The following is a 50,084-nucleotide window of genomic DNA, read 5'->3' as shown; positions in this document are numbered from 1 at the left end:
CCGATAGCGGACTGTCGGCGGTAAAGAAAAGCCACCCCGCAGGATGGCTTTGCTAAGGATTTTCATAACAAGGCTGTTAAATAGTTTTATTAATTACTTCTTAGCAGTATTAATGCCGAGCAGACTGTACGCAGGGCAATTGCCCATCATTCCAGTTACCAGCGGAATGATGCCAATCCAACCCCATGCACCAACAATTCCGTACCCAGCAAGACCCATCAAAGTAACGCCAACGGTCATGCGCAGTACGCGATCAGTGTGTCCAATATTGCATTTCATATAACCCCCTATTGTTATAACAAGGATGGGACTACTTTGCGGCTTTAGACAAGCGCTGTCTTAAGGCCTCATACAAGCATACGCCACTTGCAACTGAGACATTCAGACTTTCAACTACACCCTGCATAGGAATGCGTACGAGCTCATCGCAAGTCTCACGCGTTAGACGCCGCATGCCCTCACCCTCAGCACCCATCACAATCGCAATTGGACCAGTGAGATCAATGTCATAGATGGATTTAGTAGCTTCATCATCGGTACCAATTAACCAAACACCAGCTTCTTGCATTTCACGCATGCTGCGAACCAGATTGGTAACTGTCAATACGGGGATAACTTCAGATGCGCCACTAGAGACCTTGCTCACAGTGGCGTTAATGGAAGCTGAGCGATCTTTTGGTATCACTACCGCATCCACACCTGCACCATCGGCAACTCGCAAACAGGCACCAAAGTTATGGGGGTCAGTAACACCATCGAGCACCAAGAACAGTGGCTTCTCCTGTGTACCCGCAACATCTTCAATGACCTCCGTAATCGTTCGAGATACAGTCATTTTTTCAGCCAAGGCGACAACCCCTTGATGACGATCATGACCGGTGAGCTTATGGAGTCTTTCTGCATCAGCAGCATGCAAGCGTTCGCCCAATACTTCTTCGGCTTGCTTTAAAAAATCACCCATCCTGCGATCGCGACGACCAGAGTCAAAATAGACTGACTTCAAGCTTGCTGGATCTACTCGAAGCCTCGCTTGTACTGCATGAAAACCTACTAATATTTGTTTCATTCTGTTTTACTTACTTTCGCTTAGCCTTGGTACTACGTACTGGCGGTTTATTGCCGGCGGGCTTACCTAAAGATCTTCCAGGATTAGATGATTTTCCACCCGGCTTTCCACCTTTGCGGCTTGCTTTACTCTTTGACTGAGAGGCTCCTAGATTGCCTGCTGACTTAGCGGCATTCACATTGACGCCACCATGTTTAGTGGGCGTTTTACTTGAGGGTCGACTCTTCTTGGAAGCAGCAATCTTATTAGGTCTGCCAGTATCGCTCGCTAAAATCAATTGGCGTCTACTAGATCCACCGCCCTCAGCGCCAGTAGCCTTGACCAGACTAAATTCGATCTTGCGGGCATCTAAATCGACGCGGCTGACTAACACATGCACGCGATCGCCCAAGCGATAACGAATACCCGTTCTTTCACCCCGTAACTCTTGGCGCGCCTCGTCGTATTGGAAATAATCTCCACCGAGTTCGGTCACGTGCACCATACCCTCAACAAAAAGATTCTCCAGCTGAATAAACAGGCCAAAGTTAGCGACACCAGTAACAGCGCCCGCATACTCTTGACCTAAATGATCGCGCATGTAGTAACACTTTAACCACGCCTCAACATCGCGGGATGCTTCATCAGCGCGTCGTTCGTTAGATGAGCAGTGAACGCCCAATTGCCCCCAAATCGGTAAAGCCGCATTGGCGCCTTTCGGTAACCTTGTGCCTTTAGCGGCAGCATCTTTTCCATCGCTATGGGATTTCTTGGCATTGACTGCATTCTCCCTGCCTTTGCCCTTACGTGGCAATGTTAGATTCAATGGAACCAACGGAGGCAACACGGGTACATAAGGCTTCTTCGCTAGGATCGATTTAATCACCCGATGCGTGAGCAAATCTGGGTAGCGGCGAATTGGGCTGGTGAAATGAGAGTACGCTGGATACGCTAAACCGAAATGGCCTTCATTGTCTGGCTGATACATCGCTTGTTGCATAGAACGCAGCACAACCGATTGCAACATATTGGCATCAGGTCGATCTTTGATCTCACGCATGAGCTTGGCAAAATCTCTTGGCTTGGGTTTCTCGCCGCCGTCTAGAGATAAGCCGGATGTACGTAATACCTGGCGCAAAGTTACCAACTTCTCTTCCGATGGTTCGCCATGAACACGATACAGACTGAGGTGTTTGTTCTTATCAATAAAATCAGCTGCGCAAACGTTCGCCGTCAACATGCACTCTTCAATCAAGCGATGAGCATCATTGCGCAGACGCGGCTCAATTCTGAGAATCTTTCCAAGCTCATTACTAATAATCTGTGTCTCAGTCGTTTCAAACTCGATAGCGCCACGCTTATGGCGGGCTTCCAGCAAGATGTTGTACAGAGAATAGAGATTGCCCAATAACGGTCTGAAATCAGCAAAGCGTGCAGCTTCAGGCCCCTTGCTATTAGATAGAATCTCCCACACCGTGTCATAAGTAAAGCGCTGAGCTGAATGCATGACCGCCGGATAAAACTGATAAGCCAAAACAATACCGTTATTGTCCACAACCGAGTCACAGACCATACATAAGCGATCTACGCCGGGGTTCAGAGAACACAAACCGTTGGAGATCTTCTCGGGCAGCATCGGAATCACCCGTCTTGGGAAATACACCGATGTTGCTCGCAACAAACCTTCGTCATCTAATGGATGGCCTGGCTTTACATAATGAGAAACGTCAGCAATCGCCACAATCAGGCGCCATGCTTTGGTTTTGCCGTACATGACGGGTTCGCAATAGACGGCGTCATCAAAGTCACGCGCATCTGCACCGTCAATGGTAACTAAGGGTATGTCACGTAAGTCAACACGGCCTTCAAGGTCAGCTTGTTGAACGGTATCCGGCAATGCGGCAGCTTCTTTCATCGCAGCGGCTGAGAACTCATGAGGAACGCCATACTTGCGTACAGCAATCTCTATTTCCATGCCTGGGTCATCAATCTCACCCAACACCTCTACAACCCGGCCGACTGCTTGTCGATAGCTATCTGGATAGTCGATGATCTCGACACTCACCACTTGACCTAACTTCGCATTGCCGTGTGCTTTTGGTGGTATCAAAATATCGTGACCGATCCGCATATCTTCTGGCGCAACGATTAATACACCATTCTCATTTAAGAGACGGCCAATCACTACTTTGTTCGCATGCAGCACAACTTCAACAATCTGCCCTTCAGGGCGACCACGTCGATCAGTTCCCAATACCCGTACATTCACTCTGTCTCCGTGCATGACGCGTGACATTTCCTTTTCCGAAAGGAAAATATCTTCACCACCATCATCCGGAATCACAAATCCAAATCCATCTCGGTGTCCTTGAACTGTCCCTAAGCGGTCAGCCTCGCGAGGCACCAAGTCTTTTGCTTTACGCATTTAATTCCTTCGGCAATACTTGCCCTGTGTTTATATATATATATATTGATATCTACAGATATCTATTTTTGTTACGAATAAGCCCACTGTATCAAACCATCAAGTCTGAAGGGAAAAGCCATTTGGGTTAGAAAAGTCACCAATTCACCCATCCCTCTATAATAGTGGCATGCCCAGGTGGCGAAATTGGTAGACGCACCAGCTTCAGGTGCTGGCGATCGTAAGGTTGTGGGGGTTCGAGTCCCTTCCTGGGCACCAAATACTCTTGCTAGACCTTATATGGGGGCGAATAACCCCTATTTCAAGCCCAAAATCGGATAGCCGTAAAGACTGCCATTCCGACAACCAAGGTGAAGACCATTTTTCTGCTGAAATAAAAGGCAATCAGGGCTGCTATGCCACCCCAGATATTCGGGAGATGGATGTCAAACTGAGCAGCGCTGGAAGCATTGGCTGGCAAAAAGATCTCAGGAGCCAAGATCGCGATCATCGCTGCCAATGGTGCAAAGCGTATTGCCTCTAAAACCAAAGGAGAGATTTTAACTCTCTCACCCAGTATCAGAAAGAAGCCGCGAGTCAAAACTGTCACTACGGCCATCCCGATCAGCAGGAATGCAATGTTCAGATCGATCTGCATTAAGGCGTACTCCCTTTAGGTGACCTATCGGTCATCATGCCCACAATCAATGCTGCCCCAATTGCCAAAACAATATTGAGTCGAAACGGAATGCCATAGGTGGCAACAGCAACAACTGTTGCAGTTAGGGCCGCCCAACGAGCAGATGCTCGATCGAGCATAGGAACGATGATGGCCAGTAAAGCAATGGCGCCAGCAAATTCAAGCCCCCAACTATTTGGTATTTGACTGGCTAACAGAATCCCGCTAATAGAGCCCACCTGCCATATGCTCCAATTTGCAAACTGCATACCCTGCATCCATTGCAAACGTAGATGCTGATGATCAGCGTGTAATTCGTGTGCTGTTTGTGGCTTTGGATAACGCTTGATATATAAGAGGTAACCGAAATCTGCCGTGCAATACCCAACGAAGATTCTGCGCCACAGAGGCAAATAGGAAAAATGGGCTTGTAAGCCAAGACTAAAAATAACAAAACGCAAGTTCACCATGAATGAGGTGATCAAGATCATCCAAATCGGCAGGCCTACTGCAATCAGCGGAAGCGCTGCCAACTGTGATGAGCCTGCATAGACTAAGAGACTCATTGCAAGTGCTTGGTGCACTGTTAGGGTCGACTTGGCCATGGCAATGCCGGTGACAAATCCCCAAGTTAAGATCGTCACACCTGAGTGCGACATCTCTTTGAAGCCCTCTATAAAGGACTGCTTCTGTTGAGGCGTCATTCTAGGTGGCTATATGCCCATGGTTCTATGAAGAATCTTGCCCTTCATCTCATCCCATAGGCTCTGAAAGTCTTCAGTCTTTTCTTCCGAAAGACTCTGGGAGTTAAACAAGCCCGCAAAGAAGATTGACTTCTTAGGTGCCAAGGCCTTCTCAAACTCAGTAAGGCCAATTGGCTTGTCATCCATATCGCGCGTTAACTCAGCAGAGCACACGATAGCCTCTTCGTTATCCCGATCAATCACAGCAAACTCGATAAGTTGTTGCGTCTTATCTAGGATCACAAGCGTTCCTCTAGCATAACAAACGGCATCATGTGCTTGAACAATGTATGCTAAAAACTGTGACTCTTCAGCCTCTTCCATGCGCAGATCATCAATGAAAAAGAGGTATTGATCGCCATCGCTATTCACTAAGGTGAAAACCTTGGGAATCACACCATGAGCTAGTGCTAGATTGCGATAGTAACTAGAAATTTCTACTGCTAGATTTTCGGCGAAGAGATGCATGACGTTATATGTTGTGATGAATTAAGTTTGCAATTGTTTCTTGAGAAAATCCATGGTGCGAGTCCAGGCAAGCTTAGCTGCATCAGCCTGATACTTTAAGAATGGTAGATTTCTGGAGTCAGCCTCTTCGTTGGCAAAGGCATGTTTAGCATCGTAACGATAGAACTCCAACTGAGCGCCGGCCTCTTTAAGTTTTACTTCTAAATGATCGACGCCGCCAATAGCAAAAGCATCATCATGCAAAGCCCAGTGAGCCATCATCGGCTTGCTGACTGCGTTGGCATCAACATACTCAAGCGGTGGATAGCCGTACCAGACAACAGTCGCATCAAGCTCGGGAACATTGCATGCTGATAACACTGTTAAGGCGCCGCCCATACAAAAGCCCGTCACCGCGACTTTAGAGCTAGCGGTGGACTTCAAGTACTGAACCGCACCTCGGATATCTTGACCGGCAGCCTCACCAAAGTTGAGCTCACTCATTAAGTGCTCCGCCTCATTCGCCTCGAGTGCCAATTTCCCTCGATATAAGTCTGGTACCAAAGCGCGATAGCCTGCTTCAGCCAAGCGATCAGCTACCCCTTTAATCTGATCATTTAGACCCCACCACTCCTGAATCACCACAATGCCAGGGGCATTTTCTATCTTGGGTTCGGCTAAATAGGCATTTACCAATTGGCCGTCTGGACGTTTGTATTCAATCATCATGATTTCCTGTCAGTCAATTTATACGTACTACCAATATTCTCTTCGAATGAATCAAAGTCAATCATTCCTACCGCTGGAAATTCCAAATTGAGCATCATAAAGATGACGCCCGTTGTCACGACGGCAAATAAAGTAGTCAATATCCAATCTCGCTTCATCTTCATCCCAAGTGTGTAGCCAGCAACAAAGGAAGTGATAAAGCATAGTAAAAAAGTAGCGGCAAACAGAATTGCCGGCGGATGACGTTTACTGGCAATCAATTGCCTCTCATGAATGCTCACCATAGAATCCACTGCAACGGAGAGTCTACTGACCAAATCAATGACTTCTGGACTGGAGCCGCGCGTATCTCGAACAATCTTTCCCTTATCCCTCAGCATTTTTTCAGATAAGTCACTGAGTTCAGACAGATGTGCCTCCAACTGCTCAAGCTTGACAGGCTTCTTAAATAAATTTACTCGAACATCAACGTAATGCTGGTATGTGACTCCAATATCCTTGGTTTCATCCGAAGGTAAAGCTTTGATCATCTTTCCAACCTTACTAACCGCTATAGATTCTTGCTCATTCAAGTCCCGACGCGCATCGAAATGACTCACCGAGCCGGAAAAGTTAAACGCAATCAGTAGCGCCATCACCCCAAATAAGGCGCCTTGGTAAGTGTCATGGGTGGTAATTTTTTCAGCCGCTTCTTTTTGTGCAATGTGATTCCCTACACGCCAACCAATCTCAGCCAATAGCAACATAAGCCCTAAGATAAACCAAACAATAAAACCGGATTGAAGCAACTCAGCGCGAACAGTATCACCCATATGAACCTTTATTTAGCGATCTTTTGATCAGTATGAATATATCCCACCAACCAGAATGTGAGCAAGCCACAAGCTGCTGCCCCATAGCCTACCAAGTTGTAATGCTCCATCTTGCCATCAGCACCGATGGTGACTATCGCTCCAGCAGCAACAGAGGCGATACCCGAAGCAAGCATCTGCACTGATCCAATCAGGCTCATAAAGGTGCCACGGATTTTGGCTTCAACTACTTGACTCACCATGGCCATTGCCGGAATCATTCGACCCGATATCAGAATAAAGAAGGAGGTTGAGTTAATTAAGACCATCCACAAGGGTACGGGATGAAGATTGGTTGTCACCAATAGCGGCACCAAACTAATAATCGCCAATACCCTAAAGACTTTCACCTTGCCATACTTATCTGCCATATAACCAATATAGCGGGAGCTCATCAAGGTAGCGACTCCCCCACATAGATAGATCAGCGAGATATAGGAGTTATCAATACCCACATTGGAAGTCAGATACAGCGCGATATACGGAATCACAGAAAAGCCAGTAATCATAATCAGCCCCATGAACATAAAAGCTCTCAGGTGGTGATGGGCAATGGCAATGTCGTAGATTTGCTTAAAGCGACTGCCCTCGTGAATATGGTCAAGGTGCCCTGCAATTTTGGGAATGTTGCGATAAGCCAAATACAAAATGAGTACAGAAACTAGCGCGATAAAAATGAATGGCGCACGCCATCCTAAAAATGAAATGTGATTGGCTAAAAATAAACTGAGTGGAACACCTGCCACTGTCGAGACAGAAAATGCTGCCATGACAGTTCCTAAGGCCTTACCCCTGCGCTCAAATGGTATGGAATCAGCCACAATGGTTTGCACTAAAGAGCCGAGGATCCCACCAAAGGCACCTGCAAATGCTCTTGCTATAAATAAGGTGTGATAGTTAGGGGCAAATCCACAGGCCAGCGTAGCCACAATGAAACAGGCATACAGACTTAATAAGATCTGACGACGCTCAAAGCGATCTATGTAATACGTCGCAAAGATGCCCGCCACTGCTGCAGCAAAGGTATACGAAGAAAGCAATAAACCAAACTGATGTGTATTGATGTTTAGAACTCGAATGAACTCCGGCCCTAAAGGCATCATGATCATGAAATCGAGAATATGAGTGAACTGTATTCCGGCCAAGGCAAGCAAAAAGAAACGTTCTTGCTGGGGGGTGCGAACAGTACTCAAAGTGGGATCAACAGTGCAAATAGTAGTAACAGATCGTCATTATCCTCTCTAGCGCTAGGCTCTGCATTGGGGTACGATCACTACTAAATACCGAAGAAACTGAATGCACCCCATACTCCCGACCTCCCCTGGCTTTTCATTTACCTTCTTGTTCATAGACATCATCTTTGGACTGATTGGACTTACCCTCATCCTCGTCTTCCACGGGAGCGCTCTAAACCATATCGTGATGCGCTTTGAGCGCCTCACTAAGGCAAATCTTGAGAAGAAGCAACATAACTGGATCTTTCTCCATTTTTATGTCGCATTCATATTTTTTGCCCTGATTCACATCTCCGAAATCTTTATTTGGTCTGGGATCATCATCTGGCTTAACCTCATCCCAGACGCCGCCCAAGCCATTCTCTTTGCGGGAAGCTGCTACACCACGGTTGGCTTTGTTTCAGACATTTTGCCCGCAGGATGGAAAAGTATGGCGTTCTTTATAGCCTTTACTGGACTGTTTTCACTGGCCTGGACGACCTCGGTGATGATTGGGATGACTGCTCTCTATAAAGAAGCCTGGAATCTTAAATACGCTCACCGTAAGTTTTAACTTTCAAAAAATCGCTCAAAATCAGGATTTTTTGCTCGTTTTATAGCTGTTTTTGGCTTTAAACAGGCGCTTTCTAAAACTTCAGAAATTACTTTAAGTTTTGATGTAATAGCCATAAACGCAGCGATTGCCACCTCTAGAGGGGTCATGGGTATCTTGAATGACGCCATTGAGTACTGCAGTTAAGTGTTTTGAAACCTTCACAATCAAAATGGCCTTGGGAAGTTCGTCAGACCGTAAGTGGACTTGGCAACCCGCCCCAACCTTCATGGTTGGCACCCATTGAAAGCCTAAGCCCACGATGTACTCATGAAAGACCTTGCGATGATTGCCGTTGCGGGGTGATGAACCCTTGGCATTTAGCCTTCTGGCTAGTTTGTCGTTTCGCAACAAGGCATACGCCTCATTGGCTAGTCTTAAGTCCTCATAGACCTGCATATACGGCAGATTGGTGGCTATGGCTATTGACCTCACTACACAGTCACCCGCCCCACCTTTAAAACCAACAGCAGCCCTACCACCATCATTGAACTGAAAGCCCAACTGGCTGACTGGTTTAGAGAAGGGATTTAAAAAGCTAAACATGGTCAATTATTACGCCAATAAAAAATGGACTTGCCTTGCGACAAATCCATTCTTAACCCAGCTGCGCTGAAATTACTTCGCAGCAGCCTGCTTCACTACTAAACGCCATGCATGCAACAAAGGCTCTGTATAGCCGTTTGGTTGCTCGAGACCTTTGAAGATCAGATCACTAGCCGCTTTATAGGCATATGAATCTTGGTAGTTCGGCATCATTGGCTTGTATGAAGCATCGCTGGCATTTTGACCATCCACGACTTTAGCCATACGCTGCAATGTCTCATTAACCTGAGCTTCAGTAACGATGCCATGGAGTAACCAGTTGGCAATGTGTTGACTGGAGATGCGCAAGGTTGCACGATCTTCCATTAAGCCAATATTGTGAATATCTGGAACCTTGGAGCAACCAACGCCCTGATCAATCCAACGCACCACATAACCCAAAATACCTTGGCAGTTGTTATCCAACTCTTGCTGAATCTCTTCTTTAGACCAGTTTGCTTTTTCAACTACTGGAATACTTAAGAGATCGTTGATCAAAGCCTCCGCTTCAGCGGCACCATCCAATTTTTCCATTTCTTTTTGGATTTCAGCTACGTTTACTTGATGGTAGTGCAGCGCATGCAAAGTAGCAGCTGTTGGTGATGGCACCCAGGCAGTATTAGCACCCGCTTTAGGATGTACGCCTTTTTGCTCCAACATGGCTTTCATCAAATCTGGCATTGCCCACATTCCTTTACCGATTTGTGCGCGGCCACGTAAGCCACAATCCAAACCTGCAAAAACGTTACGACGCTCATAGGCTGATAACCATTTACTGGTTTTCATATCACCCTTGCGCATCATTGGGCCAGCGTGCATAGCAGTATGCATTTCATCGCCGGTACGATCTAAGAAGCCAGTATTGATAAAGGCAACGCGTGCACCAGCGGCAGCAATAGCAGCCTTAATATTCGCGCTCATGCGACGCTCTTCGTCCATGATGCCAAGCTTGACGGTGTCAGCAGGCAGGCCAAGTAGTTTCTCAACACGACCGAACAGCTCACCAGCAAAAGCAACTTCTTCTGGGCTGTGCATTTTTGGCTTAACGATATAGACAGAACCTTTACGAGTATTACCAATGGTCTGACTAGCTGGACGATTAATATCGTACAAGGCAATCAATACTGTCACTACCGCATCCAAGATACCCTCGTAGATCTCTTTACCTTCACCAGTAATGATGGCTGGGTTAGTCATTAAATGGCCAACGTTACGCAGGAACAAGAGTGAACGGCCATGTAATGTCACAACGCCGTCTTTAGCATCCACTGCGCCAATGCCAGCTTTGTACTGACGATCTGGGTTCAAGGTGCGCGTAAAGGTTTTGCCACCCTTTTGCACTTCTTCTACTAAAGTACCCTTCAGAATACCCAACCAGTTTTCATAGGCGAGCACTTTGTCATCGCCATCAACAGCAGCAATCGAATCTTCCAAATCCAAAATAGTAGACAGGGCTGCTTCAAGCACCACATCATTTACACCAGCAGGATCACTAGAACCAATGGTCTTAGTCTTATCAATCAGGATATCAATGTGAATGCCATTGTTACGCAGTAATAAAGACGATGGCGCAGCAGCGTCACCTTGATAACCAACAAACTGCTTCTCGTCAGCCAATCCAGTAGTGCTACCATCCTTCAATTTGGCAGCAAGCTTATTACCATCAACGGTATACGCCACTACATCACGATGCGAACCGCTGGCTAAAGGGGTAGCTTGATCCAAGAAATTACGCGCGTAGGCAACTACCTTGCCGCCACGAATCGGATTGTAGGCACCAGCTTTGGTAGCGCCATCTTCTTCAGAGAGAACGTCAGTACCATAAAGAGCGTCATATAAAGAGCCCCAACGTGCGTTGGCAGCATTGAGTGCATAACGTGCGTTGAGTACTGGCACTACTAATTGTGGGCCAGCTTGCAGAGCCAATTCATCATCCACATTCTTAGTGGTACCCAATACTTTTCCGGGAACCTCATCGAGGTAACCAATTTCTTTTAAATGCTTGCGATAGGCAGGCATATCTTTAATCGGGCCTGGGTTGGCTTTATGCCATTGATCCAAATCTACTTGCAGACGATCACGCTTCGCCAGCAAAGCTGCATTCTTCGGAGTTAAATCTTTGACGAGTTCGTCAAAACCCTTCCAAAAATCAGCGCTCTTGATGCCAGTTCCGGGGAGAACCTGATCTTCAATGAAGCGGTACAAAGGGGTAGCAACTTGGAGGCTATTGCAGGTAGTGCGTGCGGTCATGATCTAAGCTTTGCTTACAAATGTTGAATAAATAAAATAAGTTGAATATTTTGCATCAATCCTGAAAAGGATGCTGGAGCAGGATCGTTTCATCGCGCTCTGGGCCTGTGGAGACCATGGCGATCGGCTTGCCGGCAACTTCCTCAATGCGACGCAGGAACTTTTGCGCTTCCGCTGGAAGTTTGTCCCACTCACGGATGCCGAAGGTAGTACCCTTCCAACCAGGGAAATCCTCATAAATAGGCTCACAACGGGCAACAGATTCTGCGCCACGGGGCAATACATCCAATTTCTGGCCATCTAAGTTGTAGCCTACACAGAGACGAATGGTCTCAAAGCCATCCAGCACGTCTAGCTTGGTAATACACAGGCCAGTCAAACCATTGATCTGAATCGAGCGCTTTAACGCTGCGGCATCGAGCCAACCAGTGCGACGTGGACGACCCGTGACAGAGCCAAACTCTTTTCCGACTTCGGCTAAACGGACGCCAATCGGATCTTGTCTTGCAGGATTGTCATGGTCGTATAACTCGCTTGGGAATGGACCTGCGCCCACTCGCGTGCAATACGCCTTAGTAATACCCAAAATGTATTGCAAAGAATCTGGGCCAACACCAGAACCTGCAGCAGCATTACCTGCTACGCAGTTGCTGGAGGTGACGTACGGGTAGGTGCCATGATCGATATCCAAAAGCGTACCTTGCGCGCCTTCGAACAAGAGATTCTGACCAGCCTGTTCAGCAGCATATAGCGCGCTCGACACATCCACCACCATTGGCTTCAAACGCTCTGCATAGGACATGGCTTCAGCCAAAGTCTTTTCATAATTAACAGGCTCAGCACCGTAGTAGTTGGTGAGCATGAAATTGTGATATTCGAGGTTCTCGCGCAACTGCTCTGCGAATTTCTCTGGGTAGAACAAATCTTGCACGCGCAATGCGCGGCGCGCCACTTTATCTTCATAAGCTGGTCCGATACCGCGGCCAGTCGTACCAATCTTCGCTTCGCCACGCTTCTTCTCACGCGCATGATCAATCGCAACGTGATACGGCAGAATCAAAGTGGTTGCCTCAGAAATCTTTAAGCGGCTCTGAACATCTAGACCAGCAGCTTCTAACTCACCAATCTCTTTGAACAAAGCCTCTGGTGATAACACCACACCGTTGCCGATGTAGCAAATCACTTCTTTATGCATGATTCCGGAAGGAATCAAACGCAAGATGGTTTTCTTATCGCCAATAATTAAAGTATGGCCAGCGTTGTGTCCGCCCTGAAAGCGCACCACTGCTTGTGCATGATCGGTTAACCAATCAACCACTTTGCCTTTACCCTCATCGCCCCATTGGGTGCCGATGACTACAACGTTACGACCGCGTGCTTGCTGCTTTGAAGACATAATAAAATCCAAAAAAATAATGACGAAATAGGTTTAATTCTTTACTAGTGCATGTGCACTTTCTTACTTTTTCTTTACTTCCCAAGTATTGCCCTGCTTGCTCAACTCTCGGTCACATTCATATTCAGCCGTTTGTGCTTGATCGCCAGCCATCACCTGAATGACCACTTCACCACGAGCACGTAAATCAGCAATGGCTTGGTTTAAGTTGGCATCATCAATCCATGGCGCAACAATGGCAGGCTTGCGCACACTCATTGGCGACAGATTGGCCAGCGTCAATAAATCTAATGAAAAACCCGTTGCTGGGCGTGAACGTCCAAATGCTTGACCAACATGGTCATAACGGCCGCCACGGGCAATGGGTTGCGGCAACTTGTCGACATAAGCAGCAAACATCACACCACTGTGATATTGATAACCACGCAGGTCTGCCAAATCAATGCTGAGCTCTAAACCCTTAGACAGCGAGGCAGCAGCCGTCGATAAACGCTCAAGCTGTGCAAGCGCCTCATCGATCAGCTTGTGTTTAGGCAGGGCTTTCTTGGCCTTACTCAATACCTCAGCACAAGGTCCATTTAATTCTGTCAGGACAATTAAGGCATCTACTGTTTTAGGGCTCAATGCTTTAGCCCAAGCGCTTAGACGTGGACGATCTTTGCTCTGTAGCAACCCGTAAAGCGTTTCAATATCAGCCTTGCTAAGATCCTGACCATCCAAAATGCCCGCCAAGATACCTGCGTGCGACAGATCGAGGTAGACCTTATCCAGACCAGCCAAACCTAAGGTCTTGAGCAATAAAGAAATCGCTTCAAAGTCTGCCTCCCAAGTAGCGCAGCCATAAATCTCAGCGCCGAGTTGGAGCTCTTCGCGTGCTGAACTGCCAACTGGGGTGCGAGCATGCGCAACAGAGCCTGCATAGCAAAGACGGGTAACACCAGCGCGATTTAATAAGTGCGCATCAATACGTGCCACTTGTGGCGTCATGTCCGCACGCAAACCTAAAGTGCGACCAGATAATTGATCGACTAACTTAAAGGTTTGTAAATTGAGGTCAGAGCCAGTGCCCGTTAATAAGGAGTCCAGGAACTCTAAAATGGGAGGCGCTACAAGCTCATAGCCATAGGATTGATACAAATCCAAAATGGCACGACGCAGAGTCTCGACTTTACGAGCCTCGGCCGGCAACACATCAGCAATATCTTCAGGAAGTAACCAACGATTCATGATCTGGATTATTCACTTTCGCTTATTTTTTATGTAAGAACTTAAAGAACTCACCATTGGGCTCAACCACCATAATGTCTTTCTTGTCTTTGAAAGAACTACGATAAGCCTCAAGACTCTGATAGAACTGGGCAAACTGCGGATCGCGACCAAAGGCTTCAGCGTATAAGGCAGTTGCCCTAGCATCGCCCGCACCCTTAATCTTTTGTGCATCACGATAGGCTTCAGCCAAGATCGTATCGCGTTGACGTTCGGCATTGGCGCGAATCTTGTCAGACTCTGCAGCGCCAGTAGACCGTAACTCATTAGCAACACGCTTGCGCTCTGCTTCCATACGACGGTAAACAGAATCACTAATCTCAGCCAAGAGGTCAACCCGCTTTAAACGCACGTCGACAATTTCGACGCCGATATCTGAGGCATCATCAGCTACCTTTTTACGAATACCTTGCATGACCTGTTCACGCTGATCCGAAATCAACTCACGTACGGTGCGTTTTGTGAACTCTTCATTCAAGGCAGAACGCACTAACTGCGTCAAACGATCTTCAGCCAAGCGCTCATCGCCTTTGAAGCTGATGAAGAACTTACGTGGGTCAACAATGCGCCACTTCACATAAGAATCCACCAACAAATTCTTTTTCTCAGCGGTAATAAATCGCTCTGCTTCTGGATTATCAATCGTCAAAATGCGACGATCAAAGAAACGAACATTCTCAAAGGGTGCTGGGTATTTCACTTGCAGGCCTGGCTTCTCAATCACGCGAACAATCTGTCCGAATGAGAACACCACTGCAAACTTACGTTGGTCAACAATAAAAATACTGGATGAAAGCACATAAGCCAATGCAATCAGGGCAATCAACCCTGCAATCAAGCGATTTAGATTCATTATCTAGACTCCCGATCGCGACTACGCAAGCCGTCACGTTTATCACCTACACCGCCGCTATTGATCACTGCGGGAGGGGTGTTCACCGAGGGGTTGGGAGTATTTGTTACAGGACTAGGTGCCGGAGGATTGCCGGTGGCACCGCCAACAGTGACTGAGCCTGTTGGAGTCGTTTGATTGGTTTGTGAGTTAGCTGCTTGAGCACTTTCAGCGTTGACTTGTGAAACGATTTTATCGAGCGGCAAATACAGCAAGCTATTGCTCTTGGTGGTGTCCACCAAAATCTTCGTGACGTTGTTATACATATCGCGCATCGTGTCGATATACATACGATCACGTGTAACTTGCGGCGCCTTGGAATACTCCACCAAGATTTGCTTGAAGCGACCGGCATCGCCATCGGCAGTAGCAACGACGCGAGCCTTATAGCCCTCAGCCTCCTGAATCAAACGCGCTGCAGTTCCTTTTGCACGCGGAATGATGTCGTTGGCATACGCCTGACCTTCACTTTTTAAGCGTTCTTGATCTTGACCAGCCTTCACCGCATCATCAAAGGCTGCTTGCACTTGCTCTGGTGGCTGAACATTTTGTACGGTGACGCTAGTGACATAGATCCCTGACTTATAACTATCCAGAATCTTCTGAATCGAGCTGGCTAAATCAATCGCAATTTTTTCACGGCCCTCATACAAGACGGTATCCATCTTGCTGCGTGCAACGATCTCGCGAACCGCTGTTTCTGCAGCCTGAACGACTGATGAATCTGGATCGCGATTATTAAATAAATAATCAGTTGGATCTTTTAAGCGGTACTGAACTGCAAAACGCACGTCGATGATGTTTTCATCTTCGGTCAACATCGATGAATCTTTTTGATTCGTTGCTTTAATTAATACAGGGCGACCAACTTCCACCGAGCGCACGCCTGAAAGATTCACCACCTCTTGGGATTGAATGGGCCAAGGCATGCGCCAGTTAATGCCAGGCTTAGCGGTGTAATCATATTTACCGAAAGTCAGAATCACGCCTGCTTGACCTTCTTGAATAATGAAAAATCCACTACAAATCCATACAAAGAACACGCCGGCAGCTGCTAGCAAAATACTGGCTTTAGAGCTAAAGGGATTGGTGAAGTTAAAACTTGGGCCGCCGGTGCTACCGCCATTATTAGAACCACCACTATTACTGGTTCTGTTCACACGATCTTCAGGCTGAGGAATATCAGTGCTGCTAGGTTTATTGCTTGGCTTGCTTGACGGTTTACTTGTTGTCGACTCTGGTTTTTTCTTGCCACCAAAAATACCTGCAATGCGGTCGTTGAAGTCACGCCATAACTCGTCTAAGTCTGGCGGACCATCTGGTTTAGCTGGTTGCTGATTCGCTTGGGGGGTCTTACTTGGATCTTGGGCAACAGGATCCACTTTTGGAGCTTGTTCACTTCCCTGCTCACCTTTAGCATCTTTAGATCCATTACTAGGATCGGTGACCGAAAACAGGCCGAGTAATTTACGCATCATGAGGTGTATAGCTTCGATTCGGGATGGAGTTAAATTCAGAAGATTCTGGTCGTTCAGGTAAAGGGGCTAAAAACTCATCAGGAGCCAATTGCTTCTTGGCTCGGTTGTGCTCGACCCTTATTCTATCAGTCATTTGGGAGCATTCCGCCAGCGCTGAGCGTAACAAATCGAGGCCCAAGCCAGTCTTGGCGGACAGGAAAACCTGGCTTGGAATGCCGTCGGCATCCCGCACCAATTGCGCCCCATTGATGAAGGTTTGGGGCATCTGGTCGATCTTATTCATGATCTCAATCCGGGGGATATCATCAGCCCCGATTTCCCGTAAAACTGCCTCAACTTCAGCCTGCTGTTCACGAGCTACAGGGCTACACGCATCAATCACATGCAAAATCAGGTCCGCATGGATGGTTTCATCCAAAGTGGCCCTAAAGGCCTCAACCAACTGGTGGGGTAATTCACGGATAAATCCGACGGTATCGGAGACCACAATCGAGCCTAAACCCTCTAAATGCATCTTTCTGGAGGTGGTATCCAGGGTGGCAAATAGCTGATCTGCAGCATAAGTCCCTGCCTTGGTTAAGGAATTAAACAAAGTGGATTTGCCGGCATTGGTATAGCCAACCAAAGAGACTGAGAAAACATCTTTCCGGTTACGGGCCCGTCTTTGCGTTCTTTGCTGGCGTTGCAGCTTTTCGAGCTCGTTTTCTAGGCGCTTAGCCTTGGTGGCTAATATCCGGCGATCCAACTCCATCTGGGTTTCGCCAGGTCCGCCACGCACACCAATACCCCCGCGTTGACGCTCCAAGTGACTCCAAGCCCTGACCAAACGCGACATTTGATATCTAACCTGCGCCAACTCAACCTGGGTCTTTCCAATATGACTTTGGGCTCTTTGACTAAAGATATCCAAGATCAGACCAGTTCGATCCATCACATGAAAACCCAGTTGACGCTCTAAGTTGCGTTGTTGGGTCGGGGACAGCGGATGATTGAAGATGGCCAATTCAGCGCCTTGTTCTTCCATTACCCTTTTGACCTCATTGGCTTTGCCCGATCCAATAAATAAAGCAGGATCTGTTTTGCCTTTGCGGGCAATCACACTGGCTGCAGGAATGGAGCCGGCGCTCTCAGCCAAAAGACTGAGCTCGGCCATGCTATCTGCAAAATCTTCGCGTCCGGAGTCTACCCCAACCAGAACTGCGCGTGCCGCATCTACTCCGGTTTTATACAGGGCTAGCTTCTTCCATACGGAACTCCACTGCGCGCGCTGGCACGATGGTAGAAATCGCGTGCTTGTAAACCATTTGAGTAACGGTATTGCGCAAGAGAACGACATATTGATCAAATGATTCAATATTGCCTTGCAGCTTAATACCGTTCACTAAATAGATTGACACAGGTACATGCTCTTTACGCAAGGTATTGAGGAATGGATCTTGAAGTAATTGGATTGCTTTGTTATTCATACTGCTCCTTATTCGTTTTTTAGTTAGGGAGTCTTGCTTTTTTATGTAAATAAAACCTACTCTGCACAGCTAATACTGAAATCTTATCCCACAACATTTAGCTTGGCTACTTTTTACCCTTTTTGCCTTTATCAGCGTCTACATAAGGGTTTTTAGCGGTATTCATCTGAATGCGTAATGGGGTGCCGCGCAATTTAAAGACTTCCCTGAAGCGACCTTCCAAGTATCGCTTGTAGCTATCTGTGACTCCACTCAATGAAGTACCGTGAATCACCACAATGGGAGGATTCATGCCCCCTTGGTGTGCATAGCGCAGTTTTGGGCGGCCCATACCAACCCGTTTAGGTTGTTGATGTTCAATCGCCTCTTGCAGAATTCTGGTCAAACGTGGGGTTGGTAACTTCGCCATCGCTGCAGCATAGGCCGCATCCACATCCTTGAAGAGCTCTTTTAAGCCGGTACCTTTTTTCGCAGAAATCGGGTGTACGTTAGCAAAATCTAAGAAGCGTAATTTTTGAGCGATCTCTAAACGAGCGCGCTCTTTAACGTAGGAATCAAGACCATCCCACTTGTTCACGGCAACCACTAATGCACGCCCTGCTTCAACGATAAATCCTGCAATGTGCGCGTCTTGCTCAGAGATATCTTGCTGTGCATCAAGCATCAAGATCACGACGTTGCAATCGGCAATCGCTTGCAAGGTTTTCACGACTGAGAATTTTTCAATCGCTTCAAATACTTTGCCACGACGACGTAAACCTGCGGTGTCGACCAAGATATAGGGCTTACCGTTGCGCTCGAAAGGTACTTCAATCGCATCGCGTGTTGTACCGGGCATATCGAATGCAATCACACGCTCTTCACCGATCAACTTATTGATCAAGGTCGATTTACCAACGTTAGGACGACCCACTACCGCAATCTTCATTGGACGGTTTGGATCGTTGACTAAATCTTCTTCTTCGGGTTCTGCAATACCTAAAGCGTCTAAAGCATCATCGAGCATGCCACGGACACCATCGCCATGGGCAGATGAAATTGGAAAAGGTTCACCTAGACCAAGTTCATGAAAGTCAGCAGTCACAACACCGGCTTGCATGCCTTCGGTTTTATTGACAGCCAAAATAATGGGGCGACCGGTCTTGCGCAAGAAGTCAGCAATCACGCGATCTTGTGGGGCCATACCTAAACGACCATCCACCAAGAAGATCACGATGTCAGATTCCGCAACCGCTTGTTTGGTTTGCTTTGCCATCTCAGCAACAATGCCAGTCTTGGCTACTGGCTCAAAACCGCCGGTATCAACGCAAATAAATGCCCGCTCACCAATACGACCTTTGCCGTAGTGACGATCTCGTGTGAGGCCTGAAAAATCGGCAACTAGTGCGTCGCGTGAACGCGTTAGACGATTAAAGAGTGTGGACTTCCCAACGTTAGGGCGACCGACAATAGTGATGACTGGATTCATTTTGGACTGTACGCCGCTATTTTTCCACCCTGAGATTGAATCAGAATGAGGCCGCCAACCGCAATCGGGGCAGCGGTGATTGGACTGCTATCGTGACGTATACGAGCAACCATCTGACCGTCCGCCTGTGAGAATGCATGCACATAACCCTGCGCATCACCCATCAGTAATACCCTGCCAACAGCCATGGGCTCACCAACATCTCTGAAGGTTAATTTGTCATTTTCCCAAACCTGATTACCGTCTTTGGTGGCGAATGCTGTCACGTGTGATTTTTCATTGGCAGAGAAAACCATATCGGGGCTTTGCGCTGTGCCTGTAAAGCTTGAGAAATCTTTAAACCAAATCAAATTGCCGGTACGGGCTTGGCCACATCCAATGCGACCTTGATAGGACACGGCACAAAGAATTTCACCTTCCATGCTGGGCTTAGCAGTCACGTCATTTAAACGCTCAATCTCAGAGAAACCTTTCGGAAAGGAAATTGGAGATTCCCAAACTAAACCACCGTTAGCAATCGCGATCATGCCGAAACGACCACCAGCAAAGCCGGTAACAATCACTTCATTCCCAATCGCCAACATGCCATAACCTACTCGCAATGACAGCGCGGATTGTTGACGCTGATAGATCCACTTCCGCGTGCCGGTTTGCGCATCCAAACCAATAAAGCGATTATCTAAAGCGCGAATAATGACAACACCACCAGCAACTACTGGCTCAGTCAAGACTTCACTGCCAACGCTGACGTTCCAAATAGGTTTGCCGGTATCGTCGTATGCGTATACGGTGCCTTTGGTAGTCACAACAGCAGTAACACGGCCATCAGAACCTGGACCTACGGTAATACGCTCTGGTACAGAAGCTTCCCAAACCTTATTGCCATTGGCTAAATCAATCTTCACTAAATTGCCACGATGCGATGCTGCATAGACTGCATCGCCAGCAACCACCGGATGAAAGTTAAATGTCTCGGATGAGCCAACGCTGGTTGACCAAACGGGAGCAAGATCAAATTGATTGGTCACTGGAACGAGCTCAGCGGGCTTGCGAACACGCGCACCACCAGAGCAAGCTACGAGAGCAGCAATGGCAGAGCCAATGATGAGGGCTTTTGTAGCGAACTTCGCTATGTTTACCAAACGCATTGTGTGAATCATCACTGAGCAACTCCTCCAACAGCATCCAATTTAACCTTCAAGAGGCGACGCGCCTCTTCAGGAAATTCTTTTGCTTGATCTAATTTCTTCCAAGCATCTTGATAGCTCACCTTAGCTTGGGCAGTATTCTTCTGCGCCAAATACCAATCGCCACGACGCTCTAACCACAGCGCCTCAAATCCATTAATAGGTTTATCTTTCAGAATGGCATCAGCTTCGGCAAAATCTTTCTCAGCACCCTGCTCGATTAACTGAGAAACTAAACGCAATTTACCCAAAGCCTCATAACCAGCATTGGAAGCATTCTTCGCTGTCCAACGCAGATATTCGATTGCTTTAGGGGCATCACCAGCATCTGAGGCAATTTTTGCGGCGACTAAGCTAGCCATCGATGCATAAGGAGTGCGTCCAAATTGCTTTTGCAAATCATCTGCAGCGCGTAAGCTTTGATCTTTATCACTCTTACTGATGGCAACGATCATCGTGTCATACAACTGGGATGCTTGCGCAGCTTGGCTATTACGCCACCACTGGTAACCACTATAGGCTGCATACGCAAACAAGGCCGCTGTCAGAACGCCAGTAATGAGATTGCGATACTTTTGCCAAAATGCTTTGAGCTGGTCAAGTTGTTCTTGTTCTTCTAGGTCTAAAGGCATATCAATCCAAGCTAATAAATATCGTTATAGGGTAATTCTATTCGGAGGAGCCGACCAAAGCGTCAATTACCGCATCTAGCACTTTATCGAGGGCTACTGACTGCTGTTCACCCGTGCCGCGCAGGTCTTTGATTTGGGCTTCATCTTTAGCCAACTCGTCAGGCCCAATAATGACTGCATAGGCAGCCCCACTAGCATCCGCCTTCTTCATTTGCGACTTAAAGCTAGCCGATTGGCCATCTGGTGGGCAAAAAAGGATGGTGTCAATACCAGCACTGCGCAAACGCTCAGCAATAATCATGGCGGCAGTTAAAGTCTCGCCACCCTGGTGTAGAACGAAAATATCACAGCCAGGCGCTGCCTCAGGCAATGAACCTGATACTTTCATGAGCTCTAAAACACGTTCCATACCCATGGCCCAACCACAAGCAGGCGCTGCTTTGCCACCCATGCGTTCAATCAGTGGATCATAGCGACCACCGCCGGCAATCGTGCCTTGTGCACCGAGCTCATCCGTCACCCACTCAAATACAGTGAGGTTGTAATAATCGAGTCCACGAACTAAGCGTGGATTGATCTTGCAGGGAATGTTGTTTGCTTTGAGTAATGCTTGCACCGCATCGAAATGTTTGAGTGATGCTTCACCCAAGAAATCCAACAACTTAGGTGCGCCTTCGATCAATGCTTGCATCGCCAAATTTTTAGAATCCAAAATACGTAAAGGATTGGTCAATAGACGACGTTGTGAATCTTCATCGAGTTGCGCGGCATTCTTCTCAAAATACGTTACCAAGGCAGCGCGGTGCACAGCACGTTCATCAGCTTGACCTAGTGAATTGATTTCTAGACGTACGCCCTTCAAACCCAACTCATCCCAGAGGCGTTGACCCATCAGAATAATTTCAGCATCGATATCTGGACCGGCAAAGCCTAAGGCCTCAATTCCGAACTGGTGGAACTGGCGATAGCGGCCACGTTGTGGGCGCTCATGACGAAACATCGGGCCGGTATACCAAAGACGCTTAGGCCCTTCGTATATCAAATTATTTTCAATCACGGAGCGGACGATGGCAGCGGTACCTTCTGGGCGTAAAGTCAGTTGCTCACCATTGAGACGATCCTCAAAGGAATACATTTCTTTTTCAACAATATCGGTTACTTCACCAATACCACGTTGAAATACAGCGGTAGCCTCAACAATCGGGGTGCGTAAAAACTCATAGCCGTAAGCCCGGGTTAAGTCACGCAAGACATGCTCAAGATGAGCCCACTGCGCAGCGTCTGCCGGCAGTAAATCATTCATGCCGCGAACGCCATTAATCTTGAGCGTTTTTTCGGTCTTCTTGTTTTTATCTTCGGTCATTTTTATGAGTAATTTTTTTCGACGTATTCATCAACAATGATTTGAAACTCTTCTGCAATCTTATCGCCCCGCAAGGTCTTTACCTTCACACCGTCTACAAAGACAGGTGCCGCTGGAGTCTCGCCAGTACCGGGTAATGAAATACCAATATTGGCATGTTTACTTTCGCCAGGTCCATTCACAATACAGCCCATCACGGCAACGTTCATATTTTCAACGCCTGGATGGGTTTTTTTCCAAATGGGCATTTGTTGGCGCAAGTAGGACTGAATATTGGCGGCCAATTCTTGGAAGGTAGTGCTGGTTGTTCTTCCGCAACCAGGACAAGCAATCACCATGGGTGTGAAATTGCGCAAACCCATGGTTTGTAATATCTCTTGGGCTACGATCACTTCATTCTCACGTGGCGCACCTGGATCTGGCGTCAAGGAAACCCGTATCGTATCGCCAATACCTTCTTGCAAGAGGATGCCCATGGCAGCGGTAGAAGAAACGATTCCCTTGCTACCCATGCCAGCCTCGGTTAATCCCAAGTGCAAGGGATAGTCTGAGCGACGTGACAGATCGCGATATACGGCAACTAAGTCTTGCACATTACTCACTTTGCAAGACAACAAAATTTGATCGGGGTTCATACCGAACTCCACTGCTTTTTCTGCAGACTGCAATGCCGACTGAATTAAGGCTTCGATCATGACTTCTTGTGCAGTCTTTGGCACAGCTAAAGCAGCATTACCGTCCATGATGCTGGCGAGAAGCTCTTGGTCTAAGCTACCCCAGTTCACACCAATCCGAATCGGCTTGTCGTATTTGCAGGCCGCTTCAATCATTTGCGCAAACTGTGGATCGCGCTTAGCGCCCTTACCCACGTTACCTGGATTGATGCGGTATTTTGATAAAGCTTTGGCGCACTCTGGGTAATCATTGAGCAAAGTATGGCCGTTGTAATGGAAGTCACCAATCAATGGGACCAAAACATCCATCTTGTCTAACTGTTCACGAATATACGGAACTGCAGCAGCGGCTTCTGGGGTGTTGACTGTGATGCGCACCATCTCAGAACCAGCACGGGCCAATTCTTTTACTTGAATTGCGGTACCGACTGCATCAACCGTATCAGTATTGGTCATCGACTGGATGCGCACAGGTGCATCGCCACCAATCGTGATGATGTTCGTTTTCCAAACAACCTTTGCTTGGCGGGTTGCGCGCTTAGGTGCAGGACCTAATGGCAGAGGCGACAAGGAGTGATTGGTGCTCATGTTTAATTTAACTTATCGAGCCATTGAATGTTCTGAACTGACTCAGGCGGCTCATCATCATCTGACTGAATGATTTCCTTATCGTGTACGGCGCGTTCGCGTACGCGGGTTCTATCAATCACATCACCAGCCAACTGTCCACAAGCGGCGGCAATATCATCGCCGCGGGTCTTGCGAACTGTAGCCACCATGCCAGCATCTAACAAAATATTAGCAAAGGCTTGTATGCGTTGTGGTGGTGAACGCTTTAAGCCAGACTCTGGGAATGGATTAAAGGGAATGAGATTGACCTTACACTTAATGTTGCTCAGCAAACGAATCAATTCTTTTGCTTGCGCATCAGAATCATTCACACCATCGAGCATGCAGTACTCAAAGGTTAAGAAATCTCTTGGGGCAAATGGCAAATAACGCTCACATGCACCAAGTAATTCTCGTAAAGGGTATTTTTGATTTAGCGGCACCAACTGATCGCGCAATGCATCGTTGGGCGCATGCAGCGAGACCGCTAATGCTACTGGGCAATCTTGTGCCAAGCGATCAATCATCGGCACAACGCCAGAGGTTGATACGGTGACGCGACGTCGTGACAAGCCGTAGGCCCTGTCATCCAACATCAAGCGTAATGCGGTCACCACGTTGTCATAGTTGAGTAAAGGCTCGCCCATTCCCATCATGACCACATTCGAAATCACGCGGCCAGTATGTTCCCAACCAGGTGTTGGAAATTTTTCAACGCGCCGCACTGCACCAGGTTCATTACGCAAGAGGTGTTCGGCAAACCACAATTGGCCAATGATTTCGCCAGAGGTGAGATTGCGTGAGAAGCCTTGGCGTCCGGTGGAGCAAAAACGGCAATTGACTGCGCAGCCTGCTTGCGAAGAGATACACAAAGTACCGCGATCATCTTCTGGAATAAAGACTGACTCGACTGCATTGCCTGCGCCAACGTCCAGCAACCACTTACGGGTGCCGTCATTGGCAAGTTCATCTTTAATGACTGGGAGGGATACGACTTCTGCTACATCCAGCAAGCAAGCTCGGAAGCTTTTTGCTAAATCGCTCATGTCGTTGATGCTCGATACACCACGCTGGTGTATCCACTGCATGAGTTGCTTTGCCCTAAAGGGCTTTTCATTCAACCCCGCGACATACGCTGCCATTTGGTCAGCGTCAAAATCTAAGAGATTTACGCGCGGGGAGGTCAATGCGCCTACTTATTTAGTAAATAGGTTTCGAATTAACGATTGAAAACGTTCATGCCAGGGAAAAAGAATGCAATTTCCACAGCAGCGGTTTCAGGAGCGTCAGATCCGTGAACAGCGTTAGCATCGATGCTGTCAGCAAAGTCAGCACGAATTGTTCCAGCGTCAGCTTTCTTAGGATCAGTAGCACCCATCAGATCGCGGTTCTTGGCAATCGCGCCTTCACCTTGCAATACTTGGATCATCACTGGACCAGAAACCATGAAGCTCACCAAATCTTTGAAGAAAGGACGGGCTGCGTGAACAGCATAGAACTGCTCCGCTTCAGCTTGGGATAAATGCGCCATTCTGGAAGCAACGATCTTCAAACCAGCAGATTCAAAACGGTCATAAATTTTGCCGATAACGTTTTTAGCTACAGCATCGGGTTTGATAATAGAAAGGGTGCGTTCAATAGCCATGCAAAACTCCAATAGTGATTTCAAAGGTATTAGTCGAAAAGGCTTGCAATAAGTCTGCCCTGATTCGACGACCCCCGAATTATACATCGGCTGAGGGTATTTACCCCTATAAAAGTAGTCCTAAGCCATTGAATTTACAGGGCATAACCCCATGGTTTGTAGTCTTTTTAACTTAGCCCTTGAAATTAGGCTGTTTTGTCTATACTTACTATCAACAGCCCAGCACGGGCTTATGTATTTACTTTAAAAGAAGGAGTCCAAATGAGCGATCTCAACTCTTACGGCTTTGGCCAGTCTGGCTCAATTAGCACCCCTCAAGTACGCAACCGCGTACTGCGCAATACCTATGCCCTACTCGCACTCTCCATGGTTCCAACCATCATCGGTGCTTGGCTTGGTGTGGCGATGGGTTTCACGATGTTTGCAGGCAGTCCTTTCATCGGCTTCATCGTCTTCATGGCAGTAGCCTTTGGCTTCTTCTGGGCGATCGAGAAAAATAAAGAAACCGGCGTCGGCGTTCTCTTGCTTTTAGGCTTCACCTTCTTCATGGGCATCATGATGTCCCGTTTGGTTGGCTACACCCTTAATAGCTATAGCAACGGTGCTGCACTCATCATGCTGTCTTTTGGTGGCACTGCCGCTATCTTTGCTGTGATGGCAACCATTGCGACTGTTAGCAAGAGCGATTTTGCTGGTATGGGCAAATGGTTGATGGTAGGCGTACTGCTCTTGATCGTCGCTTCTTTAGCGAACATCTGGTTGCAATTGCCAGCTTTGATGTTGACTGTGATGGTTCTAGCGATCGCAATCTTCTCCGCCTTTATCTTGGTTGATGTACAGCGCATCATCAATGGCGGTGAAACCAATTACATCATGGCCACACTAGCGATCTACTTAGATGTGTACAACGTATTCACCAACTTACTGGCATTACTCGGTATTGTTGGGGGTAATAGAGAGTAAGAGACACTAAGCAACTTTTTATTGTTGCTCTCATAAGGCGCCTGCGGGCGCCTTATTACTTTCTGTCTTCGCTCTTTTGTAGCTAAATAAATTAGTTAGCGACAAACATGCTGACCGCATAAGACAGTGCAATCAATATTAATAAGATTGCCAAACTATCTGAGGCTCTCATGACACACTCCTAGTAGTGGATGAAACCGTTAGCAGCAATAAATTCCTGCACAACTTCAATCTACTCTTATAGAAGACTCATTTATCCGGTTTTTGCACCGCAAAATGCATATCGGCACCGAATTAGTGCTAAATATCATAAGCTTAGGGTAAATATGGCCTGAATTAGCCTCTTTGGAAGACTGCCATTGACTCTACGTGGGAGGTATGGGGAAACATATTGACGATTCCAGCCCCTTTTAGGGTGTAGCCAGCGTGGTGGCAGAGTATTTCAGCATCCCTGGCCAAGGTCTTTGGATTGCAAGAGACGTAGACGATGCGTTCAGGCATTAAGGAATTGTTGCTGGCATGGAGATCAGCCAAAGCTTTGCAGATTTCCATCGCACCTTCACGGGGCGGATCCATTAACCAGCGCTCCGCTTTACCCCACGAAGCAATGGTTTCTGTTGTGACTTCGAACAAATCACTTTGCATAAAGCTCGCCTTATCAGCAAGCTGATTATGCTGGGCATTTTCTTTTGCTCTAGTGGTCAAACTTTCCAAACCCTCGATACCCAAAACACTTTGGGATTTTCTGGCGAGAGGTAATGTGAAATTACCAATACCGCAAAAGAGATCAAGTACGCGATCGCTTGGTTTAACTTCCAGCAAACGAATCGCCCTACTGACTAAAACACGATTCATCATGTGATTAACTTGCGTAAAGTCAGCCGGTTTAAAGGGCATCTCGATTTCAAACTCGGGTAAGCGATAGCAAAGCTTGCCCGTCTCAGGATAAAAAGGCGCCACCGTTTCAATGCCTTTGGGTTGCAACCAAATCCAGACCTGGTGTTGATCAGCAAAGTTTCGCAACAACTGTTCATCATCTGCTGTTAAGGCAAGTAGATTACGAAATACCAACGCTGTGACCGGCTGAGACTTTATAGGGTCGTCAGAATTTGGCTCTTCTGGTTCACCTACTGCGATTTCAATTTGTGGCATGCGATCCACAATCGATAAGCCCATCACCAATGTACGCATTGCTGGCAACAGATCGGATACATGCTTAGGCAGTATCTCGCAAGCGGTCATGTCGGCGACATAGCCACTCTTCCCCTCATGAAATCCGATCAATACCGTCCCTTTTTTAATGGAACGGTTCACTGCGCTTAAACGCGCACGGTGACGGTATTCCCAAGCAGGGCCGCCCATGGGGCGTAGGATTTCTTCTGGTTTAACTTTAGCAATATGCTGCAAGTCATCTTCCAGTACGCGTTGCTTCATCGCAATCTGCGCCCGAATATCCAAATGCTGCATAGTGCAACCACCGCAGACCCCAAAGGCTTTGCATTTGGGCTGGGCCCTAAACACCGCAGGTTTTAGTATGTCTAAGACTTTGGCTTTACTAAAGCGAGCCTTCTCACGGGTAACAACATAGGTCACTAGCTCGGTAGGTAGCGCGCCTTGAATGAAAACCACTTTGCCGCTATGCCCTTGTGCAAGTTCTTCTTCATTGGGTGCTAGGTGAGCAATCCCTTGGGCATCTAGATCAAGAGATTCAACATGTATTGGCTCAGTCACCACGATGTTGACTGGCTTATCCCCTCTACGCATCAGGCGTAAAACCTTGGAGATATTCTTGCCACTGAGCACCATGAGGCTCTTTAGATTGTGTTTCTAAATACGCTTTTACAAATTCAATCTCTTCTTGATACTCAGCGAGCGAGAAACCGCCACGCAGCAACTGAAAGCGGCAATACATCAGGTAGGTGTTGACCACATCGGTTTCGCAATAGCGACGGATGTCATCAATCTTGCCATCTTGGTATGCAGGCCAAACTTGGCTGCCATCCATCCCCATCTTGCCTGGGAAGCCGCATAGCTTTGCCAAGCCATCTAATGGCGCATTAGCTCTACCGTTAAATTTTGCCAAGAGATCCATGAGGTCAATATGACGCATGTGATAACGACTGATGTAGTTATTCCATTTGAATTCTCGACTATCGTTTTCTTGACTCTCACCCATCTCCCAATAACGCGGTGCTTGAATCTGGTTTGCCAGTGCGCGATAGTGCAAGACTGGTAAATCAAAACCGCTGCCGTTCCATGAGACTAATTGCGGTGTGTATTTCTCAATCAAGTCAAAGAATGCCTGGATCAAAACCTTCTCATCATCTTGTGCAGTGCCGAGTGTGCCCACTTTAATTTGGGGCAAACCATCTTTGGTGGTTCTACGAATAACACAAGAGATCGCAACGATGCGCTGCAGGTATAGCGGCAAAAACTCGCTGCCGGTTTTGGCAGCGCGATCTGCCATGGCTTTTGCAGCCACCTCGACATCGGACATCGATTCTGGAAAGTCTTCGAGACGACGCAATCCCGCTACATCAGGAATGGTCTCAATATCAAAGACGAGGACGGTTGCCATCGAGGGATGCTAGTGGCTAAGGAGCTTACTTATTGCAAGTAAGGCGTTGGATTTACTGGCTTACCATTCACACGTAATTCAAAGTGAAGCTTAGGTGATGTGGTATCCGTATCACCCATCTCAGCAATCTTTTGACCTTTGCGAACCGTATCGCCCTCTTTAACTAAGAGCTTGCTGTTATGCGCGTAGGCAGTAAGGTAAGTATTGTCATGCTTGACGATCACTAAGTTGCCATAGCCACGCAAACTATTGCCAGCGTAAACCACTTTGCCATCAGCTGCTGCTTGAACTGGGTCTCCAACCTTACCAGCAATATCAATGCCTTTGTTTGCCTCACTGAACTCACTCGTAATCTTGCCTTTAGCAGGATAAGACAAACGAATGCCTGGCTCTGCAACGACTTCTGTTGCGGGAGCATCTACCTTGGCGGCTTCTTTAGTCTTCGGTGTATCTGCTTTAGTGGCGTCAGTAGACTTGGCGGCCGGTTTAGCTGCTGATTGAGAACCGGCTGGCGGCCTCACCAAAATCAGATCATCCACTTCAATTTGATTTGGGTTTGATAATTTATTCCAAGCAATCACATCACGCGGAGCTTGACCGTTATCCAATGCAATGCGAGCCAAGGTGTCACCCTTCTTCACGCGGTAGTAGCCAGGCGGCGCTGGTTCGCTAACATTGCCAGTACGGTCAACTACATTGGCCGGTTTTGCTCTAGGCGTAGTGCTGCAGCCAACCATGGTGAACATTGAGGTGGCTAAAGTGGCTAGGGTCAGGGACTTTATGAGGGTATTGGACATAATTTTCATACTACCCCTGATTGTAAGGGGACAAAAAAGACCTCGTCCAGCACAGTTCTTTGGTAGCGCTGGGAGCTCATCCGCTCCACCATCACCAATTGCTGCTCTTTCTCGTTTCTGGCGACTGGGGCAATTAAACGCCCTCCTATTGCTAACTGATCTAGTAAGGCGTCCGGAATACCCAAACCTGCTGCTGCCAAAATGATGGCATCAAAAGGGGCGGCTTGTGGGAGACCCAAAATACCGTCGCCATAGATCAGGCGTAGGTTATTAATCCGAAAGGGGCGCAGTTTTGCTCTTGCCAAGTCATGCAATGGCCGAATTCGCTCCACTGAATACACTTCATCTGCCAGCAAACTCAAGACGGCTGCCTGATAGCCACAACCCGTGCCAATCTCTAATACTTTTCCCAATTTTTGCCTAGGCTTATGCAAAAGCTCAATCATGCGCGCTACAACCGATGGCTTAGAAATGGTTTGCTGATGCCCAATCGGCAAAGCGGTATCTTCATAGGCTTGAGGATGCATCCCTGGATCCATAAAAGCATGCCTTGGGACGGTTGCGATTGCTTCTAAAGTTTTAAGGTGTTTGACACCAGTGGCATGGACTTTATCTGCCAATGCCTGACGATGGCCAGCAAATCTCTCAGCCGCCGGCTTCAACCGCGATCCCAACCATTGCTTCGCATCGCTGCTAAGCGTGCGTGGTGGGTTAAATCGAGTTGCATGGGCGTAATGGAGATGCAACCATCATCAACCGCATGAAAGTCTGTGCCTTCAGAGTTATCTTTGGCATGCCCTGCTGCGCCAATCCAAAAGATTTCTTCACCGCGGGGGTTTTTCTGAACAACTACTGGTTGTGAATGATGACGATTACCTAACCTGGTAACTCTCCAGCGATATAAATCCGCATACGGGCGATTCGGAATATTGACGTTAAGCAGTGGTGCAGTGCTGCCATTATCTTGTGCTAAATGGGAAACGAGCATTTGCGCTACAACATCGTGGGCAGCTTTAGCAGCATCATCAATGCGAGCCCAACCACGATCGATCTGAGAAAAAGCAATCCCGGGAACACCAAACATCACACCTTCTACTGCGGCGGCAACCGTTCCTGAATACAGCACATCTTCACCCATGTTCTCGCCCTGATTAATACCAGAGACCACCAGATCAGGTTTGGAGTCTAAGAAACCAGTCATAGCAACGTGCACACAATCGGTAGGTGTGCCATTGATAAAGATAAAGCCATCACGCTCACCACCAGCCACGCGATGAATCGAGAGTGGCCGTGACAGTGTTAAAGAATTCGAGGCCCCGCTATGGTTTTGCTCAGGGGCAATCACGGTGACACGTCCTAGTGGGCGAATCGCATTCACTAAGGCCAATAAGCCAGGCGCCAAATAACCATCGTCATTGGAGATCAGGATATGGGGTTTACTGGTGGAATCAGACATCATTAGATCAGGCCTTTTGCATGCTTGCCATGAGCTCTGAGAGCTGCATAAATCACAGGAAGTACCAATAAAGTCAGAATCGTAGTGGTCACCATCCCGCCAACAATTACTAAGGCCAATGGTCTTTGTGCTTCAGAGCCAATGGAATGGGATAAGGCTGCAGGCAATAGACCTAAGCCAGCTAACATGGCAGTCATTAATACTGGGCGAACTCGCATCGCTGCGCCATCGACCATCGTGTCTTTCATGGCGCCATGTTCTTCTGCCACTGTTTTATTGATATACGAAATCAAAATTACACCATCCTGAATCGCAATGCCAAATAGAGACAAGAAACCAAAGAGCGCAGAAATACTCAAAGTCTCACCGCCTAAGTGCAGGGCAATAATGCCACCAATCGCCGCAAATGGCACGTTAATTAACACGATGGTGGCATCGCGTACATTACCCAAAGCAGTCACCAGCAAGAAGAAAATCGCCAACAAGGTTAATGGGATGATGACCATCAATTTCTGTTGAGCGTCTTTCATCTGATTAAATTGGCCATCCCACGCAATCATGTAATTGGTCGGCAGGCTGACATTCTTCTCGACAAGATACTTAGCATCTTCAACAGCGCTACCTAGATCTCGGCCCCGCACGCTAAAGATCACCGCGATATAGCGCTTACCTGCTTCACGATAAATAAAGAATGGACCATCGGTAAGCCTGACATTAGCAACCATGCCCAGCGGTACCTTTTGACCATTAGGGGTATCAATCAATAAATTAGCAACGTCTGGAATGTCATTACGACTAGATTCATTTAAGCGGACTGCAATACCGAAGGTTTTTTCATCTTCCAGAAAATTAGAAACTGGTGCCCCGCCAATAGCGTTTGCCACTACTGTCTGTATATCGGCTACATTGACACCATAACGCGCTGACTTTTCACGATCAATCTGAATATTCAAAGTGGGTTGGCCCAACTCTTTGAGAATATTTTCGTCCTCGATACCTCGCACTTTTTTCAATTGATTAACGACTTCATGGGCTTTTTGATTCAGGACATCTAAATCAGAACCGAAGATCTTCACAGAGTTCTCACCCTTAACACCAGATAAAGCCTCGTTAACGTTATCTTGAATATACTGCGAGAAGCTGTAATTCACACCGGGGATCTTATTGAGCTCGCCCTGAAGCCTTTCTAATAAAGCTGCTTTACTAGAGCCCTTAGGCATCAGATCTGGGGCCACTAAGTAGAGGCCGTATTCTTGGTTAAATACTCCAGTTGAATCTGTGCCGTCGTCTGGGCGACCAATCTGTACAGCAACTTTGTCTAGCTCAGGTTGCTTAGCAAAGATTTCGCGTAGCTGATTGGCGACCTTGATTGAATAATCCAAATCCACGGTATTGGGCAAAGTCACGCGCAACCAAATATTGTTTTCCTCTAGGGTTGGCAAGAAAGCAGTGCCCAGTCGAGTTGCGCTTAATAGGGTTATCCCAAGAATGAAAACAGATACAGCGATCACGTGACGTGGGTGATCCATCCATTTACGCAACAATGGCTTGTAACGATTCAACATCCAGGTAATGAACTTAGGGGGTTCGTGATGGAAATTATCACCAAACACTAAAGAGATTGCTGCGGGTAAAAAGGTTAGGCTCAAAATAATAGAGGCGACTAAAGCAAAGCCCATCGTAAAAGCCATCGGCTTAAAAATAATCCCCTCAACGCCACCCATTAAGAAAAGCGGCGAGTACGCCACAATAATGATGCTGGTGGAATACACCATGGCACGTTGCACTTCGCTGGTTGCTAAAATAATACTTTGGTTTAAGCGTTTGCCGCCCTCTTCCAAATGGCGCATGACATTTTCCGTAATAATCACCGCCGCATCGACGATCACACCAAAGTCAATTGCTCCCAAAGAAATTAAGTTCGCAGGTACATTAAAGATGTACATCTGGATAAACGAGAAGCATAGCGCCAGAGGAATCACTGCAGCAACCACGGCAGCTGCGCGTAGATTGCCTAAGAAGACATAGAGAAGCGCTAGCACCATGGTGATACCAAAGAACATGGTGTGCTTAACAGTGCCTACGGTAATGTCTAAAAGAACTTGACGATCATAGAAAGGTTTGACTTCAATACCAGGAGGCAAGATGTGACTATTAATATTAGTAATTTTTTCGCGCACACGGGCTAATACTTCAGAAGCATTCTCACCACGACGCAGATAAACAATACCTTCTACAGAATCAGGATTGTCATCAAATTGGAATAAGCCTAAGCGTGGTGCATTACCAATTTTGACTTCAGCAACATCGCCAATACGAATCGGCATACCTTTATTGACGGCAATCACAACTTGTTTAATGTCATCCAGATTGCGCAACAAGCCAACCCCACGAACGACGAACTGCTGCTCACCGCTAGGCAAAATGCCGCCGCCAGTATTGTCGTTTGCTTTAGTTAGAGCATCAATGACTTGTGGAACAGTGACGCCCTTAGACTGAAGGCTCTCTGGGCTAACAATCACTTGATATTGGCGAACCTTACCGCCAAAAGAAGAAACATCTGCAATGCCAGGGGTTTGCTTCAGTTCTTTGTAAATCTCGTAGTTCTGTAGCGTCTTTAACCGCGTTGGTGAGGCGTAGTCTGATTTGACCTGGTAACGTAAAATCTCACCAGTTGCATCTGAATCTGGGCTAACGCTTGAACTAACACCGGGTGGGAAGGTAACGTTACCTAAATTGGTAATAAAGATCTGACGCACTTTAAATGGATCGGCATTGTCATTGAACTTGAGAGTCACAACCGATAAGCCAAATAAAGATACGGAACGGAATGCTTTTACCCCGGGAATACCGGCTAGGGCATTTTCTACGGGAATGGTGACTTGCTGTTCTACTTCAGTCGTGCTTCTTCCCGGCCACTGTGAGATCGCTTGAATCGTGAGCGGCGCAACACCGGGATAGGGCTGAATCGGCAATTCTTTAAGGCTAAATATACCCAGGATTAATAACACTCCTGCAGCAAAAAGAATAATGATGCGCTTCTCTAATACTCCCCGAACGAAGGATGTAACGAAACTCAATTATTCCTCCTGCTTGGCAAAGCGGTCGTTCAATAAGACCGCGCCATCAGTAAGGACCTGCATGCCAGGCTCTACGCCCTCAGTAACTGCAAAACGTTTACCATCTAGGTCATAACCCTTCACTGCAAAACGGCGGAAAGTATCAGGCCCAGTTTTAATAATCATGTAGCGCATCTCACGCATACGCACAATTGCCGATTGCGGAACGACAACTGCTTCAGCCTCTCCAGTTTTTAAACGAGCACTGACATACATATCAGGGCGCAATAAGCCGTCTGCATTTTCAACATCACAACGAATCAATAAAGCATGGGTTTCTGGATCAATTGCTGGAGCGATGTAATTGGCCTTAGCAATGAACTCTTTATCTGGATAAGATTCAGAGCGCAGAATCATGGTTTGGCCTTTTTGAATCTTCCGAATATCCTGTTCGTAAATATTACCGAGGAACCAGAGTTCTTTCGGGTTTGCCAGGGTTGCCATCACATCGCCGGCGTTGACAATAGCGCCTGGCTCGACGCCACGTTTCACAACCACGCCCTTGATCGGCGAACGCATGATCAAATTCGATTGCGTTTTGCCGCTTTTTTCCAATTGATTAATATCCCCATCACCAGCACCGAGGTTACGCATACGATTGGCAGCAGCTTGCTGGGTGATCTGAGCATCGCCCAATAAATCACTCATGGTTTTGCTACTTTCAAGCACTTTGGCTGTTTTTGATGAGAGCAAATATTCTTGCTGTGCTGAAATAAATTCAGGGCTATACATCTCGATTACCGGAGAGCCCATCTCCACCTCCGCTCCATCGAACGCATAAATACGCTCCACCCTTCCCGGAGCACGAGCAGATAATACTTTGGATTTTTCAGCATTAAATGCTAAGCGGCCAGGAACATTCAGTTCAACAGGTACAGCTACACTGACCGCGGTTTGAAAAATGTAAATACTAGGATTCAGCTCAACACCTTGAAGGCGCAACTCCATTGCACCCGTATTTTCAATTTTCAAACTTTTATCAGACCTCTCTAATTTAACGGGTCTATTGACGTTAAAAGCCAAGCCAATCACAATACCCAGCATCAATACAGAAGTGCAGATTAAAAATAGCCGCAAACGTGCGCGATCCTCTGGAGCCAAATTCCAGTAAGACTTCCGAATTTCAGCTTCCCGACGATTGAGGCGATGCAGCAAGTGTCCCCAAAGCTGCTTAAGCTTTGCGAATGTATCTTTTAAGAAAGTCACTATTTTGTCTTTCAAAACTGCTCCTTAAAAAGGTTCTTTGCCGGCTGTTACAAGCAACACCGCTTGTGCTTGCAATAAATTCGCCTCGGCTAGCGCCAATTGAATCTCTAAACTACGCAATTGTGTCTGGGCAGTCAATAAATCGTTGAATCCTTGACCATTATTGGAGTACTGGATCAAGCCCACCTTGTAGGCGGCATCTGCTTGTGGCACTTGGCGCTCTTTTAAGAACTGGGCCTGATTCTTGGCCTGCTCATAAGCTGCGTAAGCGGAGTTCACTGCCAGAACGATTTGTTGGCGATTAGAAATATTCCCCGCCTCTGCTGCCGCAGCATTACGCTGCGCTTGCTCTACTCCGTATTTCTCTTTGGTGAAGAAATACAAAGGAATAACAAGATCTAATTCAAACTGATAAAACAGCGCACCGTTGTTTGCAGAAAATGGTCCACGCGGCGTGTAAGAAGAACCAATCACCTGGAAATCTGGCAAGTAGGCTTTCTTAGCCAGATCTACCCCTTTGCGCGCTGCCTCTAATTGCAAAGCGGAACTCTTGAGTGCTGGGTGACTACTCTCTGCGTAATCCTCTAGCTCTACCAAAGTCGGTACACCTGTCATGGCACGCCGCGCATCGCCACGCAAGATTAATTTCTCACGAGAATGGCGACCCACCAGTGTGTTGATATTGTTGAGGCCAACTTGTAGTTGACGGTCTAAATTAAATTGATCTGCTTGAGCAGCACTCTGCGCTACTTGCGCATTGAGGTATTCAACATAAGCGGCGGCATTATTCGAGTAACGTGCTTTAGCGACATTCTTAATCATCTCGAGGCGAACTACCGATTCCCTGAGAACCTGTAACTGCTTTTGTGAGGCCAGTGTGTTGTAGTACAGGGTAGAAAGTTGAGCGCCCAACTGTAAGTAGCTTGATTCGCTTTGCGCCAACAAGGCTTCGGCATTGGTATCGGCAATATTGGCTGCCAAGCTCTTCTTGCCTGGAAACTGAAATGGTTGGGTGACTGAAACGGAGTTATTACTACTAATGCCACCGCCGCCAGGATTTGCTGCATTAGGTGCGTTCGCTCCACCCAAGGCAAATGGTGAATTGACTGGCATACCTGACCACACCAAACCAATTTGTGGATTGGCTGGTGCTGCAATTTGCGGCACAGTTGCTTTGGCAGACAAATAGGCTTCACGTAAAGATGACAACTGCGGGTTGTTCAGCTTGAGCTCGGACCAGAGCTGACGCAAATCCATCTCGCTTGGACCCGATGGCGCACTCTTGGTATAAATTTTGGGCGTATTTGCCTGCGTTACTGGGGCAAAGAGTTCTGCGGCTTTTGATGGCGTGCTTTGAGTATCAACAGTCGGTGGCGTACTCAGTGGCGTACTCAATGCGGTATCTGCATCACCAGTCTGTACTGTGACGCTGGCAGGAGCTGATTGTGCAAATACGGCAGTGACAAAAAAAGTAGTGATGCAGATGCCACAAGCGATGCGCTTGAATGGACTTGCTACGACAGTTTGTAATTGGCCGTGAATCAAATTCGGCTGCCTCTAAATATCAATACTGCTACTGTTTTTCTGGCCCCAAATAAGGCTTTCTAAGGGGTTTTACGGATTATAGGGTAGAAACCCTAAAAGTAGATTATTTGATAAACCTTATCTTATTGATTCTAAAGATAATAATGAGCTAGACAGTTCATCAATCTTTAAAACCCAGCATGTATGCGAAAGGAAAGAACATTGACTGGGCCCCTAGCCGAGTTATAGGCAGGGTTATTAATATGCTGATAGTTAAGCCCAAGCAAGACATTCTGAATCACTAAAGCGTTGTAATACAGCTCGGTAATTTGTTCGGGTTTATAGCTCAAGTATTGGCCTGAAACATAGGGGTAAGGTGTATCACCAATGAAGTTAGAGATACCACCTGCCTGCAGATATGCCCTGCGATTGGCAGATATGCCATTGAGCATCGCTGAGACACCAATGGTGTCTCTTGGTCGACCCCAGCTTTCACCATTGATGCCAGTACCAATCGACAGTGACTGATCGGCCTCAGCAAAAGCCATGGTCTCGGTATGACCGTCAGAGCTAAAGGCTCTCATGTAAACACCAAGATCTTTAGTTAAAGCTTGCTCAGCATTAATACCAATACCCATCTTAATTTGATCACTGTTGCGCACATTGACAATCGCTTGTGTACCCTGCGCACTATTAGCAATCATGTAATTAGTGGCATCGGTATAGCGGGCCATCACCATTCTGTTGCGATACCCAAGAACGCTGACCTTACCTGGTAAACCACCAATGAAGTGACCTCGCTCCACTTCTATTTGATCACCATAAGCATTGAAGATTTGCCAATTAAGGTCTCGGCCATTTGGGGATTTAGGGGCAAGCATTCTAGAGGCCCTAAATACCCAGTTATCGCGATACCACTCACCGGCTAAGCCCCAGCTGTAACCACGCGCATCGGCGGCGTAGTCATAAGCGAGATAGGTCATATTGCCCCAGTTCATGAACTGTACACGGGGATCTTTGGCGTATTTACTGTCATCAAAAATATCGAGTGTGGAGAACTGTCCAGCAGTGACGACAAAACGATTGCTGCTCACGAATTGAGTAATTTGGTTTGCATCATTCTCAAGTTCGACTTTAGAGCCTTCTTGATTAATCGTTTGGCGAACAAAGGCACGGGCAGAATAGAAATGCGCTTGTGCTCCTTGTGCGCGAGTAGCCTCACCGTTGTTTGGACCACCTAAACCCGTAAGTCCTGAAAACGGCACACCAGAAACCACTTCTGGATTGAAATAAATATCGGTATTTTCTGCAAGTCGAGCGCCAAAGAACAATGTGCCAGACCAGGTGTAACTCATGGACTTATTGCCCGATAAGCTGTTCTGACCTTGATAAGGAGAATTAAAGTTGTTATAGCGCTGATTAATATAGGTCGTTTGACCGTGGACATTTACCGGTAAACCAAAAAGGGTTCCTTCTGTTGGCAATCCTTCAATTGAATCAGCAAAACTGGCTATTTGGTCAGCACCTGACCCCGCCCTCTGTGCAAACGCAGAAGCAGTCATGAGGCTCAACAGGAGAATGAGGAAATACTTGCGGGTCATTCACGATTTCAATTAGTGGCAACAAGGCCTGGGTATATACAGCTCATTTAGTCATTCGTCGGTACTGCGGCACGGGCGGAGATTGAAGCTCAACAGTGGTGCAGACCGAATTATCCCCAATAAGGGGCAATTTACCTAGTATTTATGTCGTTTTGGTGACTGGGTAATCTCAAAATGGGGGTTTGGGGTGCTGATATACAACTGAACCACTGGATTAAAGGCTGAGTGGTCATAAATATTGAGCCTAAGGGGGTTCAAGCTCAGATTGGCTGAGCCATCTCGATGAGCTTAGTTCGAAACCTTTCCGGCAAAGCATTAGGCGTTAATACCTCCACTCGAACTCCAAGTAATTTCTTTAATTCAAGACTAATAGCAGCAATGTCAAATAATGTTGTCTGACTATCGGGATCGATCAAAATACTCAAATGACTTCCCTCATCATTACTGCAGACTATTGACTCAACAATACGGGGATTACTTGCATGGTGCGTATGAACAATTGCACGAATCTCAGCGCGATGCGCAATGATTACATCGGATGGTTTCGGGAGGTTGCTGGATTCTTCAGAATGAAGATCATCGATAAAGGCCTGGAGAGTTTGAAACCGCTTGCCTTTGCCCGCCTCTAATTCAGCAATGGCTTGCATGGTCAAACTTAATCCAGTTTCGTGCGTAGTTTTTGACTTCATAGTCAGAAGATATTAATAATTCTCCCGCTCAATATCAACGCCACAGTGAATATGGGTTTAGCGCAAGATTCCGAAATGATAAGGCGCAAGCTTTTGCAGCTTTATATCCTTAATTCCAGCCAGTAGATCTTGGATCATATGAGTGCCTAGGTCAGGATTATCTTCAACTGCTTTACCAAGTCGAGTCCAATACTCAATCTGCTCAGAAACAGACCGACCTGATGCCTTCGCATGAAGCCTAGCATCTTCTATTAATGGGTTTGACAGCCTGATTACTGCAGACATAATTAACGTCGATCCATCAAGGCTCTAGCTAAAGTACCGGCATCCACGTACTCCAACTCACCGCCTACTGGAATACCTCTGGCAATTCGGGTGACCTTAATGCCTTTGGCTTTGAGTACTTCTCCGATGTAATGGGCAGTTGCTTCACCCTCACTTGTAAAGTTGGTAGCTAGCACCACTTCTCTTACTGGGACATCGGTATCAGGGGTTTCGATACGGGCTAACAGCCTATCAAAATGAATTTCATTTGGTCCCATGCCATCGAGCGGTGAAATGCGACCCATGAGAACAAAGTAATTACCTTTGAAGCTTAAAGTCTGCTCCACCATCACTTGGTCAGCAGGCGTTTCTACAATACAGAGCAAGGACGGATCACGGCGACCATCTGAACATGTGACGCAGATTTGGGTCTCTGAAAACGTATTACAACGAGCACAATGTCCAACAGTCTCTACTGCTTCACCCAAAGATTGAGCGAGAACAGCTGCGCCATTGCGATCATGTTGCAGTAAATAAAAAGCCATGCGCTGTGCTGACTTTGGTCCTACTCCAGGCAGAACGCGTAGCGCTTCGATCAGGCGACCGAGTGCATCTTGAGGTGCTTCGTGACGTGCCATTAAATCAATTCTTAAAAGGGTAACTTAAATCCAGGGGGCATTGGCATGCCAGCAGTTGCGCCAGACATCAATTGCGCATTGGCAGCTTCGACTTGTTTAAATGCTTCTGAATACGCGGTCACGATGAGGTCTTCCAACATCTCGCGATCGTCCATCGCAGCAGGATCAATCTGTACACGCCTCAGTTCGTATTTGCCAGTAAGAGATACTTTGACTAGGCCCCCAGCAGCTTGACCAGAAACTTCCAACGCAGCCAGTTGCGCTTGCGCGGTTTTCATCTTTTCTTGCATCTGCTGAGCCTGTTTCATGAGGCCAGCAAGTCCACCTTTCATCATCTCTTTTATTCCTTAAATTTAGAGTGGTTTAACAGAACCACCAACAACCTTTGCGCCAAATTCTTTTTCCAATTGCTGAATAAAAGGATCGGCCGCAATCAATTGCTCTGCGTTCTGACGTTTCTCTTGATGTAGCTGTTGGTCTACCTTGGCAACGGTCTTACCTTCAACCTGACCTTTTTCAATGAACACTTTCACGGGTTTGCCAAAATGCGCTGTTAAGGCATCGGCCAAGCGCGCTACTGATGCTTCGGAAGCCAGCTGTGGCATCGGTGTAACGATGGTGGCTTTCACGCCAGTAGCCAAATCACTCCAATCTTGTAACTCTGTCTGAAACGCTAACTGCTGAACCATACCTTTGACTGGTAACTGGCGCATCAAAGCGTGCCAATCAGGGCGCTCAGCTGGGTTGCCAACTGCGTTGCTGGCTGCAGCAACGGGGGCAACTGAGATAGCTGGTGCAGGAGTAGATGTAACGGGCTTAGTGGCTGCAGGTGCAGGAGCGGATGCTCTTGCAGCTGGAGCTGGTGCTGCTGCTGGTGCGGAATGCGTTGTTGCAGCTGGACGTACAGTATTGACTGGTGGTGCTGATGGAGTTGGAGCAGAACCACCGCCTCCTCCGCTACCAGGACGAAATGCCAACATACGCAAAAGCGTCATGGCAAAGCCCGTTTGCTCATCGGGCGCAAGTGATAAATCAGGACGGCTGGTAATGGTGATTTGATAAAAGAGTTGCGCTTCTTCTTTAGTAAGCAATGTGGCTAAGCGACGAATCTCAGCTGCTTCAGGCCAATCTTCTAATACAGACTCAGGAACAATTTGAGCTGCAGCAATCTTTTGAATCAAACTCGATAGATCTTGCAAGGCCAATGAGAAAGACATACTGCGCTCTCCCATCTCATTGCTAATGGCTAATAGTGTTGCACCATCTTTAGCAATTAAAGAATCGAGAATCCGAATGAGGTATGAATCATCCAAAGTGCCGAGCATGCCGCGTACGGATTCTTCTGAAACTTTGCCAGCAGCATAAGCAATCGCTTGATCAGTTAAAGATAAAGCATCGCGCATCGAGCCTTGGGCTGCTTTTGCTAAGACGCGCAGTGCATTGGTTTCGTAATCGACTTTTTCTGCAGCAAGGACTTTTTCTAAGTGCTCAACAATGAGGGGTACGGGCATTTGCTTGAGATTGAACTGCAAGCAACGCGACAAAATGGTTACCGGAATCTTTTGGGGATCAGTTGTAGCAAGGATAAATTTAACGTGCTCTGGTGGCTCTTCCAAAGTCTTGAGCATGGCATTAAAGGCATGATTGGTGAGCATGTGCACCTCGTCAATCATGTAAACCTTGTAACGCGCATTACTTGGAGCGTAAGCCGCTTTTTCTAATAGAGCAGCAATATCGTCAACGCCGCGATTGCTCGCCGCATCCATCTCGATATAGTCCACAAAACGGCCTGCATCGATTGCTAGGCAGGCTGGACACTTACCGCAGGGCTCTGAGGTCATCTTGCCTTGGCCATCTTCACCGACGCAATTGAGGGCCTTTGCCATAATCCGGGCGATGGTGGTTTTACCTACACCTCGAGTGCCAGTAAATAACCAAGCATGATGTAGGCGTCTCTGGTCAAGGGCATGGGTTAATGCCTTAACCACATGGTCTTGTCCTACCAATTGGGAGAAAGTTTTAGGGCGCCACGAACGGGCTAAAGCCAGTGCTGTCATGTCTGACATTCTAACAAGCTAAAATGGAAGTGGATGGGCCTCCCCGCATGGTGGGTTGGATAACCTGGTCAGGTCGGGAACGAAGCAGCCAAACCCAATTTCTGCCAGTGCCGGGGGTCAGGCTCATCCACCTTCCCTGCCCCTCAAACAGCGAATCAGAAGACCTTTAAAACTCTGAGAATTTGCCAAATCATCCAAATTATTGCCAAAACTAGGACAGTTCGACCGTCCAGAACAAATCTAAAGTAACGCTGCTGTCTGTGAGTGCATTCCAGTGCTAATTGCAAGATAAACCCTCCTTTGTCTAGAAGAGTTCAGCGTAGAGGTTTGAAGGTGGGAAATACAGTACTGATGGATGATTTGTTCGTAGGAAATAGCCGAGCCTCTCCTTTACTCATTAGATTCAAGGCACAATGAGTTATTAATAAACCAACTAAAGCACACATGTCCCAAGCCATTATTTTCGATGTTGAAGCAACTGATAAGAACGATGCGGTCATCATCGAAGCTGCTTCGCTTGATGTCACCTCCCTTGCCCCATTTGATGTGGGTAATCCTTGGGTGCAGCGCTACAACCCGGGCAAACCAATTAGTCTTGGCGCCCTTGCCACCCATCACATCTTGGATGAGGAGCTTGTTAGCTGTCCACCCAGCACTTCTTTTAAGTTGCCTGCTGGTACTAAATACCTCATTGGTCACAACATTGATTTTGATTGGGTCGCAATTGGCAGCCCTGAAGTCAAGCGCATTTGCACGCTTGCTTTGGCTCGCAGTCTTTGGCCTGACTTAGATAGCCACACTCAAAGCGCTCTACTTTATTTCTTCGAAAGAGATACCGCTAGGGATCAATTGCGTAATGCACACAGTGCATTGGCTGATGTGTGGATTTGTTCCAAGATTGTTGGCAAGATTATTGAGAAACTGCATCCCGCCTCTTTGGATGCTTTTTGGGAAATGTCTGAGAAAGCCAGAATTCCGACCATCATGCCCTTTGGTAAGCATAAGGGCGAGGCGATTAATCTGGTGCCATCTGATTACAAGCAATGGATGTTGCGCCAAGACAATGTTTCACCGTACTTGCGCAAAGCTCTAGAAGCCAAATAAAAAACTTTTACTAGGGAATAAGGAATCCGTGATTTCCTTATTCCCCTTCTAGGCTCTTTGCTACTTTTTTACTACCTGCTGCTACTAATTTCTACTGCTGAATTTTTTCTTAGCGATAGTGGCGATTGAACGCTGCTTGCTTTTTCTCGAATGTATCGCGCTTAGTGCTTTTCAATACCGCGAAGTAAGACAAGATCATGATAACTACGAGTGACAGACCATTAAAGTTGTTTAGCAATTCCATTTAATACTCCTTTGTGTGTTGTTGGTTGTTTCGTTGATTTTTCTATTGCACTACTGGTAATTCATTCCACTGGGTGGTGTAGTTCGGTGACTTATTGCCTGATCTCATTTGCCAGACCTGCTTGGTTCCTGATGCCCCCGAACGAATGACTGCATTGCCAAAGCGACTGTTAATCGAATCTAAGGCTTTCATGAGATCAGCGGATTTACCTCTGGTCTCTACGTCATCAAATAGCGATTGCTGCACGGTAGGTTTGTCAGACAGCAGATTAAGAACAATTCCGGCCTTCTTGTATCTAAAGCCACCTTGGTAGATTTTCTTAAGACCCTCAATTGCTGCATCGGTAAGTTTGAGGGTGTTATCGGTTGGGCTCTCTAATGCGATCGTGATACTTTGGGCGTATTGAGGTTCGTTCTGTTTATGGGGATTGGTTTCAATAAAGATACTAATCGCGCCCGTAACTGAGTTTTGGGTTCTGAGTTTTTCTGCAGCTCTAGCAGCATGCGTAGCAACCGACTCTGCTAGCTCTTCTAGGCTGGTTACTAACTTACCAAAGCTACGTGAGGCAATAATTTGCTGTTTGGCTGGCGCTACTTCTTCTAGCTTTAGGCAAGATACGCCACGCAACTCATAACAAAGTCTTTCCATCACAACGCCAAATTGTTGGCGCATAGTTTGTGGTGATACCTGCAAGAGATCAAAGACGGTATTGATTTTCAGTAGTTTGAGTTTTTTAGCTAGTTGTCTGCCAATACCCCATACCTCACCTGCTGGTATCTCACTCATCCATTGATAGAGCTCTTCCTTGGGCATGCTCTCAACATCACATACACCTGCAAACTGTGGGTGCTTCTTCGCTAGGTGGTTGGCAAACTTGGCCAAGGTCTTGCTAGAGCCAATGCCGACACAAACAGGTAAGCCAGTGGTGTCTTTGACATCCTGTTTGATGATGTGACCAAGGTGTGTTGCATCTGGGTGGGCTTTGAGTACAGATTCAATTTTGAGAAAGCTCTCATCAATGCTGTACACCTCAAGATTAGGCGTAAATCTTCTCAGGACCTGTACAACGCGATCACTCATGTCGCCATACAGTGTGTAGTTTGATGAATAGGCTACGATGCCATGCTCTTTAGCGAGGTCTTTCATCTTGAACCAAGGTGTTGCCATCTTCACACCAAGAGCTTTGACCTCGGCGCTTCTAGCGACAGCACAACCATCATTGTTTGATAGCACTACTACCGGCACACCTTCGAGCTTGGGGGCAAATACCCGCTCGCAAGAAACATAGAAGTTGTTCACATCGACCAATGCGAATAGTTCCTTGGCTTGATGAGATTCGTTGGCTGGGTTCATTTGTTTCCCCTGCTGCTAGCGTTGCTGTACTTGCGCACTACGCCAACGACCACACCCCAGATTTGAAGCTCACTTCCCTCGTCAAATGTGATGGGGTCAAAACTAGGATTTTCTGGTTGGAGTTCAATGCGGCCACGTAATTGGTAGAGGCGTTTGATGGTGTACTCGCTATCGACGACGGCCACCACGATGTCTTTGTGTTTTGGTTTGAGGGCTTTATCAACCACTACCTTGTCACCATCACAGATGCCAGCACCCATCATGGAGTCACCCTTGACGGTGAACATAAAGGTCGCTGGCTTGTTCTGAACCAGATAGCGGTTCAAATCGAGGCCCTGTTCAGCGTAATCTGCCGCTGGACTAGGGAATCCAGCCGAAATCCGGTGACTCAGTAGCTTGAACTCAAAGTCGTCAAAATGCGCTGCCAAGGCTTGTGGGGCCTGGCTTAATGTGTTGCTTGAGCTAGATGACTGAAGTTCCATAAGTGCCAATATACTGTATGTTTATACAGTATGCAAATAAAATGGCTTTTAGATGCTTAAAACGCCTTAAGACGCTCATTTTGAGCTACAATGTAGCTCATTAAGGAGGGGTTTATGACTGCAAACGCGGTGGTTCGCGCCAGAATTAACGGCGACATCAAAGAAGAGGCAAGCGCCATATTGGCTGCCATGGGTCTAACGCCGTCTGATGCCTTTCGAATTCTGATGACTCGAATTGCCAGAGAAAAGACCCTCCCTTTTGAGCCACTCAGTCCAAACGCAGAAACCATTGCTGCCATGAAAGAAGCTAGAAAAGGAAAGCTCAAATCCTTTAGCTCTGTTAACGACTTGATGGCTGACCTGAATGCGGACGACTGAATACACTAAGCAATTTAGAAGAGACTACAAACGAGAATCAAAAGGCAGGTACAGGGTCACGCTAGCCAAAGATTTCCAAGAAACCTTGGATTTTTTGATATACGACTTAGACCTACCCCATCGATACCATGATCACCCCATGCTGGGTAACTGGATAGACCATAGAGACTGTCATATCAAACCAGATTTGGTGCTCATCTACAGGAAACCAGACCAACACGCCCTCCAATTAGTTCGACTGGGATCCCATAGCGAATTAAGCCTTTAAATATGGGGTAAACGACCACCCTTGAGAGGGTGCGATAGGGGCATAATTCACTAAGCAATCCATAAAAACAGTAGGAGACAAATGAAGACGTTCAAGATAGCGTCAATTCCAGGCGATGGAATTGGCAAAGAGGTTATTCCCGAATGCGAAAAGGTTCTTAATGCCTTAAGCAAAAAACATCCAGAAATTGCTTTTGAGTTTGAGCACTTTGATTGGGGTGGTGATTACTACCGTAAGCACGGCGTGATGATGCCTGAAGATGGTCTTGAGCCTTTGCGCTCTAAAGATGCCATTTTGTTTGGTTCAGCTGGTGATCCCAAGATTCCGGATCACATTACGCTCTGGGGTTTACGCCTCAAGATCTGCCAAGGCTTTGATCAGTACGCCAACGTGCGCCCTACTCGCATCCTGCCTGGTATTGAAACGCCTTTGCGTAATTGCAAACCCGAGCAACTCGATTGGGTGATCGTGCGCGAGAACTCCGAAGGTGAGTACTCTGGTTTAGGTGGCAGAGCCCATCAAGGTCACCCCATTGAAGTCGCTTCAGATATGAGTATCCTGACACGCGTTGGCGTTGAACGTGTGCAGCGCTATGCCTTTAAGTTAGCGCAGTCACGTCCCCGCAAACATCTCACCGTCATTACTAAATCCAATGCGCAGCGCCATGCGATGGTGATGTGGGATGAAATCGCCGTCCAGATTGCCAAAGAGTTTCCGGATGTCACTTGGGATAAAGAATTGGTCGATGCCGCAACAGCGCGCATGGTCAATCGCCCTGAGTCTTTAGATACCATCGTTGCTACCAATCTGCATGCCGATGTGCTCAGCGACTTAGCCGCTGCTTTAGCAGGTAGTTTAGGCATTGCGCCAACTGGCAATATTGATCCAGAACGTCGCTACCCTTCCATGTTTGAACCCATTCATGGTTCTGCTTTTGACATTATGGGTAAAGGTCTTGCTAACCCCATTGGTACTTTCTGGTCAGCGGTCATGATGCTCGACTTCTTAGGTGAAAAAGCCATAGCAGCCAAACTCATGAGTGCGATTGAAAAAGTGACTGCCAATCCGAAGTTACACACCCGTGATTTAGGAGGCAGCGCCATGATGAGTGATGTCACCAATGCGGTCATCGAGGAGATTTCTAAATGAAACTACTAAAACGAATGAATGTTGCGCTTGTATTGCTTGTTGCCTTGCTCACATCATTTGGCTTGCTTTCTGGAGCGAGCGCGCAGCCACTGCCGGATAAAACCATTCAGTACATCATTCCCTTCCCTGCCGCCGGTGAATCTGACTTGGTAGCTCGCTATCAATCTGATTTATCCGTCAGAAAATATAAGCAACAAATGATGGTGCTTAATCGTGCTGGTGCTGGCGGCGCTCTAGTGTGGAGTGCCATCAATACCTATCCGGCTGATGGCACCAACGTAGTAGGCGTCAATATTCCGCACATCATCTTGCAACCACTACAAGAAGGTATTCAGTACAAGACCGATGACATCAATGCGATTTACTACTACCACTTCACACCAGATGCCTTAATGGTCTCTGCTGATAGCCCTTACAAAACCTACCAAGAGTTTGTGGCAGCAGCTAAAAAAGATCCAGGCAAGATGACATTGGCTGGATCTTCGCAATACTCAGCCAACCACATGGCTGTCGAGCGTTTGAATAAGTTGGCTGGCGTCAAAATTACTTATGTTCCCTTTAAAGGTACCGGTGATTTAATTACCGCTTTAATTGGGATGCACGTTGATGGCGCAATGGGTTACTTACCATTAGCCATTCAGCAAAAGACTAAAGTGCGCACTTTAGCGATTGCTACCGAGAAGCGTAACCCTGCGCTACCAGACGTTCCTACCTTTAAAGAACTAGGTCTGAATTGGGTCGATGGTGCTTACCGTGGTGTTGCTGTGCCTAAAGCCACCCCATTAGTGCTTCAGCAGAAACTATCGGACTACTTTGGCGTACTCAACTCAGACCCTGAAACGAAGAAGAAGTTAGAAGAATCAGGATTTGTGATTGTGGATATTCCATTGGCAAAGATTCCGGCATTCATGAAAGAGAAAACACCTCAAGCAATGGATGATGCTAAAAATGCGGGAATGATTAAGTAAGGCGCAGTGCTGTGTTTTCACTTTGCTGAACTTTTCTTATTGCCTTCAATAAATAAACCACCCGAGGGTGGTTTATTTATTAGCAAAAAGCAAACGCTAAGATTGCCGGGTCATCCAAAAATGCATTGGATAGATAAAGACTGGCCCGAAAGATCCAGGGCTGCACTATCTCGGTAATCGCGTTTAGATGCTCCATGCCGGTAGTTTACTAAAGATGCTGGGCTTAACCCAAAAAATCTGCCTTACCAATTTCAACACCGTTGTGACGCAAGATATTGTAGGTAGTCGTGACATGGAAATAGAAGTTTGGAATGATCCAAGTCAGCAAGTATTGTTCGCCCACAAACTCAAAGTTCCACTCTTTAATGGAGAACTTGATCTCTTTGGCTTCTGTGCCATCTAACTGCTCAGGCTTGATGCTGTCAATAAACGCAATGGTTTTAGCAACGCGCTCTTGCAGCTCAGGAAAAGTGGTTTCATTGTCTTCAAACTTCGGTGGCTCAATGCTAGCCAAGCGACTTAAGCCATTTTTCACCTGATCACAAGCAATGAATACTTGTCTAGTAAGCGGGAGCATATCTGGAAACAAACGATCTCCCGTCAATACAGTGCCTTCAATTTTCTTGGCGCTAGCGTACTCTTCACCCTTTTTAAGGATTGCAGAAAGATTAACGAGCATCTTCTTTAGTTGTGGAACAGATGCTTGGTACATTGAAATTGCCATGGTTACTTACTACTTTCTAGTGTGTGTTGAATGTATAAATTTATTTTGTTATGAAAGGATGCTTACACATCGCTCATGAAATCGCCGCCACCGCTGCTGTCGTCCCAGGAGCTCGAACCGCCATCATCCCAAGAGCTTGCATCGTTCACACCAAAGTTGGCCGCATCCGGTGCTGGTCCGCCTACTTGGTTAAAACCACTGTTGGCATTACCTGGATTGGGCTGATTGTTGCCGCCCATTAAATGACTAGCCAATGCTTGACCAGCAACCATGCCGGCACCCAGTGCTGCACCGGTTGCTAAGCTACCCATTAAGCCGCCACCCATTCCGCCTTGTGCTGCTGGTGGATAACCTGGCGGATACCCTGCAGGACCACCCGGTGTGCCTGGCGCACTTGGATAAGCAGCGCTCGGTGCGTTGTAGACCTGAACTGGCTGTGGACGCTTTCTCATGAAAAACACGACACCCGCTACTAAGATCGCAATTAATACCCAGAAGATTGGGCTAGTGAAGATGGATTCAGCCCCGGCATTTGTTGCAGCTGGTGCAGAACCTGCGCGCAATTGCGCTTGTAATTTCTGAACAGAGTCAGGTTGAGCAAAAGGCAATCCTGGTGCTAAGTTTTCTGCTTGAACAAAAGCATTTCTAGCGGCATCTAACTTGCCCTCTTTAAGGTAGAGCTCAGAAGCGATGTAATGCGCTTTGGCGCTATTAGGATGGTTTTGCAAGACCTCTTTCATCATGGCATCTGCTTTGCCCAATTGCCCAGACTGAATCGCTTGAGATACCTCAGGTAAGGTAGGTTCGGCTAGCGCAAGACCGCTACACAGCAATAGACTGGCAGCAAATAAACTGACAAAAAGATTAGAGAAACGTTGCATCTTCA

At 47.1% G+C, this 50,084-nt stretch carries 49 protein-coding genes, 1 tRNA gene, 1 other RNA gene and 1 pseudogene (1 of these 52 only partly in view); 9 read left to right on the top strand and 43 right to left on the bottom strand.

Annotated elements, in window-relative coordinates; all coding sequences use genetic code 11:
* Positions 1 to 93: 93 nt before the first annotated feature.
* The 3 genes from ICN49_RS07680 to rnr are packed head-to-tail and all read right to left on the bottom strand — an operon-like array spanning position 94 to position 3,470.
* Entirely contained in the window at positions 94 to 279 is a 186-nt protein-coding gene (locus ICN49_RS07680; RefSeq protein ID WP_216167200.1) for a YgaP family membrane protein, read from the bottom strand.
* Positions 280 to 310: 31 nt separating this feature from the next.
* Positions 311 to 1,066 (bottom strand): 23S rRNA (guanosine(2251)-2'-O)-methyltransferase RlmB, encoded by a 756-nt coding sequence (gene rlmB, locus ICN49_RS07675; RefSeq protein ID WP_216167198.1) that lies wholly within the window; start codon positions 1,064 to 1,066, stop codon positions 311 to 313.
* A 10-nt stretch (positions 1,067 to 1,076) separates the two neighbouring features.
* The gene (gene rnr / locus ICN49_RS07670) at positions 1,077 to 3,470 is read right to left on the bottom strand and encodes a ribonuclease R (RefSeq protein WP_216167196.1); all 2,394 of its coding nucleotides are present in this window, start codon (positions 3,468 to 3,470) and stop codon (positions 1,077 to 1,079) included.
* A 171-nt stretch (positions 3,471 to 3,641) separates the two neighbouring features.
* Here rnr and ICN49_RS07665 point away from each other — a divergent pair.
* Positions 3,642 to 3,728, top strand: a tRNA-Leu gene (locus ICN49_RS07665).
* 43 nt (positions 3,729 to 3,771) lie between these two features.
* On the opposite strand, the gene ICN49_RS07660 is transcribed toward ICN49_RS07665, so the two are convergent.
* Genes ICN49_RS07660 through ICN49_RS07635 form a run of 6 tightly spaced genes read right to left on the bottom strand, consistent with a single transcriptional unit; the run spans position 3,772 to position 8,091 of the window.
* The gene (locus tag ICN49_RS07660) at positions 3,772 to 4,107 is read right to left on the bottom strand and encodes an AzlD domain-containing protein (protein ID WP_216167195.1); all 336 of its coding nucleotides are present in this window, start codon (positions 4,105 to 4,107) and stop codon (positions 3,772 to 3,774) included.
* Positions 4,107 to 4,832: an AzlC family ABC transporter permease gene (locus ICN49_RS07655; RefSeq protein WP_216167193.1), complete on the bottom strand. Its 726-nt coding sequence runs from the start codon at positions 4,830 to 4,832 to the stop codon at positions 4,107 to 4,109. The genes ICN49_RS07660 and ICN49_RS07655 overlap by 1 nt, the downstream gene beginning before the upstream one ends.
* Positions 4,833 to 4,841: 9 nt before the next feature.
* Complete coding sequence (locus ICN49_RS07650; RefSeq protein ID WP_216167191.1) at positions 4,842 to 5,339, bottom strand: hypothetical protein; 498 nt, start codon at positions 5,337 to 5,339, stop codon at positions 4,842 to 4,844.
* Between the two features lie 21 nt (positions 5,340 to 5,360).
* On the bottom strand, positions 5,361 to 6,044 hold the full coding sequence (locus ICN49_RS07645; RefSeq protein WP_216167219.1) for a dienelactone hydrolase family protein: 684 nt from the start codon (positions 6,042 to 6,044) through the stop codon (positions 5,361 to 5,363).
* Positions 6,044 to 6,859, bottom strand: a complete 816-nt coding sequence (locus ICN49_RS07640) for a bestrophin-like domain (RefSeq protein WP_216167189.1) — start codon at positions 6,857 to 6,859, stop codon at positions 6,044 to 6,046. The genes ICN49_RS07645 and ICN49_RS07640 overlap by 1 nt, the downstream gene beginning before the upstream one ends.
* A gap of 8 nt (positions 6,860 to 6,867) precedes the next feature.
* Positions 6,868 to 8,091, bottom strand: a complete 1,224-nt coding sequence (locus tag ICN49_RS07635; RefSeq protein WP_216167187.1) for an MFS transporter — start codon at positions 8,089 to 8,091, stop codon at positions 6,868 to 6,870.
* A gap of 103 nt (positions 8,092 to 8,194) precedes the next feature.
* Between ICN49_RS07635 and ICN49_RS07630 the strand changes: the two genes are divergently transcribed.
* Positions 8,195 to 8,686, top strand: a complete 492-nt coding sequence (locus tag ICN49_RS07630; protein WP_216167186.1) for a hypothetical protein — start codon at positions 8,195 to 8,197, stop codon at positions 8,684 to 8,686.
* Positions 8,687 to 8,779: 93 nt separating this feature from the next.
* On the opposite strand, the gene ICN49_RS07625 is transcribed toward ICN49_RS07630, so the two are convergent.
* The 15 genes from ICN49_RS07625 to ndk all read right to left on the bottom strand — a co-directional run bounded on the left by ICN49_RS07625 (position 8,780) and on the right by ndk (position 25,636).
* Positions 8,780 to 9,271: a hypothetical protein gene (locus ICN49_RS07625; protein ID WP_216167184.1), complete on the bottom strand. Its 492-nt coding sequence runs from the start codon at positions 9,269 to 9,271 to the stop codon at positions 8,780 to 8,782.
* A 72-nt stretch (positions 9,272 to 9,343) separates the two neighbouring features.
* Positions 9,344 to 11,560 carry a malate synthase G gene (locus ICN49_RS07620; RefSeq protein WP_216167182.1) on the bottom strand — a complete coding sequence of 739 codons (2,217 nt, stop codon included), beginning with the start codon at positions 11,558 to 11,560 and terminating at the stop codon, positions 9,344 to 9,346.
* Positions 11,561 to 11,615: 55 nt separating this feature from the next.
* Positions 11,616 to 12,956 (bottom strand): adenylosuccinate synthase, encoded by a 1,341-nt coding sequence (locus ICN49_RS07615; RefSeq protein WP_216167181.1) that lies wholly within the window; start codon positions 12,954 to 12,956, stop codon positions 11,616 to 11,618.
* 63 nt (positions 12,957 to 13,019) lie between these two features.
* A complete protein-coding gene (locus tag ICN49_RS07610; protein ID WP_216167179.1) occupies positions 13,020 to 14,183 on the bottom strand; it encodes an ATP phosphoribosyltransferase regulatory subunit in 1,164 nt (387 codons plus the stop codon).
* Between the two features lie 22 nt (positions 14,184 to 14,205).
* Complete coding sequence (gene hflC, locus ICN49_RS07605; protein ID WP_216167178.1) at positions 14,206 to 15,075, bottom strand: protease modulator HflC; 870 nt, start codon at positions 15,073 to 15,075, stop codon at positions 14,206 to 14,208.
* Positions 15,075 to 16,592, bottom strand: coding sequence for an FtsH protease activity modulator HflK (gene hflK / locus ICN49_RS07600; protein WP_216167176.1), 1,518 nt, complete (start codon positions 16,590 to 16,592; stop codon positions 15,075 to 15,077). Before hflK ends, hflC begins: the two co-directional genes overlap by 1 nt.
* Positions 16,582 to 17,823, bottom strand: a complete 1,242-nt coding sequence (gene hflX / locus ICN49_RS07595; protein WP_255535460.1) for a GTPase HflX — start codon at positions 17,821 to 17,823, stop codon at positions 16,582 to 16,584. Before hflX ends, hflK begins: the two co-directional genes overlap by 11 nt.
* Complete coding sequence (gene hfq, locus ICN49_RS07590) at positions 17,816 to 18,058, bottom strand: RNA chaperone Hfq (RefSeq protein WP_216167174.1); 243 nt, start codon at positions 18,056 to 18,058, stop codon at positions 17,816 to 17,818. The genes hflX and hfq overlap by 8 nt, the downstream gene beginning before the upstream one ends.
* A 106-nt stretch (positions 18,059 to 18,164) precedes the next feature.
* Positions 18,165 to 19,526, bottom strand: a complete 1,362-nt coding sequence (der, locus tag ICN49_RS07585; protein WP_216167172.1) for a ribosome biogenesis GTPase Der — start codon at positions 19,524 to 19,526, stop codon at positions 18,165 to 18,167.
* Positions 19,523 to 20,686 carry an outer membrane protein assembly factor BamB gene (gene bamB, locus ICN49_RS07580; RefSeq protein WP_255535459.1) on the bottom strand — a complete coding sequence of 388 codons (1,164 nt, stop codon included), beginning with the start codon at positions 20,684 to 20,686 and terminating at the stop codon, positions 19,523 to 19,525. Before bamB ends, der begins: the two co-directional genes overlap by 4 nt.
* Positions 20,686 to 21,345, bottom strand: coding sequence for a YfgM family protein (locus ICN49_RS07575; protein WP_216167170.1), 660 nt, complete (start codon positions 21,343 to 21,345; stop codon positions 20,686 to 20,688). Before ICN49_RS07575 ends, bamB begins: the two co-directional genes overlap by 1 nt.
* A 37-nt stretch (positions 21,346 to 21,382) precedes the next feature.
* Positions 21,383 to 22,708, bottom strand: coding sequence for a histidine--tRNA ligase (gene hisS, locus ICN49_RS07570; protein WP_216167169.1), 1,326 nt, complete (start codon positions 22,706 to 22,708; stop codon positions 21,383 to 21,385).
* A gap of 2 nt (positions 22,709 to 22,710) precedes the next feature.
* Positions 22,711 to 23,970 (bottom strand): flavodoxin-dependent (E)-4-hydroxy-3-methylbut-2-enyl-diphosphate synthase, encoded by a 1,260-nt coding sequence (gene ispG, locus ICN49_RS07565; protein ID WP_216167167.1) that lies wholly within the window; start codon positions 23,968 to 23,970, stop codon positions 22,711 to 22,713.
* Positions 23,971 to 23,972: 2 nt separating this feature from the next.
* Positions 23,973 to 25,178: a dual-specificity RNA methyltransferase RlmN gene (rlmN, locus tag ICN49_RS07560; protein WP_216167165.1), complete on the bottom strand. Its 1,206-nt coding sequence runs from the start codon at positions 25,176 to 25,178 to the stop codon at positions 23,973 to 23,975.
* Positions 25,179 to 25,210: 32 nt separating this feature from the next.
* Positions 25,211 to 25,636, bottom strand: coding sequence for a nucleoside-diphosphate kinase (ndk, locus tag ICN49_RS07555; protein WP_216167163.1), 426 nt, complete (start codon positions 25,634 to 25,636; stop codon positions 25,211 to 25,213).
* A gap of 261 nt (positions 25,637 to 25,897) precedes the next feature.
* Here ndk and ICN49_RS07550 point away from each other — a divergent pair, with 261 nt between their 5' ends.
* Positions 25,898 to 26,599, top strand: coding sequence for a Bax inhibitor-1 family protein (locus ICN49_RS07550; protein ID WP_216167162.1), 702 nt, complete (start codon positions 25,898 to 25,900; stop codon positions 26,597 to 26,599).
* Between the two features lie 336 nt (positions 26,600 to 26,935).
* Here the strand turns inward: ICN49_RS07550 and rlmD are convergent, their stop codons facing one another.
* The 14 genes and pseudogenes from rlmD to dnaX form a co-directional block, all read right to left on the bottom strand.
* Entirely contained in the window at positions 26,936 to 28,363 is a 1,428-nt protein-coding gene (gene rlmD / locus ICN49_RS07545) for a 23S rRNA (uracil(1939)-C(5))-methyltransferase RlmD (RefSeq protein ID WP_216167214.1), read from the bottom strand.
* On the bottom strand, positions 28,356 to 29,177 hold the full coding sequence (locus tag ICN49_RS07540; protein ID WP_216167160.1) for a 3'-5' exonuclease: 822 nt from the start codon (positions 29,175 to 29,177) through the stop codon (positions 28,356 to 28,358). Before ICN49_RS07540 ends, rlmD begins: the two co-directional genes overlap by 8 nt.
* A gap of 29 nt (positions 29,178 to 29,206) precedes the next feature.
* A complete protein-coding gene (locus ICN49_RS07535) occupies positions 29,207 to 29,974 on the bottom strand; it encodes a LysM peptidoglycan-binding domain-containing M23 family metallopeptidase (protein WP_216167212.1) in 768 nt (255 codons plus the stop codon).
* Positions 29,975 to 29,979: 5 nt separating this feature from the next.
* A pseudogene (locus ICN49_RS07530) lies at positions 29,980 to 30,603 on the bottom strand (protein-L-isoaspartate(D-aspartate) O-methyltransferase); the annotation flags it as partial.
* A gap of 29 nt (positions 30,604 to 30,632) precedes the next feature.
* Positions 30,633 to 31,430, bottom strand: a complete 798-nt coding sequence (surE, locus tag ICN49_RS07525) for a 5'/3'-nucleotidase SurE (RefSeq protein ID WP_216167157.1) — start codon at positions 31,428 to 31,430, stop codon at positions 30,633 to 30,635.
* A 2-nt stretch (positions 31,431 to 31,432) separates the two neighbouring features.
* Positions 31,433 to 34,510: an efflux RND transporter permease subunit gene (locus ICN49_RS07520; RefSeq protein ID WP_216167155.1), complete on the bottom strand. Its 3,078-nt coding sequence runs from the start codon at positions 34,508 to 34,510 to the stop codon at positions 31,433 to 31,435.
* Complete coding sequence (locus tag ICN49_RS07515) at positions 34,511 to 35,770, bottom strand: efflux RND transporter periplasmic adaptor subunit (RefSeq protein WP_216167154.1); 1,260 nt, start codon at positions 35,768 to 35,770, stop codon at positions 34,511 to 34,513.
* A gap of 9 nt (positions 35,771 to 35,779) precedes the next feature.
* Positions 35,780 to 37,300: a TolC family protein gene (locus ICN49_RS07510; RefSeq protein ID WP_216167152.1), complete on the bottom strand. Its 1,521-nt coding sequence runs from the start codon at positions 37,298 to 37,300 to the stop codon at positions 35,780 to 35,782.
* A 167-nt stretch (positions 37,301 to 37,467) separates the two neighbouring features.
* Positions 37,468 to 38,880, bottom strand: a complete 1,413-nt coding sequence (locus ICN49_RS07505; RefSeq protein ID WP_216167150.1) for a carbohydrate porin — start codon at positions 38,878 to 38,880, stop codon at positions 37,468 to 37,470.
* Between the two features lie 260 nt (positions 38,881 to 39,140).
* Positions 39,141 to 39,569, bottom strand: coding sequence for a nucleotidyltransferase (locus ICN49_RS07500; RefSeq protein WP_216861173.1), 429 nt, complete (start codon positions 39,567 to 39,569; stop codon positions 39,141 to 39,143).
* 57 nt (positions 39,570 to 39,626) lie between these two features.
* Positions 39,627 to 39,854: a TA system antitoxin ParD family protein gene (locus ICN49_RS07495; RefSeq protein WP_216861172.1), complete on the bottom strand. Its 228-nt coding sequence runs from the start codon at positions 39,852 to 39,854 to the stop codon at positions 39,627 to 39,629.
* Positions 39,855 to 39,856: 2 nt separating this feature from the next.
* On the bottom strand, positions 39,857 to 40,471 hold the full coding sequence (gene recR / locus ICN49_RS07490; RefSeq protein WP_216167149.1) for a recombination mediator RecR: 615 nt from the start codon (positions 40,469 to 40,471) through the stop codon (positions 39,857 to 39,859).
* Between the two features lie 11 nt (positions 40,472 to 40,482).
* Positions 40,483 to 40,806, bottom strand: a complete 324-nt coding sequence (locus ICN49_RS07485) for a YbaB/EbfC family nucleoid-associated protein (protein ID WP_216167147.1) — start codon at positions 40,804 to 40,806, stop codon at positions 40,483 to 40,485.
* An 18-nt stretch (positions 40,807 to 40,824) separates the two neighbouring features.
* Complete coding sequence (dnaX, locus tag ICN49_RS07480; protein ID WP_216167206.1) at positions 40,825 to 42,528, bottom strand: DNA polymerase III subunit gamma/tau; 1,704 nt, start codon at positions 42,526 to 42,528, stop codon at positions 40,825 to 40,827.
* Positions 42,529 to 42,560: 32 nt separating this feature from the next.
* Between dnaX and ffs the strand changes: the two genes are divergently transcribed.
* Both ffs and ICN49_RS07470 read left to right on the top strand, forming a co-directional pair.
* Positions 42,561 to 42,659: signal recognition particle sRNA small type (gene ffs / locus ICN49_RS07475), an RNA gene on the top strand.
* Positions 42,660 to 42,972: 313 nt separating this feature from the next.
* Positions 42,973 to 43,632 carry a 3'-5' exonuclease gene (locus ICN49_RS07470; RefSeq protein WP_216167145.1) on the top strand — a complete coding sequence of 220 codons (660 nt, stop codon included), beginning with the start codon at positions 42,973 to 42,975 and terminating at the stop codon, positions 43,630 to 43,632.
* Between the two features lie 109 nt (positions 43,633 to 43,741).
* Here the strand turns inward: ICN49_RS07470 and ICN49_RS11660 are convergent, their stop codons facing one another.
* From ICN49_RS11660 to ICN49_RS07460, 3 genes are read right to left on the bottom strand one after another with little or no spacing between them, the layout of a single operon-like run.
* Positions 43,742 to 43,876 (bottom strand): hypothetical protein, encoded by a 135-nt coding sequence (locus ICN49_RS11660; RefSeq protein ID WP_255535455.1) that lies wholly within the window; start codon positions 43,874 to 43,876, stop codon positions 43,742 to 43,744.
* 42 nt (positions 43,877 to 43,918) lie between these two features.
* Positions 43,919 to 45,229, bottom strand: a complete 1,311-nt coding sequence (locus ICN49_RS07465; protein WP_216167144.1) for a Y-family DNA polymerase — start codon at positions 45,227 to 45,229, stop codon at positions 43,919 to 43,921.
* Complete coding sequence (locus tag ICN49_RS07460; protein ID WP_216167143.1) at positions 45,226 to 45,711, bottom strand: LexA family protein; 486 nt, start codon at positions 45,709 to 45,711, stop codon at positions 45,226 to 45,228. The genes ICN49_RS07465 and ICN49_RS07460 overlap by 4 nt, the downstream gene beginning before the upstream one ends.
* A gap of 114 nt (positions 45,712 to 45,825) precedes the next feature.
* Between ICN49_RS07460 and ICN49_RS07455 the strand changes: the two genes are divergently transcribed.
* The 4 genes from ICN49_RS07455 (at position 45,826) to ICN49_RS07440 (ending at position 48,474) form a co-directional block, all read left to right on the top strand.
* Positions 45,826 to 46,089: a type II toxin-antitoxin system RelB/DinJ family antitoxin gene (locus ICN49_RS07455; RefSeq protein WP_216167142.1), complete on the top strand. Its 264-nt coding sequence runs from the start codon at positions 45,826 to 45,828 to the stop codon at positions 46,087 to 46,089.
* On the top strand, positions 46,076 to 46,357 hold the full coding sequence (locus tag ICN49_RS07450) for a type II toxin-antitoxin system YafQ family toxin (protein WP_216167141.1): 282 nt from the start codon (positions 46,076 to 46,078) through the stop codon (positions 46,355 to 46,357). Before ICN49_RS07455 ends, ICN49_RS07450 begins: the two co-directional genes overlap by 14 nt.
* 81 nt (positions 46,358 to 46,438) lie before the next feature.
* The gene (locus tag ICN49_RS07445; RefSeq protein WP_216167140.1) at positions 46,439 to 47,506 is read left to right on the top strand and encodes a tartrate dehydrogenase; all 1,068 of its coding nucleotides are present in this window, start codon (positions 46,439 to 46,441) and stop codon (positions 47,504 to 47,506) included.
* Positions 47,503 to 48,474, top strand: coding sequence for a tripartite tricarboxylate transporter substrate binding protein (locus ICN49_RS07440; protein ID WP_255535454.1), 972 nt, complete (start codon positions 47,503 to 47,505; stop codon positions 48,472 to 48,474). The genes ICN49_RS07445 and ICN49_RS07440 overlap by 4 nt, the downstream gene beginning before the upstream one ends.
* 223 nt (positions 48,475 to 48,697) lie before the next feature.
* Here the strand turns inward: ICN49_RS07440 and ICN49_RS07435 are convergent, their stop codons facing one another.
* Together ICN49_RS07435 and ICN49_RS07430 are read right to left on the bottom strand one after the other, a co-directional pair.
* Entirely contained in the window at positions 48,698 to 49,198 is a 501-nt protein-coding gene (locus ICN49_RS07435) for a DUF1993 domain-containing protein (protein ID WP_216167139.1), read from the bottom strand.
* 62 nt (positions 49,199 to 49,260) lie between these two features.
* A protein-coding gene (locus ICN49_RS07430; protein ID WP_216167138.1) for a tetratricopeptide repeat protein crosses the window boundary here: on the bottom strand, positions 49,261 to 50,084 show its 3' portion. It continues 1 nt past the right edge of the window; 824 of the gene's 825 nt are visible here — the last part of the coding sequence; only part of the start codon is in view: it crosses the right edge, with 2 bases visible at positions 50,083 to 50,084; its stop codon occupies positions 49,261 to 49,263.

The sequence above is a fragment of the Polynucleobacter finlandensis genome (assembly GCF_018881755.1).
GTDB lineage: Bacteria > Pseudomonadota > Gammaproteobacteria > Burkholderiales > Burkholderiaceae > Polynucleobacter > Polynucleobacter finlandensis.
This window is presented reverse-complemented; position numbering and strand designations above follow the sequence as displayed.

Excerpts from the sequence above, each read along its gene's own strand:
- ICN49_RS07450 (WP_216167141.1), top strand. The coding sequence starts at position 46,076 with ATGCGGACGACTGAATACACTAAGCAATTTAGAAGAGACTACAAACGA.
- ICN49_RS07470 (WP_216167145.1), top strand. The coding sequence starts at position 42,973 with ATGTCCCAAGCCATTATTTTCGATGTTGAAGCAACTGATAAGAACGAT.
- ICN49_RS07495 (WP_216861172.1), bottom strand. The coding sequence starts at position 39,854 with ATGTCTGCAGTAATCAGGCTGTCAAACCCATTAATAGAAGATGCTAGG.
- ICN49_RS07460 (WP_216167143.1), bottom strand. The coding sequence starts at position 45,711 with ATGGAACTTCAGTCATCTAGCTCAAGCAACACATTAAGCCAGGCCCCA.
- hflK (WP_216167176.1), bottom strand. The coding sequence starts at position 16,592 with ATGATGCGTAAATTACTCGGCCTGTTTTCGGTCACCGATCCTAGTAAT.
- ICN49_RS07440 (WP_255535454.1), top strand. The coding sequence starts at position 47,503 with ATGAAACTACTAAAACGAATGAATGTTGCGCTTGTATTGCTTGTTGCC.
- ICN49_RS07500 (WP_216861173.1), bottom strand. The coding sequence starts at position 39,569 with ATGAAGTCAAAAACTACGCACGAAACTGGATTAAGTTTGACCATGCAA.
- ICN49_RS07505 (WP_216167150.1), bottom strand. The coding sequence starts at position 38,880 with ATGACCCGCAAGTATTTCCTCATTCTCCTGTTGAGCCTCATGACTGCT.
- ICN49_RS07650 (WP_216167191.1), bottom strand. The coding sequence starts at position 5,339 with ATGCATCTCTTCGCCGAAAATCTAGCAGTAGAAATTTCTAGTTACTAT.
- ICN49_RS07465 (WP_216167144.1), bottom strand. The coding sequence starts at position 45,229 with ATGAACCCAGCCAACGAATCTCATCAAGCCAAGGAACTATTCGCATTG.
- ICN49_RS07535 (WP_216167212.1), bottom strand. The coding sequence starts at position 29,974 with ATGTCCAATACCCTCATAAAGTCCCTGACCCTAGCCACTTTAGCCACC.
- der (WP_216167172.1), bottom strand. The coding sequence starts at position 19,526 with ATGAATCCAGTCATCACTATTGTCGGTCGCCCTAACGTTGGGAAGTCC.
- ICN49_RS07660 (WP_216167195.1), bottom strand. The coding sequence starts at position 4,107 with ATGCAGATCGATCTGAACATTGCATTCCTGCTGATCGGGATGGCCGTA.
- ICN49_RS07680 (WP_216167200.1), bottom strand. The coding sequence starts at position 279 with ATGAAATGCAATATTGGACACACTGATCGCGTACTGCGCATGACCGTT.
- ICN49_RS11660 (WP_255535455.1), bottom strand. The coding sequence starts at position 43,876 with ATGGAATTGCTAAACAACTTTAATGGTCTGTCACTCGTAGTTATCATG.
- ispG (WP_216167167.1), bottom strand. The coding sequence starts at position 23,970 with ATGAGCACCAATCACTCCTTGTCGCCTCTGCCATTAGGTCCTGCACCT.
- ICN49_RS07485 (WP_216167147.1), bottom strand. The coding sequence starts at position 40,806 with ATGATGAAAGGTGGACTTGCTGGCCTCATGAAACAGGCTCAGCAGATG.
- ICN49_RS07445 (WP_216167140.1), top strand. The coding sequence starts at position 46,439 with ATGAAGACGTTCAAGATAGCGTCAATTCCAGGCGATGGAATTGGCAAA.
- ICN49_RS07640 (WP_216167189.1), bottom strand. The coding sequence starts at position 6,859 with ATGGGTGATACTGTTCGCGCTGAGTTGCTTCAATCCGGTTTTATTGTT.
- ICN49_RS07620 (WP_216167182.1), bottom strand. The coding sequence starts at position 11,560 with ATGACCGCACGCACTACCTGCAATAGCCTCCAAGTTGCTACCCCTTTG.
- rnr (WP_216167196.1), bottom strand. The coding sequence starts at position 3,470 with ATGCGTAAAGCAAAAGACTTGGTGCCTCGCGAGGCTGACCGCTTAGGG.
- hflC (WP_216167178.1), bottom strand. The coding sequence starts at position 15,075 with ATGAATCTAAATCGCTTGATTGCAGGGTTGATTGCCCTGATTGCATTG.
- ICN49_RS07455 (WP_216167142.1), top strand. The coding sequence starts at position 45,826 with ATGACTGCAAACGCGGTGGTTCGCGCCAGAATTAACGGCGACATCAAA.
- ICN49_RS07645 (WP_216167219.1), bottom strand. The coding sequence starts at position 6,044 with ATGATTGAATACAAACGTCCAGACGGCCAATTGGTAAATGCCTATTTA.
- ICN49_RS07435 (WP_216167139.1), bottom strand. The coding sequence starts at position 49,198 with ATGGCAATTTCAATGTACCAAGCATCTGTTCCACAACTAAAGAAGATG.
- rlmB (WP_216167198.1), bottom strand. The coding sequence starts at position 1,066 with ATGAAACAAATATTAGTAGGTTTTCATGCAGTACAAGCGAGGCTTCGA.
- recR (WP_216167149.1), bottom strand. The coding sequence starts at position 40,471 with ATGGCACGTCACGAAGCACCTCAAGATGCACTCGGTCGCCTGATCGAA.
- hfq (WP_216167174.1), bottom strand. The coding sequence starts at position 18,058 with ATGAATAACAAAGCAATCCAATTACTTCAAGATCCATTCCTCAATACC.
- ndk (WP_216167163.1), bottom strand. The coding sequence starts at position 25,636 with ATGGCTATTGAACGCACCCTTTCTATTATCAAACCCGATGCTGTAGCT.
- ICN49_RS07610 (WP_216167179.1), bottom strand. The coding sequence starts at position 14,183 with ATGAATCGTTGGTTACTTCCTGAAGATATTGCTGATGTGTTGCCGGCC.
- bamB (WP_255535459.1), bottom strand. The coding sequence starts at position 20,686 with ATGATTCACACAATGCGTTTGGTAAACATAGCGAAGTTCGCTACAAAA.
- dnaX (WP_216167206.1), bottom strand. The coding sequence starts at position 42,528 with ATGACAGCACTGGCTTTAGCCCGTTCGTGGCGCCCTAAAACTTTCTCC.
- ICN49_RS07655 (WP_216167193.1), bottom strand. The coding sequence starts at position 4,832 with ATGACGCCTCAACAGAAGCAGTCCTTTATAGAGGGCTTCAAAGAGATG.
- ICN49_RS07540 (WP_216167160.1), bottom strand. The coding sequence starts at position 29,177 with ATGGCAACCGTCCTCGTCTTTGATATTGAGACCATTCCTGATGTAGCG.
- ICN49_RS07550 (WP_216167162.1), top strand. The coding sequence starts at position 25,898 with ATGAGCGATCTCAACTCTTACGGCTTTGGCCAGTCTGGCTCAATTAGC.
- ICN49_RS07625 (WP_216167184.1), bottom strand. The coding sequence starts at position 9,271 with ATGTTTAGCTTTTTAAATCCCTTCTCTAAACCAGTCAGCCAGTTGGGC.
- hisS (WP_216167169.1), bottom strand. The coding sequence starts at position 22,708 with ATGACCGAAGATAAAAACAAGAAGACCGAAAAAACGCTCAAGATTAAT.
- ICN49_RS07615 (WP_216167181.1), bottom strand. The coding sequence starts at position 12,956 with ATGTCTTCAAAGCAGCAAGCACGCGGTCGTAACGTTGTAGTCATCGGC.
- rlmD (WP_216167214.1), bottom strand. The coding sequence starts at position 28,363 with ATGCGTAGAGGGGATAAGCCAGTCAACATCGTGGTGACTGAGCCAATA.
- ICN49_RS07630 (WP_216167186.1), top strand. The coding sequence starts at position 8,195 with ATGCACCCCATACTCCCGACCTCCCCTGGCTTTTCATTTACCTTCTTG.
- surE (WP_216167157.1), bottom strand. The coding sequence starts at position 31,430 with ATGTCTGATTCCACCAGTAAACCCCATATCCTGATCTCCAATGACGAT.
- ICN49_RS07575 (WP_216167170.1), bottom strand. The coding sequence starts at position 21,345 with ATGCCTTTAGACCTAGAAGAACAAGAACAACTTGACCAGCTCAAAGCA.